Origin of the sequence: Geobacillus zalihae NBRC 101842 (genome assembly GCF_001544135.1) — a bacterium.
Taxonomy (GTDB): domain Bacteria; phylum Bacillota; class Bacilli; order Bacillales; family Anoxybacillaceae; genus Geobacillus; species Geobacillus zalihae.
Map to the genome: position 1 here is coordinate 1 of NZ_BCPV01000010.1, position 57,671 is coordinate 57,671.

A 57,671-nucleotide genomic window follows, 5' to 3' on the forward strand; every position below is an offset into this window, starting at 1 on the left:
CTTATATCGTTCAGCTTTGATGAAATCGATCCGTCCGAATGTCCTTCGAAAGTAAAAACGTTCCGACAAGGTTTTCCCCTGCTGTTAAAACAACGTCATCGGCCGGTCATTCAAGTCGCAAATAACCGTTTTCGTCTCGAGATAGGCATCAAGCGCCTGCATGCCAAGCTCTCTCCCGAGGCCGCTTTGCTTGTACCCGCCAAACGGCGCAGTCGGCGACAGCACTTGGTACGTGTTGATCCACACGGTTCCGCTTTTCACCCGCCGCGCTAAGCGGAGCGCCCGTTTGATGTCATTCGTCCAAACCGCCGCCGCCAAGCCGTAAATCGTATCGTTGGCAATGGAGGCGGCTTCCTCTTCATCTTGAAACGGAATGACAGCGGCGACCGGCCCGAAAATTTCTTCACAGGCGATGCGCATCGATGGCGATACATCGGCAAAAACCGTCGGTTCGATGAAATAGCCGCCGCCAAGCCCCTCCAAAGCTCTTCCGCCCGCCGCGAGCCGTGCTCCTTCCTGCTTGCCGATCTCAATGTAGCGCAACACTTTCTCGTATTGCTCCCGGCTGATGACGGGGCCAAGGTCGCTGCGCGCATCCACGCCAGGCCCGACTTTCAGCTTTTTCGCTTTGCTGGCCAACAGCTCGACAAACGTTTCGTAAACCGACCGTTCGACTAAAATGCGGCTTCCCGCTTGGCACACTTGCCCGGAGTTGTAGAACACGCCAAACAGCGCGCTTTTCGCCGCCTGTTCCAAGTCGGCGTCGGCAAAGATGATGTTCGGCGACTTGCCGCCGAGCTCGAGCGTCACCCGTTTGATGTGCGGCGCGGCCGCTTGCAAAATATGGCGGCCGGTCGCCGTCTCGCCGGTAAACGCGATTTTCGGCACGCCAGGGTGGCTGACGAGCGCTTTTCCGGCCTCATCGAGTCCAGGCAGGACGTTGATGACGCCTTCCGGCACGCCGGCCTCATGGCAAATCTCAGCAAGCTTCAACGCCGTCAGCGGCGTTTCCGGCGCCGGTTTTAACACCATCGTACAGCCGGCAGCGAGCGCTGGGGCGATTTTCCACGTCGGCATCAAAAGCGGAAAGTTCCACGGGGTGATGAGCCCAGCCACCCCGATCGGCTCCTTCATCGTCCACGCCATATAATCCGGCGCCGAGCCGGCGACGGAAAACGGCAGCACCTCCCCTTGCGGCTTGACGACGAGCGAGGCGAAAAAGTCGAAGCAGTCGGCGGCAAGCGGAATTTCAACAAACAACGCTAGATTGATCGGCATGCCGTTTTCCCGCGTCATGAGTTGCGCCAGTTCGTAGTGGTGCTGGCGGATCAGTTCGGCGATGCGCCGCAAGATGCGCCCGCGTTCAAGGGGGGGAATCGACAGCCAACGCCGGTCCGAAAACGCCTCTTCGGCGATGGCGACCGCTGCGTCGACATCTTTTTCCCCGGCGTTGGCCACACGGGCCGTCACTTGGCCTGTCGCCGGGTCGATGACGTCAAACATCGCGCCATCCGCCGCCGGCCGCCATTCTCCTCCAATCCATAAACCAGCTTCTGTTGTTTTCATAGAAATCATCGTCGTTTCTCCTTTCCCAACCGCTATATCGGGCGCAAAGCCGATGGAGACAGCGCGTTTTCAAGTGCTTACAGCGCCCCCTGGCGACATCCCGCCATGCATTCCCAAGCTCGCCTGCTATAGCAACAAGTCGCTCCGTCCGATTTCCTGCAAATATTCGCGGTACGCCGGGTAAATGGCGTCAAGCTGCGGCAATACTTTCAAGGCGTTCACAAGCGGCCCTTGCACTTTGATTTGCTGGCGGGCGAGCGCCTGCTGCAAATCGAGCTTCCCGAGCCAAAATTTATGCCCGACATCCGCCGTCTGCTCAAAAATGAGCTCCGGGCGCAGCGCTGTTTCGCCGCAGACAATTTTCAATTTCCCGTTTTCCTGCGCCCATGTAATTTTCGCTTCCGGCTTATGGAAAATGTATTGGACAAACGCGTCATATCCGGGCCCGAGCTCCGTCGCCGCAATCAATTCTTTTGACTCTTCCGTTTCGGCCACGCGTTCAAAAAAGCGGCCGAGAACGTCGTATACTTCCTGCTCGCTTTGAAACACCGGCATGTCAATCCCCCTCTCGTCTCGATCGTTCCACGTTTTTTCGATCCCCTTGTTTGCCCGTCCAAACACCGGCCTTCCCGTTTTCGTCCAAGGGCGGATGGAACGCCCTCTTTCCGACCGCCCAACAGCTTCTCTTGTTTGTTCACCCAAACGCACGCGGGGCGGCTTGTCGTCTCATTCTTCAAAGCGAATGATGCCGCGAATGTTTTGCCCGCTCTTTAAGGCGGCGAATCCGTCGTTGATTTGGTCGAGCGAATAGACGGCGCTGATGAGCGGTTCGAGCTTCAGCTTGCCCGCCGCGTACAAATCAAGCAGCTTCGGGTAGTCAACCGGCGGATTGCCTTGGCCAAGCCACGAACCGGTCAACGTTTTGGATTGGGACGGCAGCGAAAAGGCGTTGATCTCCACCGTTTCATGCGGCGCGGCGATGCCGACGATGACCGTCGTTCCCGCTTTTCGCGTCATGTTGTATGCGTCGGCCATCGTCTCCGGGCGGCCGATCGCTTCAAACGCATAGTCGACGCCGATGCCGTCGGTCAAGTCGAGCACGGCGCTGACGGCATCGTCCTCGCGGGCGTTGACGGTGTGCGTCGCCCCGAACGTTTTCGTCATCGCCAATTTTTCATCGACGACATCAATGGCTATAATTTGTTTCGCCCCCGCTAACGCGGCTCCTTGAATGATATTGAATCCGACGCCGCCGGCGCCGATCACCGCGACCGTGCTGCCCGGGCTCACCTTGGCCGTGTGAATGGCGGCGCCGACGCCGGTGATGACGCTGCAGCCGATCAAGGCGGCCACTTCAAACGGCACGTCGCGGCGAATCGGGATGGCTGCCTGCTCCGGCACGATGGTGTACTCGCTGAACGCGCCGGCGGTTAAAAATTGGTAGACGGATTTTCCATGCAGCGAAAAGCGCGTCGTCCCATCCGGCAGCGTGCCGGTCGCCATCAGCCGAGCCGCCTCCTCGCATAGATCGGGCCGCCCGGTGCGGCAATAGCTGCACGTCCCGCATGACGGCACCCAATTGAGCACCACATGGTCGCCTTGTTTGACACTTGTCACCCCTTCCCCGACTTCCTCGACAATGCCCGCTCCTTCGTGGCCGAGCACAATGGGAAGCGGGAGCGGCAATTGCCCTTGAACCACATGCCAATCGCTATGGCAAAGGCCCGCCGCTTTCATTTTCACTTTGACCTCCCCGCGCTTGGGGATTGCCAAATCCAGTTCTTCGATTGACAGCGGCTCCCCGTAGCGGTGCAATACTGCGGCTTTTGCCATGTCGTTCCCTCCTTTTCCATCCGCCCATTACGCCCGCTTGCCGGCCATATCCGCTTCCTCTTCACGGATGCCGCGGCCCCGCAATGCATCCAAATAGGCGTCCCATTCCTGCTTGAGCGTTTCTTTCAGCTTGAAAAGGCCGATGACGAGCGGCCGGGTCGAATGGTCTTGCAAAAACACATCGCGGATGACATCCTCAAACTCTTCCTTTTTCCCCGGCAGGCCGTGGTCTTTCCCATACAGCAAATGCTTATCGAGCAACCGCCGGATCGTCGGGCTTCCCGGCCCGCCGCTTTGCCGGTAAAACGCTTCGATGCGCTTTGACATCGTCAGCTCTTCTTGTTCCTCGCGCATGTTCCTTCCTCCCTCTTTAAAATCGCGGCCGCTGTTTGCGCGTCCGGAACAGCCGCCAGCCAAGGAAAACGACCAAGATGACAGAAACGGCCAACCCGATGTTGGCGATCGTCGTTTTCTCCATGCCGAGAAACGTTCCGCCCGGGATGCTGGCGACAATAAACCCGGTGGCCATAATGATGGCAAACGCGATGAGGGAAAGCGCCAAACGGTTGGCGATTTGGTTGAGCGTATTGCGCGTCACCGGGTCGGTTTGGACTTGCACGGTCATGCGCCATTTGTTTTCGGCCATCGTCTCCAACACTTTGTTGAACCGGCGCGGGAAGGTGGCGATCATTTCCGCCGTTTCAGCGACAAGACTCGCGTTGGCGCGAAAATTAAAGCGCTTTCCGAGGATGCTTTTTAAAATTGGAATTTCATACGCCTCCACGACTTCGCCGTACGAAATTTCCGGGCAAATCCAGCGCGCCGTCCCTTCGGTGGCGGAAAATCCTTTCGCCCAAAGCGCCAAGCCGTTCGGGACTTTGCAGTAGTTGCGGAGCCCGATCGCCGTCGCTTCAAGGACGAGGCGGCCGTAGTTGTAGCGGCTGCTGCCTTGGTGAGCGTTGACGTAATTGAGCGTCAACGTCCGCAACTCGTCTTTCAACTTGACGACATCGGTGTACACAGTCGGCGACATGAGCTCCATAAACACCTCGGCGGCGTCTTCCGCCTGGTTGAGCTGGATGTGCAAAATGACGCGCATTAAAATTTGCGCCATCACGCTGTCCATCCGCCCGGTCATCCCCCAGTCGATGATGACCGCTTTTTTCGTCCGTTTGTCAATCATAATGTTGGAACCGTGGGCATCGGCATGGTAATGGCCGTCAAGCATCGTCTGCACGTAATGGTGGACGAGGTCAATCATAATGTTGACCCGCTCTTCGAAAGTGAGAAAGTCAACAGGGAAATCTTTGATGAGCCAGCCGTCGATATATTCCATAATTAAGACGCTTTTCGTCGCGTCGTACACGTGCGGAACCGTGACATGTTCAGCCCTCCTTTCGTACTTTTGCTTCATTTCTTGCATTTTTCTTGCTTCTTCCGTCATGTCGAGCTCATCCATGGCGCTGCTGTAATAATCTTGCACGAGCCCCCCAAGATCGAGGGCGGCCTGCAGCTCGGGCGGCAGCCGCTTTTGCAGGCGGGCGGCCATTTTTTTGATAATGGCGATATCGGTTTGAAACAGCTTTTCGACCGTCGGGCGCACCACTTTCACGGCGACGACCGGACCGTCTTTCAGCTTCGCTTTGTATACTTGGGCGAGCGACGCTGAACCGAGGGGCGTTTCGTCGATCCACTCAAACGTCTCGAGGCCGTCGGACAGCTCGCGTTCGAGAATGTATTGAATTTTGGCAAACTCGATCGGCGGCACCCGGTCGAGCAGCTTCTCAAGCTCGAGTGTCACCGGCTCCGGCAGTAAATCTTGCCTGGTGACGAGCACTTGCCCGAGCTTGATGAACGTCGGGCCGAGCTCCTCAAACGCCAGGCGCAGCCTTCGGCCGACATGGCGCCAATAGTCGTTGTCCCCTCCCTTTCCCCGCAGCCTATGGGCGATGGCGTCGCCCAGCACCATGCCGAGCCCGTTTTTGACAAGCACAGCGATGATTTTCCGCCGTCGTTTTCCCGCCGTAATGGCGGCTAGCTCCTCTTCAATGGCCGCGCCAATCGCCGCCCAGTCGCGGGCCGGTTTTGGTTTGGCCGTTTCGATCGACGCGTGCAAACGGCTTCCCTCCTCTCTGCTTTACAGCCGTTCAATAATGGTGGCGGTCGCCATGCCAAAGCCGATGCACATCACTTGCAATCCGTATTTCCCGTCCATGTCCTCAAGCTCATGAAGCAGCGTCGTCATCAACCGGGCGCCGCTCGCGCCGAGCGGATGGCCGAGGGCAATCGCCCCGCCGCGCGGATTGACTTTTGCCATATCCGGCTCGAGCTCCCGCTCCCACGCCTTGACGACGGAAGCGAACGCTTCATTGATTTCGATCACATCGATGTCATCCAAACGCAGCCCGGCTTTGTCGAGCACGCGGCGCGTCGCGGGAATGACGCCGGTCAACATCAAAATCGGATCTTCGCCGACGACCGTGCGGGCGACGATGCGGGCTCTAGGCCGCAAGCCAAGCGCTGCCGCCTTTTCTGCCGACATGAGCAGCACGCCGGCCGCGCCGTCGCTCACTTGACTCGAGTTGCCGGCCGTAATGACGCCATCTTTCGGCTGGAACGACGGCTTGAGCGCCGCCAGCTTTTCAAGCGACGTGTCGCGCCGAATCCCTTCGTCGCGGGTGAAGGACACCGTCCCCTCCTCGCCCGGCACGTCAAGCGGAATGATTTCCCGCTCAAACATCCCACGGTCGGTTGCCGCCGCCGCTTTTTCATGGCTTTGCAAGGAAAACGCATCAAGCTCTTCCCGAGACACCCCCCATTTTTTCGCGATCATCTCCGCAGAAATCCCTTGCGGCACGATGTTGTACCGACTTGTCAGCTGGCGGCTGAACCGCCCCATGTCGCTTCCCATCGGAACGCGCGTCATGCTTTCGACCCCGGCGGCGATGGCGATGTCGATGTCGCCGGCCAAAATCGCCTGTGCCGCGCTATGAATCGCCTGTTGGCTCGAGCCGCACATCCGGTTTAAGGAAAACGCCGGCACTCCGACCGGAAATCCGGCGGCGAGCACCGCTTGGCGGGCGATGTTGCCCCCTTGCTCTCCGGTCATTGTCACACAGCCGACGATGACATCTTCCACCAGGCCGGCATCCAGCCCATTTCGGTCGACAAGCGCCCGCAGCACCGGAACAAGCAAATCGACCGGATGGACGCTTGAGAGCGCCCCTTTTTTCTTGCCGATCGCCGTGCGCACGGCGTCAACAATCACCACTTCCCTCATGCCGCTCCTCCTTTTCTGTCTGAACATCGAACTTCCTTCAGCACGCCCCGAAGCGCGGCGTCCGTTTCGTCAAAACGTAAACAATTCGATGCCGCCTGAAACATTCAACCCAATCCCCGTAATGTACTTCGCTTTATCGGAACAAAGGAACACGATGGCATTGGCGACGTCTTCCGGCTCGCCCGGACGGCGGAACGCGGTGCGCTGGATCATGCGCTCATTCATTTTCGGGTTGCCCATGCGAAACGCTTCCGTGTTGATGATGCCCGGGACGATGGCGTTCACCGTAATGCCGTAGCGCGCCCCTTCAAGCGCCATGCTTTTCGTAAAGCTCAGCACCGCTCCTTTCGTCGCCGAATAGCTCGCCTGGCCGAAGCCGCCAAGCGTCCCGGCGACAGACGACATGTTGATGATCCGCCCCCATCCTTGCTCTTTCATATACGGCCATACCGCTTTTGTACAGTTGTACGTGCCGGTCAGGTTCACCCGCAAATCGCGCTCCCAAAACTCATCGTTTTGCTTTTCGATTTGCGAAACGTGGTCGAGCGTGCCGGCGTTGTTGACCAAAATATCAATGGAACCAAACTCTTCTTTGACGCGGGCAAACACTTCTTTCACTTGCTCACGGTCGGTGACGTCCATTTTGAGAGCCAGCGCCCGCCGCCCCATGGCGCGAATGTCTTCCGCTGTCTTTTCGGCGTACACCACTTTTGTACTCTGCATCACTTGTGAGAGCGGTCCATATTTTTGCGCCGTCTGTTTGCTTTCTTCATCCGATTCGAGCAAAATATCGGTAATGACGACATCCGCTCCCGCTTCGGCAAGCGCCAAGGCATCCGCGCGCCCGAGGCCGCGTGAGGCGCCGGTGACGACCGCCACTTTTCCTTTCAGCAGTTCCGCCCATGACGACATCGGTGATCCCTCCGTTTAACGTAAAAATTGCGGTTGTTTCTTTTGGAAAAACGCCGCCAGCCCAATCGCCGGCTCTCCTGTCTTAAACGTTGCCGCAAATGATGCCGCTTCGATGCCAAATCCATCCTCTGGAAGCCCCTCGGCCGCATAGATGGCCCGCTTGGCAAGCCCCATCGCCCGCACGGCCCCTTCTGACAGTTGCTCGGCAAACGCCGCCGCCTCTTCTTCCAACCGCTCCGGGGGCGTGATGCGATGAATGAGGCCGAGTTCGAGCGCTTCTTGCGGTTCAAGCCGTCTGGCGAGAAAAATGAGTTCCGTCGCTTTCGCCCGCCCGACGAGGCGCGTCAGCCGCTGCGTGCCACCCGCGCCAGGGATCAGGCCGAGCGAGACTTCCGTCAAGCCGATTTTGCCGCCGCCCATGATGCGGAAATCGCAAGCCAACGCCAATTCGCAGCCGCCACCGAGCGCGTAGCCGTTGATGGCCGCGATGACCGGCTTCGGCATCGTCGCGAATCGGTCGAAGCAGCGCTGCATGCGGGCGCTTTGTTCGGCGATGCCCGCTTCATTGCCGGCAAACTGGGTTCCTCGCTGAATCATATCCTTTAAATCAGCGCCGGCGAGAAACGTTTTCGGATGGGCCGACGCGATGACGACAACGCGCACCCCGCGGTCGGCTTCCAATTCATCGGCTGCTTTCTCCAATTCTTCCATTAATCGCTCGCTAATGGCGTTCGCCGGCGGGTTGTCGATCATCACCCAAGCGACTCCTTTGTTTCGCCGCTCGATGCGCAGCGTTTCGTAAGGCATCGGAATTCCCCCTTTCGTTCGATCGAACCGGCAACTTCATAAATGATCATCGCTCTCCACCGCGAGCGGAGATGTTTGGGTCGCCGCCTCGCTCTTCTATACGTGCACCCCGTATGGCGCATACAACCGCCTTGCGGTGACAAGGCGTTGGATTTGTTGCGTGCCTTCGAAAATATCGAACACTTTCACATCGCGGTACAATTTCTCGACCAAATGTCCGTCAAGGCCGACGGGCCCGAGCAGTTCAAGGCACATAGCGCATACATGAAGCGCCATTTTCCCGGCCACTGCCTTGCAGATAGCCGCTTCCATCGCATTCGGCTCGCCAATGTCGGCTTTCCACGCCGCTTCCCACGTCAACAGGCGAGCAACGTCAATCTCTTGCTCCGCCTCGGCAAGCAGGGCGGCTGCTTCATAGTACAACCGTCCTTGTTTCGGGTACTCGCTGCGAACGATGTCAAGCGTATATTCATAGGCGGCGCGGGCGATGCCGACGGCCATGGCCGCGACGATCGGCCTCGTGCTGTCAAACGTTTTCATCGCCACTTGGAAGCCGGACGGGCGATTTTCGTTTGCGCTGTACAGCTCTTCACCGCCAAGCAAATTTTCATCAGGAACAAAGCAGTCTTCAAACAAGAGCTCCGCCGTTTCATTGGCGCGCAAACCCATCTTATGGACGGTGCGGGTCGCGACAAATCCCGGCGTCCCTTTTTCGACGACAAACGCCCGGTGCCCGGCGCGGCCCAACTTCGGATCAACCGTGGCGAACACGACGACCCAAGAAGCGCGGGCGCCGTTGGTGATGAAAATTTTTTGCCCGTTTAAGAGATAGCCGCCGTCCACTTTTTTCGCCGTCGTGCGGATGCCGGACGCGTCCGAGCCGGCTTCCGGTTCCGTCAAGGCGTAAGCTCCCCAGCGCGGCTCCTCCTTCGTGAAAATGGACAAAAACCGCTGCTTTTGCTCGGGCGTGCCGCTCGATTGAATCGGCGGACCGCCTAAGCCAGGGCCGGGAAGGGAAAGGGCGATGCCTGGGCATCCCCACGCGAGCTCCTCAGCGGCGATGACGGCCACGCGGTTGCCTTCGCGCTCTTTTTTCTCCTTTTTCTTTTCCGAATCAGCCGAAGCACGCCCTCCGCCAAACGAAGACGCATTCAGCTGGATGCCCATTTTGTTGACTTTTTGCAGCCATTCGTCCGGCACCCGCCCGAGCCGGTCGGCCTCCAGCGCGATCGGGCGCACTTCATGTTTAGCAAACCAATGGACGAGTTCTTTGATTTGTTTTTGCTGCGGTGAGAATTCAAAGGAAATCATGGCGCCACCCTCTCTTTCCGTTTGCCCAGCAGCTGTTCGCCGCGGCGGATGAGCCAATCCGTTTCCCGGCCGTACAGCATCACTTGCGCCTGGGCGTCGCGCATCCATTTTTCAGCCGGGTATTCTTGCACGTACCCGTGCCCGCCGAGCATTTGCACGGCCTGATCGGTGACATAGCGCAGGGAACGATGAGCTCGCGACAACGCGCTCCAGGCGTAGCCGCCCGCCTGTTCATCCCCTCGGTCAACTGCAGCGGCCGCTTGCCATACAAGCAGTTTCGCCCCGCGGCATTCGAACGCCATTTCGGCGATCGTAAATGACACCCCTTGGAACTTGGCGATCTCCTGTCCGAACGCCTTTCTTCCCGCAGTGTATTCAATGGTGTAATCAAGCGCCGCCTCCATCAAGCCGACTTCCTTCGCCGCTTCGATGACTTGGTTTCGGGCGCGCATGCGGTTGAGCAATGCATCCGCTTCCGGGCCGCGGGCCACGAGTTGTTCCGGACCGGCGTACACTTCTGCGAATCGAAGGCGAGCGATGCCGGCAGCCAGCAGCCCAAGCCTGATGTCTCCTTCTTCGATCTCCCATACTCGCTCATCAAAGGCGAGCAATACCGTTTCCTCTTCTTCGTCCCTAGCGGCGATGACCGCCCAGTCGGCTTTCGACGCCAAGCGGACTGGAGACGACACCCCGTCCACAATATATCCGCTGCCGCGCCGGCGCACGCGAATCGCTTCCTTCAGCGGTTCTTTTTGTTCCGCTTCGTCGATCCAGGCGACAGTCGGCCATCCGCCTTTCGCCATCTCCCGGTACCGGTGCCACACGCGGTGCTCGGGAGACAGACGAAAGAGGGAAGACGCCTCCCCGGCCCCCGGAAGCCCTTGAATGACGCCTAAATCGCCATAGCTGAGCGCTTGCCAGATGATCGATTGCGACAGAAGCGGCAGTTCCAAGCCTCCCCACGATTCCGGAAGCTCGAGCGTTGACAAGCCGAGCTCATCCACCCGTTCGCTCACATCAACTGAAACCGTTCGATGTTTTTCACACTCTCTTGCGACCGGCCGAATTTTCTCAACGGCTAGGCTGCGGGCAACTTGAAAAAACGCCTGTTCTTCTTTCGACGGTTGAAAGGATATCACCTTGCCCCTCTCCTTTTCCATTACGATTGAACAGCGGGAATGAACTCGCTCGCCCATTCGCGCAGCTTCTTTTTGTCGATTTTGCCGATCATCGTTTTCGGCAAATAGCCGACCTTTTTCAAAAAGCGCGGGGTTTTGTATTTCGCCAACCGCTTTTGGCAAAACTCGATCAGCTCCGCTTCCGTCACTTGGGCCCCGCGCCGAACGACGACATACGCGGCGACTTCTTCGCCCATTTTCGGTGAAGGGACGCCGACGACGCCGGCTTCCAGCACGTCCGGATGGGACATCAGCAGCTCCTCGATATCGCGCGGGTAAATATTGAATCCACCGCGAATGATGACATCTTTTTTCCGATCGACGATAAACACATACCCGTCCTCATCGATGCGCGCCATATCGCCGGTATACAACCAGCCGTCGCGCAGCGCCTGGCGGGTCTCCTCGTCTTTTCCATAGTAGCCTTGAAAAACGTTTGGACCCGACACAATCAGTTCTCCGACTTCGTTTGGCGGCAGGGGATTTCCGTATTCATCGACGACCGCCACCCGAACCCCGGGAAGCGGCAAGCCGACTGATCCAAGCTTGATCGGTTTCGTCGGATCCGTCGCCGTCACAATCGGCGCCGCCTCGGACAGACCGTATCCCTCCAAAATAAGACAGTTGAACTTGCGCTGAAACTGCTCAGCAAGTTCGGGCGGCAGCGCCGCAGAACCGGATATGCAAGCCACCAAGCTGGAAGTGTCGTACCGGTCGGCCTCGGCATAATGGCATAAAGCATGAAACATCGCCGGCACCATCGCCGTATGCGTCACCCGATGCCGCTCGATCGCTTCGAGCGCTTTTTTCGGCTCAAAATACGGCAGAAGGACGACTTGATCCCCCAAAAGGAGCGCGACGTTCATCATCGTAAATCCGAACGCATGGGAGATGGGCAATACCCCAAGGCCGACGCGTGCAAATTCGGTCGGCAGCCGCTTCGCCATCTCAGCGGCCGCTTCCGCATTCGTGGACAAATTGCGGTGCGTCAACACAACCCCTTTCGGCTGGCCGGTCGTTCCCGACGTGTAAAGCAAAGCCGCAGGATCGTTTTCATTGACTTCCGACGTCGTCAGGCTGGCAGGAGCTTGTTCCATTCTCGTTCGCAAAGAGTGAGGAGAATCCGGAGCGTCCAGCGTGACGATCATCGGAGGCGCCGGCAAGCCATTGGCGGCCTCTTTCGCTTTCGCCCACAGCATTTCCGCCGTCAGCACCACTTTCGGTTGGCAGTCTTTAAAAATGTAATGGAGCTCCTGCGTCTGCAACAGCGGCAACACCGGCACGACAACCGCTCCTGCTTTCAAGACGCCGCTAAAGGCGATGATGACTTCCGGGCTGTTCGGCATCGTTACAACAACGCGGTCGCCCGGCTTGACCCCAAGTTCAATCAATGCATGAGCCAGCTGAGACGAACGGGTATCGCATTCAATGTTCGTATATTCTTTTCCTTCGAATACCAGCAACGGATACGGTCCATATTCCTCTATGTTTCGTTTCCAAATATCCGTCAAACGCATCGTCCGCTTCTCCCCTATCGGTTTGTCAGAGGACAGCCGATTTGTCGACCGCCCTCTTTTCCTCCGTTAAGCCTGCTTTGCACTGTTGTATGCGGCGAGCACTTCTTGAAGGCGAAGCGCCAGCCCCATATCTCCGTCAATGCGAAGCCGCCCGCTCATAAACGCCTCCGTTCCGTTCAATTCCCCTTCCGCCATTTTTTTAAAATCTTCACTGTCCATGCTTAACGTGCAATCAGAAGGCTCTTGCTCCCCTTCAATGACAAATCCTGCATCCGGCCGGAGCACGACTTGGTAGACGCCGGCTTCATCGCCGCTCAAATTGAATTGATACACGGCGACAATTCCTTCCGCTCGTGAAATGTCTTCTTTCAATTGTTGATCGATCATCTGAAACACTTCTTTCACACTGGGCATATCAGTACCTCCTTAATATTTTGAACTATCAGAAATTTTTTGGCCCACTTTTACTATAAACCGCTTTCAATCATTCATCCATCCCGATGATGCTCGGATTTTTCCTTTTGCTTTTGCGTTTTCACCCGACATTTGTCCGGCCATGAAAGCGGGCTACAAAAAATTTCCATCAAACCAAACATCTAAATGACGTTTGGGGCATCACCTTCCTGTCAGCGCCGAGCTCACAAGGCATGAAGAAGTCCATCCTCACCGATCAGCTCCAAATAGCGCCGATAAAGCGGAAACGCCGGCACGATGCGCGGCAGAAGCTGCAGCGCCTTCGCTTTCGATCCTTTTGCCTTCATTTTTCCGGTCATGAGCGCCAATGGAACGTTGATGTTGCCGCCCCAAAATTGGTGGGCGATATCGCCGGTCGTCTTGATGGCAACATCAGGCGCATCGATTGCCTGCCCGAAATAAATGGCGTAGTTTTCACCGGTTTCCGGCCGCCTCGCATCGATGCTGATGACCGCCTCCGGATCGGTCAAATAAAAGACGAACGCGGCGCGGGAACGGCGGATTTGTTCTCCAATCCGATTGATTTGCTCCACCTCGTTGCCGTATTCCTGATACGCTGGATGCTGTCCCCACCAGCTGCGCAGCTCCATTTCCGTCCTTGGGCGCGACGGAATTTGCATAAACTCGCCGATCACCCGATACACATGAGCATCATCACGAAACAATGCCATATCCGTTCACTCCCTTCAATCGAGTGTGCACTCTCATTTTGGCGCGAAACGACTCCCTCCAGCAATTCCGACAATTGCCGGGAGGAAACAGGCAAAACGAAGGGAACCCATGAACACTCAACAAAGCGTATAAGCGATGAAACAAAAAAATAGCCGCCCCGTTTGTTTGAGGCAGCTGTTTTGGCCAACATGGCTGCAACGATTCTTTTTAGGACAATCTTCAGCGCATCATTAATGGTGTAAACTCTCTTTTTGTTAACGCATGCTCGTTTTTTTATCGACAAAGAAAAAAGCAACCTCCTCCCACATTCGTAATCGAATATGAAAAAGGTTGCTTTAGCATGTTTTTGCTAGTTACAAATTACGTTTTTGTTTGTAAATCTCGTCAACCCCTACAAATTCGCCAGCCGCATGACGTCGCGGGCGATCATGACCTCTTCATTCGTCGGGATGACGAGCACTTTGACCGGCGAGTGCGGATAGCTGATGAACGCTTCTTTGCCGCGCACTTTGTTTAGGATGGGATCCCAGTACACCCCCATGAACTCGAGGCCGCGCAACACTTTCGCCCGCACGACTTCGCTGTTTTCGCCGATGCCGGCGGTGAAGATGATGGCATCGACCCCGCACATGCGCGCCGCATATGAGCCGATGTACTTATGAATGCGGTTCGCAAACACTTCAAGTGCCAGTTCTGCGCGCTCATTTCCTTCGGCGGCCGCTTTTTCCAAGTCGCGCAAATCGCTCGAGATGCCGGATATGCCGAGCATGCCGCTCTTTTTGTTCAGCACGTCAATCACTTCATCGGCCGTCATTCCCGTTTTTTCCATAATGTACGGGATGAGCGCCGGGTCGATGTTGCCGGAGCGCGTTCCCATCGCCACGCCGGCTAATGGCGTAAAGCCCATGGACGTGTCGATCGACTTGCCGCCTTCAACCGCCGCGATGCTCGCCCCGTTGCCTAAATGGCACGAGATGAGGCGCAGCTGTTCGATCGGCCGGCCGAGAAGCTCCGCCGCCCGCTGGGTGACGTATTTGTGCGACGTGCCGTGGAATCCGTACTTGCGGATGCCGAATTTCGTGTAATACTCATATGGCAAGCTGTATAAAAACGACTGTTCCGGCATCGTCTGGTGGAACGCCGTGTCAAACACCGCCACGGCCGGCACGTCCGGCAGCACTTCCTGAAACGCCCGAATGCCGACGAGGTTGGCCGGGTTATGGAGCGGAGCGAGCTCGGACACTTCTTCAATTTGCTTGATGACGTCCTCGGTGATGAGCACCGAATCACTGAACTTCTCCCCGCCGTGGACGACGCGGTGCCCGATGCCGTCAATTTCGTCAAACGAACGGATAATGCCGTAGCGAATGAGCTTATCAAGCAGCATTTTAACGGCCGCGGCATGATCCGGAATCGCCGTCACTTCTTGATGTTTTTCACCGTTTACGACAATGGTGAAAATCGCGTCGTCAAAGCCAATCCGTTCGACGACCCCTTTGGTCAACACCGTTTCTGCCGGCATCTCAAACAGCTGGAATTTCAACGAGGAACTTCCCGCATTAACGGCTAGCACTTTCGCCATCGAAAACACAGCTCCTTTTTTGCCAAAATCCGCTCGCGCTTACCGTTAGTGTGCGCGATTGGGCGCCGTTTCACTATGCCTTTTTCATTGTATGCCTCCCGTTTTCGCGTTTCAAGCGCGGCTTTGTTTCGCAACCGGTTGCAAGAAAAAGTTTTTATGTTGTGAAAAATGAAAACGGAGCTGACCGAAAAGGTCGGTGAAAAACAGCGATTCTTCGATGAAGAAAAGAGCAGCATTTATCATCTTGAGCCGAGAAGACCCCACTTCCACGCGTGAGCGCAAGGGGAGGAAGATGCAACCTCTCGTTTTGTGAAGGGGCTTGACGGCCTATACGGTGATCAAAAAGGGCGTCCCGCTGCGTTTGGGACACCCTTTCTTCAACGTTCTTTTTCCTCGGTGATCCAGGCGTCGATTTTCGCCATCATCGCCTGCATCGCCGATTTGTTGGAAAACCGCGGCAGCTCGACAAGCAGCACGTGTTTTGGCTTTTTGACGTTCGGCCCTTTCTTTTGCAAAATCAACACGCTTTTTGCCGCCTGATCGTTTTGAAACATCGACAGCGGCAGCTGCAAGACTCCTTGGACAATGGCCGCCTCTTTTAAAAATTCGTTCAGCTGCCCCGCCTGCGGGCTTGAGAACAACGTATTCGGGATGAGGAAAAACAAGTAGCCGCCCTCTTTCGTATAACGCAAGCTTTGCTCGATGAACAAATGATGGGCATACGACCGGCCTTCCTTCGCTTTTAAGGCGAAGCGGGCGGCATTGTCGTCATCCGGGTAATAGCCGACCGGCAGATCGCAGACAACGACGTCAACCGGCTCAACAAACAGCGGCCTTAGGCTGTCTTGGTTAAACAGCTGCACCGGATGCTTTTGCAAGTTCGCGTTGACGTACGCCAATTTGACAAGCAGATCATCGACATCGCTGCCGTAGCTCGCCGCCTGTTTTCCCCGAAGGCCGTTTAACACCGCCGTCAATAAATTCGCCGTGCCGACGGCCGGGTCGAGGATCTTAAGCGCCAAATGCGAGCGCGTAAACTCGCGGACCAAATACGCCAAAAACAAACTGACCGCATCCGGAGTCATTTGGTGGTGCGGCTGAACATGCTTGCGCATCCCTTTTAACACCGCAAGCTGAAACGCCTTGCGGATTTCTTCGTTTTGAAACCGTTCCAGCATCAGTTCGCGATACTGCTTTTTCAGCCGTTTCGCGTTCAGCTCGCTCACCTCATCTTGCAGCACGTCGCCGTGGAACAAATTCTCCCCCGTCTCCGCGACGGCTTCTAAATACGTGCATTGCAATTCTTCTTGCAAAAGTTGGGCCGTTTCATCGAATACCGTGAACAACCGTTCGACTGGCGTCATCATCTGTACGTCCCCACCTTTCTGCCAACGTCCCTTCTGTATATTGTACGGCCGTCCGCCTCGCGCCGCAAGAAAAGCGCCGATAGGAACGGAAAAGGCCCCGAACGGGTCGGGGCCTTTTCATTATTTCGCCGCTTTCGCCGCTTCAATCGCCGCTTCGTAGTTCGGATGGTTCGTCACTTCCGGCACGTATTCGACATACGTCACTGTGTCATGGCTGTCGATGACAAACACGGCGCGGGCAAGCAGGCGCAGTTCTTTGATCAAGACGCCGTATGCTTGTCCGAACGAAACATCGCGATGGTCGGACAACACTTGAACGTTCTCAATGCCGGCGGCGCCGCACCACCGCTTTTGCGCAAACGGCAAATCGACGCTGATCGTCAACACTTTCACATTGTCGAGCTTTGCCGCTTCCTCGTTAAACCGGCGCGTTTGCGCGTCGCAAACCCCGGTGTCGAGCGACGGAACAACGCTGATCAGGCGGACGTGTCCTTTCGTATCCGCGAGCGTCACTTCCTGCAAGTTTTGATCAAGCACGGTGAAATCCGGCGCTTTGTCGCCGACTTTCACTTCGTTGCCGACAAGCGTCACCGGCTGCCCTTTAAACGTCACATAGGCCATGGGTTCTCTCCCCCTTTAGAAAAAATATGTACTACTTCCATACTAAAACGCGGAACGGAATTTTTCAACGATTTTGTCCGTTCATGACAGCGGACAAACAAAAGGCCGGACGCCAACGGTCCGGCTAAATGTCAAAGTCGTCTGCTTTTTGGCCTGCGGCGCCGTCTTTCTTGTTTTTCTTCAGCATCGCCTGAATCTTCTCAAACGCCTGCGGCGCGACATCGAGAATTTTTTCGTATAAGTGCGTGCTTTCATCCAAATGGAGCAGCTTCACCCCGGACGAGTTGACGACGAGAAACGCAATCGGCGTAATCGAGACGCCGCCGCCGCTGCCGCCGCCAAACGGATGTCCGTTCCCTTGGGCCTGCCCGTTCCCGCCGGCTTGCGCCCCTTGGTGGCCGTTTTGCTGGCCGTCAAGCATAAACTCGCTGCCGCCGGCGGCAAAGCCAAACCCGACTTTCGAGACGGTCAAAATGACACTCCCGTCAGGCGTCTCCACCGGGTCGCCGATAATGGTATTGACGTCGATCATTTGTTTTAAGTTTTCCATCGCTGTTGTCATCAGCCCTTGAATCGGATGGTTCGTCATCGGTCATTCCTCCTAGTAGCCTTCATTTGCCTGCTTGGCCGCCAATGGGTTTCGCTTTGGCGGCCGCTGTCCGCGCCAATGTTTGACCACTCGCAATCCTGCTACCATAGCATGCCCGATTCGAAACTGAATCATACATAAAAACACCGTTTCTGAAGCGGCCCGATCGTAGGCCGGAACGATGGCGACAGCCGGAGTTGTTTTCATGTTCATATAGCGGCTCGCAGCACCGATGATCATGTATTTCAGCGACCAGCCAAGCCCCACGAGCAAGCCCGTTGACGCGGCGTCGCCGGTGCCGATTCTCGTTTTCCACTCCCATTTCGTAATCGTCACGTGGCGGTAAAATTGTTTCATAATTTCATGCAAGTCGACGACTTGCTCGAGAAACCGTTTCAGCTGCCGAAACAGGTCGGCGATTTTTTTTAGGGTCAATTTCCCTTTCTTTTCCTCCTTCCCGCGCGTTCCCTCCACTCCTTTTTTATGGAGAAACGCCACCCCCGGCGCATCCGAATCCATTTCTACTTTGATGAGCGGAATGCGGACGGTGTAGCGGAGGAGGCCAAACAGCGTGCGCACCACGATTTTGCATTCATCGTCGTCTTTCATATGGCGAAACACGACCGTCACCGACACTTTCATCCAGGCGACAAGAAGAAGCAAAAGAACAACTGTTGCGATGACCGCGATGATTGCTTTCAATGTCCGCCCTCCCTTTCATCATCCATTGTCGCCATCTAGAAAAAAAATAAACCTGCCGTTTCGGCAGGCGGACATTGGTTGACGGTCCGTTCTTGATGCAGACGGATTGTTACTCGCGGACAACGATCGTATCGGCGAACTGGTCATGCATCCCTTTTTTCTTTTCGGAAAACGCAACAAACAAAAAACCGATGAACAGCAATTTTTTCGCGATGAATTTGCCGACGACTTCGCGAAACAACACGGTCAGCCAGGTGAGCGGCTCGCCGCGCTCATCGACCACTTTTAAGCCGAACACCATTTTGCCAAGCGTCTGCCCAAACGCTTTCGTCATCAACACGAAATAGGCGTAAAAGACGACGGCGGCCGCGACCGCCGCTGGCGCGAACAAACCGTCCTGCGCAAGCGGCCAATCGAACAGGCGAAAAAGCGGCCAAACGATGAGCCGGTTGAGGCTCGAGACAACAATGACATCAAGGCAATACGCCCAAAAACGAAGCCAAAAGCCGCCGTAGCAGAGGGGGCGCTCTGCCGGCGGGAGATGATCCGCCAGCGTCGCCGTTATTTGCATGTCCGTCATGTTTCCACTCCTTTATTCGGCGTATAAATACATAAGCCGCGGCGAGGATGGGCGCGACAACAGGCGGATGAGCCCGGCCGCCTCGCTGTCCGGCTTCATCCGGTTCGACACCATCTCAAAGAGAGAGCTCCACGGCGCATCGTTCACGTATTTTACGACTTGAGCGCCGGTTAAATGATGCTCTTTTTTGAGCGCAGCGATCGCGTCATCCAAGTAGCCGAACTCGTCGACAAGGCGGAGCGCCTTCGCCTGTCGCCCGTCATAAATGCGGCCGTCCGCCAGCTTGCGCACCGTGTCTTCCGGCAGCTTTCTCCCTTTGGCTACCACATCAACAAACGCATCATACGAATCATTGATCAGCTGCTGCAAAATCTCCCGTTCCGCTTCGGTCATTTTGCGCGCCGGATTCATGATGTCTTTGTACGGCCCGCTTTTGATCGTGACAAGCTCCACGCCGTACTTCTTTGCCAGCCCTTCATAGTTGACGCTTTGCATGATGACGCCGATGGAGCCGGTGATCGTCTCCGGGCTGGCGAAAATTTTATCGCCGGCCGCCGCGATATAGTAACCGCCCGAGGCGGCCATGGCCCCCATCGATACGTAAATCGGCTTGTTCGTCTTCTTTTTCAGCTTCATCAGCTGATCGTAAATTTCCGCGCTTTCCGCGACACCGCCGCCCGGCGAATTGATGTGCAAGATGATCGCTTTGACGTTTTGATCCTCTTTCGCCTGTTTGATCATTTGCAAAAACGTTTGGTGGTTGTACTGTGATGAGGAAAGAAACGACTCCGCTTCCCCCGCATCTTGAATAACTCCGTTCACTTCCAACACAGCGATTTTTTTCAACGGGTCGCCCTCGGCGATGACTTCTTCGCTAAATGGCGACTCCATGAGCGCCAGCCAGCTTTCCGACCAGCCGCCGGCCTTGTCGGACAAAAGAACGCCAACCGCTTGAACAAGCACCGAGATCACAAACAAGGCGGCGGCGATGGCCAACGCGGTCCATCGTTTTCGATTCATCGTCTTCCCCCCTGCATCGGCTGCCCATATTTTTAGAATCCTGGCAAACGTGGTACAATATTCATTGTACATCGATTGATTAGATGATGCCAGCAGGAGGGCAAAACATGGATATGGAACGCAACCGTCTTTATTTTTTTTATAAGCGCGACGACAAGCTCATCGAACGGGTGAAGCCGCTCATGGAGCTGGCAGAGCACGGTCCGTTTGTTGTCGTCGACGACTATCGGGAAGCGAACATCATCGTCAGCATCGGGGATGACGGCGCGTTTTTGCAGGCGGTGCGGCAGACGGGATTTCTTCCTGACCGTTTGTACGTCGGCGTGTCCGTCTTGCCGGCGCGCGGGTTTTACTGCGATTTCCATATTGACGACATCGATCATATGGTGGAAGCGGCGAAAAATTGGAAACTCGAAGTGCGGCGCTACCCAATCATCGAAGTGACGATCGACGGCGCGGCTTCGTTTTTCTGCTTAAACGAATGTTCGATCCGCTCGCAAATCATTAAAACGATGGCGATCGACGTTTTCATCGACGACTTGCATTTCGAGACGTTCCGCGGCGACGGCATCATCGTTTCGACGCCGACCGGCAGCACCGGCTACAATAAATCGGTGCACGGAGCGGTCGTCGATCCGCTCTTGCCGTGCTTTCAAGTGAGCGAACTCGCCTCGCTCAACAGCAACCGCTATCGGACGCTCGGCTCGCCGTTCATTTTGAGCGGCTCGCGGACGTTGACGCTGAAAATGTCGGAAGAAACAAGCCATTTTCCGATCATCGGCCTCGACAATGAAGCGCTCAGCATCCAGCATATTGAGCGGATTGACATTCGTTTAAGCGACCGGGTGGTCAAAACGGTGCGCTTGAAAGACAATTCGTTCTGGGATAAAGTGAAACGCGTCTTTTTGTGAAGCGTGTGTCTGTTCTCCCGGCAAAACACCGGATCTAAAATGGCGAATCCGTTCGACGCGCATGCGGCAAGAGGGTGTCTCGCAACGAGACACCCTCTTGTTTGGTCGCCGCGCGGACATCGCTCCGCTTCTGGCAACGGCCAGCTCAACCGGCTCTTTCTGCTTACGACGACCGGCCGGCAAGGCGGGCTTCCCGCTCGCGCAGCTCGACGCGGCGGATTTTTCCGGACGCCGTTTTCGGCAAATCGTCGACAAACTCGATTTTACGCGGGTATTTGTACGGCGCCGTCAACTGTTTCACATGTTCTTGCAGGGCCGGAATCAGAGACGGATCGTCTTTGTCGACCCCGTCGCGCAGCACGACAAACGCTTTGACAACATGGCCGCGCACTTCATCCGGACTGGCGATGACGGCGCACTCTTTTACGGCTGGGTGCTTGACAAGCGCGTCTTCGACTTCAAACGGGCCGATCGTATAGCCGGCGCTGATGATGATGTCATCCCCGCGGCCTTCAAACCAGAAATAGCCGTCTTCGTCTTTGCGCGCTTTGTCTCCCGTAATGTAGTAGTCGCCGCGGAACTGCATCGCTGTCCGCTCCGGATCTTTGTAATAATACTTAAACAGCGCCGGCGTCTCGATATGGACGGCGATGTCGCCGACTTGTCCGGGCGGGCACGGCTCGCCGTTTTCATCGATAATTTCGACGCGGTTGCCTGGCGTCGGTTTCCCCATCGAACCCGGCTTGATGGGCATTCCTTTCATGACGCCGACAAGCAGCGTGTTTTCTGTCTGGCCGTAGCCGTCGCGCACTTCGACGCCGAAATGCTTGGCAAACGTGTCGATCACTTCGCGGTTGAGCGGCTCTCCGGCGGACACGGCGCTGTGCAAATGAGATAGATGATAGCGGCCGATGTCCGGCACTTTCGCCATCAAACGATACTCGGTCGGCGTGCAGCACAGCACATTGATGTTGTATTTTTCCAATAGCTGCAAATATTTTTCCGGCTCAAAGCGGCCGTAGTAGACGAAACCGGTCGCCCCCGAGCCGAGCACCGATAAAAACGGGCTCCAAATCCATTTTTGCCATCCCGGTCCGGCCGTCGCCCAAACGAGGTCGCCTTCTTCAATGCACAGCCAGTTTTTCGCAGCCGTGCGCAAGTGGGCGTACGCCCAACCATGGCAATGGACGACCCCTTTCGGATTGCCGGTCGTGCCGGATGTGTACGACAAAAACGCCATATCATCGCGCGAGGTATCCGCCGCCTCAAGCGTTTCGCTCTCTTTGGCCATGGCGTCTTCAAGCGGAATCCATCCGTCCCGGGGTTCCCCGATGACGAACTTCGTCAAACGTTCGATGCCGTCAATCGGCGCAAATTCGTCCGTATACGGCGCATAAGCGACAACCGCCTTCGCTTCGCTATGGACGAGCCGATATTGCAAATCCTTTGTCCGCAGCATCTCCGAGCTTGGGATGACGACAAGCCCGGCTTTGAGCGCCCCTATATACACTTCGTATGTTTCAATGAGGCGCGGCATCATGACGAGCACTTTATCGCCTTTTTCGAGCCCATGCGATAAGAAAGCGTTTCCAATTTGGTTGGCGCGCGCCATCAAGCGGCCGTATGTAATCTCTTTCGTTTCGCCTTGCTCGCTCTCCCATTTCAACGCGATCCGATCCGGGCCGGCGGCCGCATGCCGTTCCATTTCCGATGTTAAATTGTAGCGCTCGGGAGCAATCAAGTCTTCCCGCCTCATCGTTCCTCTCCCCCTCTGTCTTGTTTCACCTTGGTCGGCATCTTTATTATACAAAATAGTCGTTCTATTTTGAATACCGTTTTTCTCATATGAAAGCGGCGGGGAATGCCCCCGCCGCGTAAGCCATCATGATGAAATTAGAATTGGCGTGCGCCGCCCAATTGTTGCTGCGCCATGGCTACGAGACGTTTCGTGATCTCACCGCCGACCGAACCGTTGGCGCGCGAAGTCGTGTCAGCGCCTAAGTTCACGCCAAATTCTTGAGCGATCTCATATTTCATTTGCTCCAGCGCTTGTTGCGCACCCGGAACGAGCAGTTGATTGCTGTTGTTGCGTGCCATCTGTTTTCACCTCCTTGTACCTATAGAATGTGTGAAAACAGATGGCGATATGCAGCGATGCTTTTTGGTAAATTTTGAGATTCAAAACAGCTCGGCAAACTCATCGCCCTGCCCTGTTTCTTCATCAATGACGAGCGTTTCTGTGTCATTGACTGCCTTTTCCAGAAGCGGAGCGAGGTCGAGCTGGCTCTCATAATGGAGCACTTTTTCTTTTTTCGGCTTCGTTTTCGGCGCTCTTGGCGTAAAAATGGTGCAACAGTCTTCATACGGAAGAATGGAAATATCATGTGTGCCGATTTGCTTCGCCAGCTCGATAATTTCAAGTTTATCCATCGAAACAAGCGGGCGCAAAATCGGGGTATTTGTCACCTCATTGATCACGTACATGCTTTCTAGCGTCTGGCTCGCGACTTGGCCGAGGCTTTCGCCCGTGACGATCGCCAACGCCCGCTGGCGGCGGCGCAACGCATCGGTGATCCGAAGCATCGCCCGCCGAGTGGAAATGAGCGAGTACTCGTTCGGAACTCCTTGATAAATGGCTTGTTGCACTTCCGTAAACGGCACGATGTGAAGCTTGATTCTCCCGCCGTATGTCGTCAACTTGCGCACAAGGTCAATCACTTTTTGCTTCGCCCGTTCGCTTGTAAACGGCGGGCTGAAAAAGTGGACGGCTTCAATTTCCAAACCGCGCTTCATCGCCAAATAACCAGCAACCGGGCTGTCAATGCCGCCGGAGAGCATAAGCATCGCCTTGCCGCTCGTTCCGACCGGCAGGCCGCCGGCGCCGAAAATGTCGCGGCACGTGACATATGTCCCGTCTTGGCGCACTTCAATGCGCACGTCAATATCCGGCTCGCGCACGTTGACCGTAAGTCCATCCGTCTGCCGCAAAATATGCGCCCCCACCTCGTAGTTCAGCTCGTCGCTTCGATACGGAAACTGCTTGTCGACGCGGCGGGCGCTCACTTTAAACGTTTTTCCTTTGTATGGGAGCTGGCGGACGGCGGCGAGCGCCGTTTCCTTAATGGCGTCCAGATCGTTTTCGCACTTCATCGCCAGGCTGAACGAATGAATGCCAAAAACGGTTTTCAGCTTTTCGATGATCGGTTCATGCGGCTCGCCGTTTAATAAAATGTACATTCGGTCGCGCATATATTCAATCTGAATCCGCTCGAACGCCTGCAGTTTGCGGGCAATGTTGTTTTTAAGACGCCGGACGAAGATGTTCCGATTTTTTCCTTTCGTCGTCATTTCTCCGTAGCGGATCAAAATGCGGTCATAGTTCCTCATCTTATTCCGTTACCTCGCTTAATGTTTTGATCGCCTGCTTGATCGCTGCCACCGCCGGCGCGATTTCTTCCCGGCTGTTGTCAAACGACAAGCTGATGCGAATGCCGCGCTCGGCTCGGTCTTCACCAAGCCCCATGGCCAAAAGCGTCTTGCTCGGCGCCTTTTTTTTCGATGAACAGGCCGACGTCGTCGAAACGTATATTCCATTTTTTTCTAGTTCATGAACAAACACTTCCGGCTTCACGCCGCGCTTTAACGAAAAGTTGATGATATGAGGAGCGACGCCATCGCGCGGCGTGTTGATCTCGATGTCTGGAATCGCCGAGAGCGCTTCAAGCCACTCGTCTTTCAATGCTTGAAGCCGGCCGATGTCCCGCTCATACCGCTCCATGGCCAAGCGAAGCGCCTTTGCCATCGCCACGATGGCGGCGACGTTCTCCGTTCCGGACCGAAGCTGCCGCTCCTGCCCGCCGCCGGCAATCAACGGCGCCAAGCGGACGCCTTCACGGACGTAAAGCAAGCCGGCGCCGCGCAATCCGTGAAATTTATGCGCCGATATCGTGCATAAATCAACACCGGCTTGCTTCAAGTCGAGCGGCACTTTGCTGATCCCTTGCACCCGATCGACGTGAAACAATGTTTTCGGATAGCGGGCTAAAAGCGCGCCGATTTCTTCGATCGGCTGCACCGTGCCAACTTCGTTATTGACGTGCATGACCGACACGAGAATCGTATCGTCGCGCAGCGCTCGTTCCACTTGCTCAACCGATACCCTTCCTTCGCGGTCGACCGGCAAGTACGTCACCTCAAAACCAAGCTCCTCAAGCTGGCGGCACGGTTCAGCGACAGACGGATGCTCGATTTTCGTCGTAATGATATGCCGGCCGCGCCGCTCGTATTGCCAGGCGACCCCTTTGATGGCGAAATTGTTCGCCTCCGTTCCGCCGGAGGTAAAAACGATTTCATTCGGCTTAACGCGCAGCATGGCGGCGATTTGTTCACGCGCCTGCGCCAAAAGCCGCTCCGCCTTCATGCCCAGCCCATGGAGCGACGACGGATTGGCAAAATAGTTCGTTGCGACGGCGACGAACGAATCGACCACCTCGGGAAATGGTTTGGTCGTCGCACTGTTGTCAAGATAAATCATCGCTTCCATCCTCCGCTCATTGTCGGCAAAATATCGCTGTACATCGTCCATCTTAACCAAAACAGGCGCCAATCGGCAACGAAAACACACCGTCATTTACATTATTCACCAAAAACCCATTGAACAATCTCCCACCTGCGCTTAGAGGTGGGAGATTCTTGGGAACACCCGCCCCACGGCAGGCTGTCAGCCAAGCCATCCCCGTGCGTCCCACGGTTTGGCTGCCTTACGAAGACAGCAAACGAAGCCCCCTCATTCAAAATATTCCGGGCTTCGTTCCTGTTCGAGAGAAGAGGCAGAAAAGCTTGTGCTGTGTTTTTTAGTAAAATAATGGATAATCAATACTCGTGATCAGGTGGTTGATCACTGTTCCCGGCTGTTATCCTCCTGCCATAATTTCTGCACACGGTCAAACGCGCCCGGCTCGACTTCTTCAACGGCCGCCACCGCTTGCCGGAGCGCCTCCTCATAATCATAATGGCGAAATAAAAATTCGGCTTCTTCCAGCCCTTTGCGGACCGCTGGATAGCGGCGTCGGTAGCGATTGCCGTATTGAATCGTCCGCTCCGCCAGCGTCGCCTGTTCGATCATTTCCACCGTCCGCTCATACAACCGTTCCACAGCCGCTTTCGCCTCCTCCAACGCTTGGTCGACCGCCGGCATGTCAAGCGGCTTTTCTTCAAGACGCGCGGCAACGGCTTGCAAGCTGCGTCTCGCTTCCGCCAATTCAAGCGCATACGGTTCAGGCAGCCCCGGCAGCCGGCTTTTTTGCACAAGGCGGAGCGCCTCGGCCAATGTTTTTCTCATGCCGTCAAGCTTTTCGCGGGCGATCAATTCGTCTTTGCGCAGCGTCTGCAGCATCGTTCGAAACTGTTCATGCTCTTCCTTCATGAGGTCGATTTGGGACACAAGCTGCTCAAGCTCCTCTTTCAGGAGCGAATACGCTGTTTTCGCCTCGGCAACGCGGTCTTGAATGAGAAAAAACCGCTTTTGCAACTGGTGCAGCTGCTTTTCGATGCTCCGGTACTTTTCGAGGTCGCTTGGCGCCAAATGGTAGCTTTGCTGGACGAACAGCGCCTCGGCCTCGGTTTCCTTCGCCTCGGCGGCAAGCTCCTGAAGCATGCCGCTGAGGCGCGGCATTTCCGTTTGCACATATTGATGCGCGAGCACTTCGTTTTCGAGCAAATCGTAGAGCGCGTCGATCTCTTCTTTCAGCTCAGCGACAATCTGCTTCGCTTCTTCGATGCGCAGCTCATGGATCATGGCCAGACATTGCTCGATTTTTTCCCGTTTTTCCTGAAGCGTGCGCTCCATGTGCAAATGGTCAAGGATGTATCCGCGCTCTTCCATCTCTCGATAGCCATCAGCCAACTCAGCGAGCTGAGCTGGCAACGACGTTTGGCATTCGCCAAGAATTTTAGGAATTTCTTCCATCATGGATGTGAGCCGGCCGAGCTCTTCCTTCAACGTCAGAACCACATCGCGCGCCGCCAAATAGTTGCCGGCTTCCGTCAATTCGGCAAACCGCTGAAACTGCTTTTCCGCTTCCGTTAAACGGACGTCAAGCAAGTCGGCAGCCGAACCGAACGTATAACGGTAAGCAAGCAGCGCCTTTTTCGCTTCCCGGTGAGCCGCACGCAGCTCCTCGATCTCCGCCCGGCTTTGTTCCTCGCTGCCGATCAACTCATTCACTTCATGAATGATTTCATGCACTTCTTCCTCAAGATGACGCAATCCGTCGGCGATCTGCCCAAGCAGCCGGCGCGCCTGCCGGTAGCGGTATTTGTCGAGCAGCCGCTCCGCGTCAAACAGCTGTTCTTCCACATTCGGCAGCTTCACTGCCACAATGTCGTCCCATTGCTGGCGCCATCGTTCAAACAGCTGCTCCGTCTCCCCTGTCATATTCAGCTGTTTCACTTTCGCCAGCTCATCCGGCACCGGCCGGTTCATCAAGTTGATTTTCCATTCCTCGAGCCGATCGATTTCCCGGTACATCCGCTTCCGGTACACATGATTATATATGATTGCCCCCGCTCCGAGGAGCAGAACGATCCATGCCATTCCCATCCGCTGATGCCCTCCTTGCATTCAAGCTACTTCTATCGAACAAACGAAAATAGCGGAGAAGGCAAAAATATATGTTTTTCAATGTTTTTATGATACCATGTTAACGACATTTTTTGACCAAAATTTTTATTTTTTTTACAAGAATCTTCACTATTTTTGCTATGATACATAAGGGAGGAAGGAGGAAAATCGATCATGCGCGACGGGCATATTCATACGCCGTTTTGTCCGCACGGAAGCCAAGATCCGCTTGAGGCCTATGTAGAGCGCGCGATCGAACTGGGCTATACCGACATTTCCTTTACGGAGCACGCCCCGCTTCCTGAGCGGTTTATCGATCCAACGCCCAACCAGGACTGTTCGATGAAGCTTAGCCAGCTTGAGCGCTATTTGCACGCCGTCGCTGAGGTGAAAGCCCGCTACCGAAACGACATTGCCATCCGTGTCGGGCTCGAAGTCGATTTTATTCCTGGCTTTGAGGAAGAAACAACCCGCCTGCTCGACGAGGTCGGCCCGCTGCTTGACGACAGCATTTTATCGGTTCACTTTTTGGCCCACGAAGGGCAATATGTATGCCTTGATTACAGCGAAGATATGTTCGCCGACATCGTCCGCTTGTTCGGATCGGTCGAACGCGTCCACCGCGCCTACTACGAAACGGTGCGGCAATCGATCCGCACGGAGCTTGGCCGCTACAAACCGAGACGCATCGGCCATATGACGCTTGTGCGCAAGTTCCAACGCCGTTTCCCATGCTTGGAACCAATGGATGAGTGGATTGTTGCCATTCTCGATGACATCAAGCAGTTCGGCTATGAATTGGACTACAACGGCGCCGGCGCCGCCAAACCGCTCTGCCTTGAGCCGTATCCGCCGGGCGGCGTGATCGCCGAGGCGCGGCGGCGGGGCATCCCGATCGTCTACGGATCCGACGCCCATCGCGCCGCCGACTTGCACCAAGGACGGGAGAGGATGGACCGCGAGGCGCTTTCGGTTGACAACCGCCCGCAGCCGTCATAAAATAGGCGAATCAGCCATTTCCCTGCTTGCATCCTGCTGGATGTTGAGGCCAGAGTCCTGCTCCAACCATGATGAAAAAGGAGGCTAGTTCTATGTTTCGTCCCATGGCTTACAACGGAACACGCGAAGAAAATTACGCGCTCGTCATCGAACAGCTGAAATCGCTCATTTCCGGGGAACCCAACTTCATCGCCAACTTGGCGAACGCAGCCGCCTTGCTCAACCAGTTTTTCACCGACATCAATTGGGTCGGGTTTTATCTCGCAGACGGCGAGGAGCTTGTGCTTGGCCCGTTCCAAGGCTTGCCGGCATGCGTGCGCATTCCGTTCGGCAAGGGGGTGTGCGGCACGGCGGCCGCCGAGCGGCGGACGGTGGTCGTTCCGGACGTTCACCAATTCCCGGGCCATATCGCCTGCGATGCAGCGTCTCAATCGGAAATCGTCGTGCCGCTCATCAAAGACGGACGCGTCATCGGCGTTCTTGACATCGACAGCCCGGTGAAAAACCGCTTCGATGACATCGACCGCCGCTACTTGGAGCAGTTTGCCAGCGTGCTCATGTCCGCCTGACGAAAAAAGCGCACCAAGCGCGAAGAAGGAATCCGCTTGCCCGGATTCCTTTTTTTACACCTTATACACATGACCGTCATCGTGCACAAAAATGCAGTTTTTTCCCATCTCCTTCGCCATATAAAGCGCGGCGTCAGCTCGTTTGAACAGCTGCTCTGCATCTTGAAAGCCGCCATGCCCCCACCATGATATGCCGCACGACACGGTCACCGCCGGGATCGTTTGCTCCCGCACTTTTTCCATGATGCGCCGGGCGACGGCAACGGCGTCGGACAGCGGCACGTTCGGCAAATACACCGCCAGCTCTTCCCCGCCCCAACGCGCCGCCACATCGCTGTCGCGAATGTTGGCGCGCATCGTCTCTGCCACTTGAACAAGCACTTCATCGCCTGTTTGATGGCCGTACACATCGTTGATTTGCTTAAAGTTGTCAATGTCAAGCAACATGAACGCTCCCGACGCATCGGTTCCCATCGACTGTTGGATCCGCTCGTCCAAGTAGCGGCGCGTATGCAGCTTTGTCAAATAATCGGTGACCACCATCTTCTCGAGCTCTTCGCGCAGCATCGCGTTCATAAACGCCAGCGTTGAATGTTGAACGAGGGATTCCAAGAGCTTGAACATCTCAAACGTAAAGCGGTACGGCTCGCTGGCGAGCGCAATGCACAGTCCCTTCGTTTCTTTGTTTTGCTGCATCGGCGCCGCCATGATGGAGCGAAATGGACCGAAAGCGGACACGCATACATCGCCGGCAAATAAAATGTCATTTCCGCTTTGGCGCCGCTTTTCCACCCATTCGATATAGGGCTCGGACCGATGGTCGAAAAAAAACGGCGTGCTGCCTGGAAAAAGCTCCCACTTGCCGTCGGCAAACCGGAAAAAACCGACTTCATCCGCGCCGAACGATTGTTGGATTTGCGATACCATGTACTCAATGGCTTCATGAAGCCGCGGCCGGGCGTTCAATTGGCGCATTGTGTCATTGATCAGCTGCAAATCGGAGACAAGCCGGCGCGACTGTTCATACAACTTGGCGTTCTCCAGCGCGCTTCCAGCCGTGCTCGCCAACAGCGAAATAAAATGAATCTCTCGTTTTGGAAATGGCGCAGCGTATGGGGCGATAATTTCAATCACCCCATACACCGCCTGCACCCCTTTAATCGGGGCGTACAGCACCGAGCGCGGCGGCGCCTCCATCTCCTCGCATTGCACTTGTCCAGTCAAAAACGCCCGCAACGCCGCCGTCTGTTTTTCCCTTTCATCCAATACAAGCGTTTTGATCGGCAAATTTCCGCGCAGATGGTTGTCATGCGACAACAGAAGGTGGTAGGTGAACGATGGATAGACGTTTTGCAGCGTGCGGATAATTTCTTCAAGCACAACATCGATATGCATCGAGGAATGAATTTTGGCGGCGAAGCGATGCAACTGTCCATACCGTTTCTCTTCGCCCTCTCCTTGCAGCACCGCGCTAAGCTTCCGGAACAATCGCGCCAAATCCGTCCGGATCTCCCACAACAACCGCTCGTCAAAACCGCCATCTTTTCGATACACGAGCTCGACCATCGCCGGCGTCTCATCAGAAAGCATGAAAAAGAGCCGGGCCGCCATATGCGGCCCACCGGCATCGACAACAGCGACTTTCCGCTCTCCATCAGCCGCGATCGGCAAAGCACTCGACTCCCCAACCGCTGCCGCTTCCGGATAAAAGACAGCCCGCACCGGGTCGTACAAATAAAAAACGGATTGCTCGAGCGCCAGCTCTTCTTTCAGCAGCGCGAGCAACTCGCCCGCCGCCGCCGAAAACGGCCCATCGTCCTGAAACGCTAAAAACCAGTGGAAAAATTTTTGTTTAAATGATTCATACCGCTTCATTTCTTCCTTGTTCATCGCCTTTTCCACCCAAACCGGCATCATCATTCCAAGCGAGAGAATGGGATGACAATTTTTTTCTAAAAATTGCATCTTTTATTATATCATACAAATCGAGAAGAGGGAAAACAAAATGTTGACTTTATCCTCTAAAAATCATATAATAGCCTTTGTGTAAAATATAGCAGCCTTTGTGCCCACCTTTATGGTTCATTTTGTTCCTCGGCCCGCCGAGGTGCATCGCGTAACTCTTAGCTGCGAGAGCGAGGATGCATGAAAACAAAATGGCCGTAATTGTTGGCGCACATCTGCTTTTATTTTACGGGAATAAAAGCGTAAGGAGGAGCAACGAATGGCTCGTTATACTGGCCCAATGTGGAAAATTTCCCGCCGCCTTGGCATCTCATTGAGCGGCACGGGGAAAGAATTGCAAAAACGTCCGTATCCGCCTGGCCAACACGGTCCAGGGCAACGGCGGAAATTGTCGGAATATGGCTTGCAGCTGCAAGAAAAACAAAAGCTGCGCCATATGTACGGCGTGAACGAACGCCAATTCCGCAAAACGTTTGAAGAAGCAGGCAAAATGCCGGGCAAACACGGCGAAAACTTCATGATTTTGTTAGAATCGCGCCTAGACAACCTCGTCTATCGCTTAGGGTTGGCCCGCACGCGCCGTCAAGCCCGCCAGCTCGTGACGCACGGCCACATTTTGGTCGACGGCAGCCGCGTCAACATCCCGTCGTACCGCGTCAAACCGGGACAAACGATCGCCGTTCGCGAAAAATCGCGCAACTTGCAAGTGATTAAAGAAGCGCTCGAAGCGAACAACTACATTCCAGATTACTTGACGTTCAATCCGGAAAAAATGGAAGGGACGTACACCCGCTTGCCGGAGCGTTCCGAACTGCCGGCGGAAATCAACGAAGCGCTCATCGTCGAGTTCTACTCGCGTTAAAGGCGCAAAAAAGATCCGAAATGCCGATGCATTTCGGATCTTTTTTCTTAGGCGTAGCGAATCAAATAATACTTTTTCTTCCCGCGGCGGATGACCGTAAACCGCCCCTCAAGGCGGTGTTCAGCCGTTAATATGGCTCCGACGTCTTGAAGGCGCTCGCCGTTGACGTAAATGGCGCCGTTTTGGATGTCTTCGCGCGCTTGCCGCTTCGATGGCGAAATGCCGGCAGAAACGAGCAGCTCGACAAGCGGAACGTCGCCTCCTTCATGAACGAATGACGGCACATCTTTGAACCCTTGCTCAATTTCCGCCGCTGTCAAATTGCCAATATCGCCGCTAAAGAGCGCTTCAGAAATGCGAATCGCTTGCCTGAGCGCCTCTTCGCCGTGCACGAGCTTTGTCACTTCCTCAGCAAGCGCCTTTTGGGCCGCCCGCTTCTCTGGGGCCTCACGAAGCTCTTGTTCAAGCGCTTCGATTTCCTCTTTCGACAGGAACGTAAAGTACTTCAAGTAACGGATCACATCGCGGTCATCGGTGTTGATCCAAAACTGGTAAAACTCGTACGGCGATGTTTTCTCTTTATCGAGCCAAATCGTGCCGCTTTCCGTTTTCCCGAATTTCGTGCCGTCCGCTTTCGTCACAAGCGGGATCGTCAAGCCAAACGCCCGCGCCTCGCCTTTCGTTTTGCGAATAAGCTCAAGCCCTGCCGTGATGTTGCCCCATTGGTCGCTCCCGCCGATTTGCAGGCGGCAGCCTTCCGTCTCGTACAGGCGGAGAAAATCGTATGCCTGCAGCATCATATAGCTGAACTCGGTAAATGAAATGCCCGTTTCGATGCGCGATTGAACCGACTCTTTCGCCATCATGTAGTTGACGCTGAAATGCTTGCCGACGTCGCGCAAAAACGTAATGACATCCAGCGGCCCGATCCAGTCGTAGTTGTTTTTGATTTTCGCCGGATTGCCGTCCGCTTCAAAATCTAAAAAGCGGCCGAGCTGTTCTTTAATACGCGCGCTCCATGCCTCGACGGTTTCTTTCGCATTGAGCGTGCGCTCGCTTTTTTTCCCGCTCGGGTCACCGATCAACCCCGTCGCTCCGCCGACTAGGGCGATCGGCCGGTGCCCAGCCTGCTGGAAGCGGCGCAGCGTCAAAATGGCGGCCAAGTTGCCGATATGCAAACTGTCCGCCGTCGGGTCAAACCCGCAGTAGAGCGTCACCCGCTCCTCATTCAACAGCTTGCGCAACCCGTCTTCATCCGTCGTTTGGTTGACGAGCCCGCGCCATTGCAATTCCGCAAGCAAATCCATGTCCTTCACCTCTCTATGAATGTCATGAAAAAGAAAACACCCGCCCGTCATGAAGGGGCGAGTGTTCGTCGCGGTACCACCCTACTTAGAAAGCATGGTGCTTTCTCACTCATTTGGGTAACGGCGCCGGCCGGCGGATGGCTACTAGGTGCCAAAACCGTTCGCCATCGCTGCTCAGGGAGGTAATTCACGCCTGCCTGTGGACTGGCTCGCACCGTCCGCCAGCTCTCTGCACCAGGGAGACAGCCGCTACTTGTTCCCATCATCGCTTTCTCATATGAAATATATACATTCTTATTACCATAGCGATGCACTCGCTGTCAACCCTAACGCTTTTCGCACAAACGGCGAAAAATCGGCAAAATTCCACAATGCCTCCCCTTCCTATGGTATACTGATATATAATGACTTGCCGCATAGGGGGGCTGGCATGAAGCGAAACCAACTTTCCATTTCTCTTGAAAAAGCGTGGCATTATTTTTCCCTTACATACGATGTGGTTTGGAACGTCATCTTCATTTTGCTCGTCGCCGCACTCTGCCTTGTCTGCTTTGCCATCGGCGCCGGCGCCGGCTATTTTGCCTTTTTGGTCAAAGATATGCCCGTTCCCTCTCCCGACGAGATGAAAAAGGAGATTTACCATTACGGCGAAACGAGCCACATGTACTTTGACGGCGGCGTATATTTAGGGCGGTTCCGGTCCGACCTTGACCGCGAGGCGGTGCCTCTTTCCGAGGTGTCGCCATACGTCGTGCAGGCGATCATCGCGACCGAAGACGAACATTTTTATGAACACGACGGCGTCGTTCCGAAGGCCGTCATCCGCGCCGTGTTTCAAGAGCTGACCAACTCGCCGGTCAAAAGCGGCGGGAGCACGCTTACGCAGCAGCTCGTCAAAAACCAGATGTTGACGAACGAGGTGTCGTTTGAGCGGAAGGCGAAAGAAATGCTGCTTTCGCTTCGTCTGGAGAAATTTTTTTCCAAAGAAGACATTTTAGAGGCGTATTTAAACGTCGTTCCGTTCGGCCGCAATTCTTCAGGGCGCAACATCGCCGGCATCCAAGCCGCGGCCCAAGGCGTCTTTGGCGTCAACGCCAAAGAGTTGAATCTCGCTCAAGCGTCGTTTTTGGCCGGGCTCCCGCAAAACCCGTTCGTCTACACCCCGTTTGCCGCTGACGGCAGCGTCAAACCGGACCTCTCGGCGGGATTGAAACGGATGAAAACGGTGCTGTACCGGATGAAACGGGCCGGCTACATCTCGGAAAAACAGTATAAGGAAGCGCTTTCCTATGATGTGGCGAAGCATTTGGCCGCCCCGAAGCCGTCGCCGTTTGAACAATATCCGTTTTTGACGATGGAGATTGAGCGGCGGGCGAAAGAGGTGCTCGCCGAGACGTTCGCCAAGCGCGACGGTTATAAGCCGGAAGAAGTGCAGCGCGAACCCGCTCGTTTCCGCCGCTATCTCGGCGAAGCGGAAAAAGCGCTGCGCCAAGGCGGATATCGGATTTATACGACGATCGACAAAAAGATTTATGAACAAATGCAGCGCATCGCTGCCCGCTACCCGTATTACGGAAGCGACAATGTGTATTACACCAAAGACAAGAAAACAGGGAAAACGATCCCCCATCGCCAACCGGTCGAAGTCGGGGCGATGCTCATCGAAAACAAAACGGGAAAAATCATCAGCTTCGTCGGCGGACGCGATTATGGGCGCGAGCAGTTGAATCACGCCACCCAGGCGCACCGGTCCAACGGGTCAACGATGAAACCGCTCTTAGTATACGCGCCGGCGATGGAGATGGGCGTCATCCAGCCGGCGACGATCATTCCCGACTTGCCGCTTTCGATCGGTTCATATGCGCCGAAAAACGCGGACGGAAAAACGCACGGGCTCGTCACGGCGCGCTATGCCTTGCAGCAATCGTTCAACATTCCGGCCGTTCGGACGTATATGAGAATTCGATCCCGCCATCCGATCGACTATTTGCATAAAATGGGGGTCACGAGCGTCGCCAAACAAGAAGAGGCCAATCCAGCTTTGGCGATCGGCGGGACGCACATTGGCGTCACGGTCGAGGAAAACGTCAACGCCTATGCGACGTTCGCCAATTACGGATCGTTCGTGGACGCTTACATGATTGAGAAGATTGTGGACAAAAACGGAAAGATCGTTTACAAACATCAAAGCAAACCCGTCCCGGTGTTTTCGCCGCAAACGTCGTACTTGATGATTGATATGATGCGCGACGTGCTTCACGGTGGAACGGCCTCGTCGGTGCCGCGCTACTTGACCTTTTCCGCCGATTGGGCGGGAAAAACCGGCACATCGCAAGACAAGCGCGATTCGTGGTTTATCGCCGTCAATCCGAACGTCACGTTCGGCGTTTGGATCGGCTATGACCGGCCGGCGCCGCTTGAGTCCCGCTACAAAGGGCTTTCCTACAGCCAGCGCACCCAGCTGTTATGGGCGCGGTTGATCAATGCTGCCTATCAAGAAAACCCGAAGCTCATCGCTCCGCCGAAGCGGTTTCTCATGCCAGGCGGCATCGTCCGCCGCGCTTACTGCGCCGCGAGCGGCTTCAGCCCGTCGGCCGCGTGCGAAAAAGCCGGGCTCGTCCGTTACGATCTGTACAATACGAAGTTTGCACCGCGGGAAGGAAGCGGCGAGGAAGTGATGGAAAGCCGGGTCGTCGTCATCGGCGGACGCCGCTATGTGGCGCTTGAGACGACGCCGGAAGAGTTTGTCACTCGCGAAGTGATCGTGAATCCGAAGCTTCTCGCCGATTGGGGGATCAACGGCGAAGGGCAGGCGGGCGATGCATCGCTCATCTCCACATTAAAGGAAAACGGCCGTCCACCGGCTCCACCCGCCGCTCGGCTTGCAGGGGGCAAGCTCGTCTGGAATCGCCATAACGAGCCGGATGTCATCGGCTACCGCGTCTATCTAGTGAACGAAACGGGGGAACGACGCCTCGCCGCCGCTGTTAAAGCGGACGAGGCAGCCTCGTTTTCGCCGCTGCAGCCGGGCGCCGCGTACTGCGTCACTGCTGTGGACATCGCCGGACAGGAATCGGCGCCGTCGAACCTCGTTTCGCTGCCGTCCGCCTCGCCGCCCAATTCCGGTCATCAAAAGAGCGGCGAGCCGTCTTCTCCCCCGCCGTCGGGTGACGTAGAATGACAAGGAGCTGACCCAAAAGATTGTCTTTCTTTGATTGGCTTTCTTTAGAAGATGCCATTCGTTTTGAATAAAGAGTTGGCGCGTATATATGGTGATCGAAAAGAGGGTGTCCCGATCCTTGTTGGGACACCCCTTCTTGTTTGGTGAAGATGGGGAAAGCACAACGATTTTCGCCAAATGGATGGTTCTTAAGCGAAGAGGAAACGGGCATGTATCAAGTTTTTCAAATGGAGAAATCACGCTGTTGGCCGCGTTTTCCGTTCCATCACCGTCTTTGCAGCCGCCCCGCTTCGGCCCCAGTCTGAAAAGAACAACAGCGCCTGGAACAGCGGATGTTCCAGACGCTTTTCGCTCATCAGTCTTCCATCGTCGACAAATCGCCGGTCGGCAAGTTGAGCTCCCACGCCTTTAGGACGCGGCGCATGATTTTCCCGCTCCGCGTTTTCGGCAGTTTGTCGCGGAACTCGATCTCACGCGGCGCGGCATGAGCGGCAAGCCCTTTTTTCACAAATTGGCGGATGTCTTCTTTCAGCTCCTCGGACGGCTCGTACCCTTCGCGAAGCGCGATGAACGCTTTGATGATTTCCCCGCGCACCGGATCCGGCTTGCCGATGACGCCGGCTTCGGCAACGGCCGGATGCTCGACGAGCTTGCTTTCGACTTCAAACGGCCCAACGCGCTCGCCGGATGTGTTGATGACATCGTCAACACGGCCTTGGAACCAGAAGTAGCCGTCTTCATCCATGTAGGCCGAATCGCCGGATACGTACCAGTCGCCGATAAAGTATGATTCATATTTTTGCGGGTTGTTCCAAATCGTTTTCATCATCGACGGCCAGCCTTTTTTGATGGCCAAGTTGCCCATCCGGTACGGCGGCAAGACGTTTCCTTGGTCATCAATGATCGCCGCCTCAACGCCCGGAATCGGTTTCCCCATCGATCCCGGCTTGATTTCCATGCACGGGTAGTTGCAAATGAGATGCCCGCCTGTTTCCGTCATCCACCACGTATCATGGATGCGGCGGCCGAACACTTTCATCCCCCAGCGGATGACTTCCGGGTTGAGCGGCTCGCCGACGCTCAAAATGTGGCGGAGCGAGCTTAAATCATATTTTTTCACGACTTCATCGCCGGCGCCCATCAGCATGCGGAACGCCGTCGGCGCGCTGTACCAGACGGTGACGCCGAAATCTTGGATCGTTTGATACCAAGCATCCGGGCTGAAGCGGCCGCCGACGATGACGCTTGACGCTCCGCACAGCCACGGGCCGAAGATGCCGTACGACGTCCCGGTCACCCACCCCGGGTCAGCCGTGCACCAGTAAATGTCGTCTTCTTTTAAGTCGAGCACCCATTTCGCCGTTTGATAGTGCTGAATCATCGCGTTATGGACGTGCAAAACGCCTTTCGGCTTGCCGGTCGAACCGGATGTGTAATGCAAAATCAAGCCGTCTTGGCGGTCGACCCATTCGATGTCGAAATGCTTGCTTGCCTCATTCATCCGCTTTTTCAAATCGATGTACGGCCCTTCCTCGACAATGCCGTCGCCGACCAAAAAGACGTACTTCAACTCCGGCAAATCGCCGACCGGCACGCGCGGCAGAAGCTCCGGCGTCGTAATGATCGCCTTCGCCCCGCTGTCTTCAAGACGGTCGCGCACCGCTCCTTCCATGAACGCCTCAAACAACGGCCCGACGATGGCGCCGGTTTTAATGATCCCAAGCACCGCAAAGTACAGTTCCGGAGAACGCGGCATGAACACGAACACACGGTCGCCCTTCTGAATGTCCGCCGCCTGTTTTAAGACGTTCGCCACCTTATTGGACATCTCTTTCATTTCTTTGAACGTATATTTCTCGTTCCGCACCGCGTCGCGGTAATAGAGCGCCACTTTATTTTTACGGAACGACTCAGCATGGCGGTCGATCGCCTCATACGCCATGTTGACTCGGCCCGTTTCATGCCAAGAAAACTCTTTCTCCACTTCCGACCATTGAAACTGTTTATATGTTTCTTCGTAGTTTTTCAAATTGTAGTCCCCTTGTATGACAGGAAGCCGTTCTGTGTTCATTCTCCGATCCCCCTTATGTAAGTGATTACATTTCTATTATAGTCGATTGAAAACCATTTCTCAATTTTTAAAATATTCCTCGTCCCCACTTTTTTGAAATTTTTTTGAACCGCACCAGCCGGCGCCGTTTTTATGTATAATGGAAGCAGAACGACCAATTCAGGTGGTGGACGAATGGAACATAAAAAAACGTATAACGCCAAAGAGCTGAAAACCCCGAAAGGAACGCTCCTCATCGAAGGGCCGGTGACGCCGGAAGCGTTGGCCAGCTATGAATTCCACCATGACCTCACTTCCTTCCGCCCGCCTGCCAAACAGCACAAAGCGTTGATCGAAATCGCCAAGCTGCCGGAAGGGCGGATCATCATCGCCCGCCGCGGCGAGGTGATTGTCGGGTATGTGACGTTTTTGTATCCTGATCCTCTCGAACGTTGGTCGGAAGGGAACATGGAAAATTTGCTCGAGCTTGGCGCCATTGAAGTCATTCCGGAGTTCCGCGGGTTTGGCGTCGGAAAAAATTTATTGATCGTCTCGATGATGGACGACGCCATGGAAGACTATATCATCATTACAACGGAGTATTATTGGCATTGGGATCTAAAAGGCACGGGGCTGAACGTATGGGAGTACCGAAAAGTGATGGAGAAAATGATGAACGCCGGCGGGCTCGTCTGGTATGCGACCGACGACCCGGAAATTTGCTCCCATCCGGCGAACTGCCTCATGGTCCGCATTGGCAAACGGGTCGACGCCGAATCGATTCAACGGTTCGACCGGCTTCGGTTTATGAACCGCTATATGTACTAGCTGAAATTCTCAGCTGTCCGGACGTTTGCGCCCGCCTTGCCGGTTGCGGGCGGCGCGCATGAAATGCCACGCACAAAGGGGAGAGGAGAACGATGCTTGTCGAACAAGTGATGAAAGCACCGGTTATCACGCTTCGCGCCACCAATACAATCGCCGAAGCGCTGCAGCTGCTCAGACATCACCGCATCCGCCATCTGCCGGTCGTCGACGAGGAAGGACGTCTTCTGGGGCTTGTGACGAGCCAAGATTTGCGCGACGCGAGCCCGTCCATTTTCCATCTTCATGAACATCTTGAAGACTTGCAAAAACCGGTCAGCACGATGATGAAAACCGACCTCATCGTCGGCCATCCGCTCGATTTCGTCGAGGAGGTGGCGGCGCTCTTTTACGAACACCGAATCGGCTGTCTGCCGATCGTCAATCACGGGAAACTCGTCGGCATCATCACGCAAACGGATTTGCTCCGCACGTTCATTGAATTGACCGGCGTTCACCAGCCGGGGTCGCAAATCGAGATCAAAGTGCCGAACGAAACCGGCATGTTAAGCAAAGCGGCGGCCATCATCAGCGAGCGCCATGTGAACATCGCCAGCGTCTTGGTGTATCCAGCTCCGGATCCGAATGAGAAAATTTTAGTTTTCCGCGTGCAGACGATGAATCCGCTTCCATTGATCCGCGATTTGCAAAACGCCGGCTATCGCGTGCTATGGCCGAACTTGCCGGGGGTTACGTCATGAGCCGAAACTGCGCATTCGTCTATAGCGAGCAATTTCTTCAGTACAAATTTCATGACGACCATCCGTTCAACCAGCTGCGGGTCAAAATGACATACGACTTGCTTTGCACGCTCGGCGCGCTCGAAGACCGCCAGATCGTCGCCCCGCGCATGGCGACCGATGACGAGCTGGCGCTCATTCACGACCGCTCCTACATCGAGGCGGTGAAAGCGGCCGGGCGCGGCGAGCTGTCGGAAGCGGCGGCGCAAAACTACGGCCTTGGCACCGAGGATACGCCGATTTTCCCAAACATGCACGAAGCGAGCGCTCTTTTGGTCGGCAGCACCCTCACCGCCGTCGACGCGGTTCTTTCCGGAGCGGCCGAGCATGCGCTCAACCTTGGCGGCGGTCTGCACCACGGCTTCCGCGGCAAAGCATCCGGCTTTTGCGTCTACAACGACAGCGCGGTCGCCATTCAATACATCAGGGAGAAATACGGACTGCGCGTGTTGTACGTCGACACCGACGCCCACCACGGCGACGGGGTGCAATGGGCGTTTTACGACGATCCGAACGTTTGCACGTTTTCCATTCATGAAACGGGGCGCTATTTGTTCCCAGGGACCGGAAATGTCAACGAGCGCGGCTTAGGCGCGGGCTACGGCTATTCGTTCAACATTCCCGTTGATGCGTTCACGGAAGACGAATCATGGATCGCCGCCTATACGACCGCGCTTCGGGAAATCGCCGACTTTTTCCGCCCGGACGTCATCGTGACGCAAAACGGCGTCGACGCCCACTATTACGATCCGCTCACCCATTTGTCGGTGACGATGAAAACGTACCGCGCCATTCCGAAACTCGCGCACGAAATCGCGCATGAATATTGCGGCGGACGCTGGATCGCCGTCGGCGGCGGCGGCTATGACATCTGGCGCGTCGTGCCGCGGGCATGGGCGCTCCTTTGGCTCGAGATGACGGGACAAGCCGATGTGTCCGGCCCGCTGCCGGATGAGTGGCGCGAACGTTGGCAACCGCTTTCACCCGTCGCGCTTCCGCTTGAGTGGGACGACCCGGATGACTTGTATCCCCCGATCCCGCGCAAGGCGGAGATCAGCGAAAAAAATGCGCAAACGGTGGAAAAGGCGTTGTATTTCATTCGCAGTCAACGCCGGGCGGGGACTTGATTTTTTTTCATTTAAAGAAAACAATGGATTTCTACGTCCTGTTTTCCTAGTCAACTTCCGTTTTCACCGAAAAACGGGCCGACTGCAAGGCGATTGCAGCTGTCAAAAAAGAAATGGAGCAAAGCAAGCAAGAAGCTGGCCCCCGTGTTGAGGCCAGCTTTTTTCATTTCGTCGACTCCCGCACTTCAAGCCGGTGCGGCAAGACAACGATATGGTGGTCCACTGGCTCTTTGTTCATATACTTCGTCAAGAGCCGCATCGCCACCGCCCCGATGTCGTACATCGGCTGCACGACGGTCGTCAGCCGCGGCCGCACCATCGTCGCCAATCGCGTGTTGTCAAAACCGACGACTTCCAGTTCATCCGGCACGCGCACCCCGTGGTCTTGGGCGCTGTGGATGATGCCGAGCGCCATTTCGTCCGTGCCAGCAAACACCGCCGTCGGCCGTTCGGCAAGCTCTGTGATTTTCTCATACGCCTCCAAGCCGGAGTCGTACGAGTTGTCGCCCTCAATGACGAGCTCTTCCTCATACGGCGCGCCGTGTTCTTCAAGCGCGCGTCGGTACCCCGCCAACTTCCGCTGGTTGATCGGGTCATCGGTCGGACCGGTCACATAGACAATGCGGCGGTTTCCTTTTTCCAGCAAATACGTCACGGCTTCAAACGCCGCCTGCTCATAGTCGATGTTGACCGAGGGAATCTCGTTCGGTCCCATCGTCGCCGCAAGCACGATCGGCACCGACGACTTTTGAAATTCGGCGACGTGCTCATCGGTGATCGTCCCGCCCATAAACAACAGGCCGTCCACTTGCTTGGCGAGCATCGTGTTGAGCAAATGCAGCTCTTTTTCTTTGTTTTGGTCGGAGTTGCTCAAAATGATGTTGTACTTGTACATCGTGGCGATGTCCTCAATGCCGCGCGCCAGTTCGGCGAAGAAAATGCTCGAAATATCCGGGATGATCACTCCGACCGTCGTCGTTTTTTTGCTGGCGAGCCCCCGCGCCACGGCGTTCGGGCGGTAGCCGAGCCGTTCGATGGCCTCAAGCACTTTTTTCCTCGTCGACGGTTTGACGTTCGGGTTGCCATTGACGACGCGCGAGACGGTCGCCATCGAGACGTTCGCCTCCCGCGCCACATCATAAATCGTTACCGTCATGTTGTTTCACTCCTTTTCGCTCGATCCGATAACCGGTCAAATTCCGAATGTATGTACAACTATCATACGATACATTATCGCCAACTCGCAACGAAATCGCAACCATTTTGCCGGTTTGTTCACAAACCGTTCACGGGTAGTTTGCCCCAACACTCGCCATCTCATCAAAAAATCCCCTCGGGCAACAACCGAGGGGATCGTCTTACGCCTGAACAAACTGACGTTGGAACGCGCGCACTTCTTCCATAAACTCGTTGAATTGGGCGATGTCCATTTGCTGGGCGGAATCGGACAAGGCGACGGCCGGGTCCGGATGCACTTCGGCCATGACGCCGTCGGCGCCGATCGCCAAGGCCGCTTTGGCGCACGGGATGAGCAGATCGCGCCGCCCCGTTGAGTGGGTGACATCGACGAACACCGGCAAGTGCGTTTCTTTCTTCAAAATCGGCACAGCCGAAATGTCGAGCGTGTTGCGCGTCGCCCGCTCGTACGTGCGGATGCCGCGCTCGCACAAAATGATCTGCCCGTTTCCTTGCGACATGATGTACTCAGCGGCGTTGATGAATTCTTCGATCGTCGCCGCCAAGCCGCGCTTCAGCAAAATCGGCTTGTTCACTTGGCCGGCTGCCTTAAGCAGCTCAAAGTTTTGCATGTTGCGCGCGCCGATTTGGATGACGTCAATATAGTCCAAGGCGATTTCAATGTCCGCCGGGGTGACGATTTCACTGATGACCGCCAAATCAAACTCATCGGCGATCCGTTTCAAAATTTTCAGCCCTTCCACGCCGAGCCCTTGGAAATCGTACGGCGACGTGCGCGGTTTGTAAGCGCCGCCGCGCAGCAGCTTGATCCCTTGTTTTTTCACGGCCTCCGCCACCGCAGCGACTTGTTCATAGCTTTCCACAGCGCACGGGCCCATGACGAAATATTGATTGCCGTCGCCGATTCGCTCGCCTTTCACTTCAACAATCGTGTTTTCCGGATGCTTTTTCCGCGAGACAAGGAGCGCCTTGCGGTGATCGTCTTCCTGCAGCTCGAGCGCTGCTTTAAAAATTTCCTTGAAAATGTGCTGCAGCGTCGATGTTTCAAACGGCCCATCGTTATGCTCGGAAATGAGATCCAACATTTTCCGTTCGCGCACCGGGTCGTAGCGGTGCGTCCCTTGCGCTTCTTTAATTTTTCCGATCTCCTGAACGAGCCGCCCCCGTTCATTGATCAGTTTCAACAGCTGCAAGTTGATCTCATCGACTCGCGCCCGCAGTTCGTCTAATCTCTCATTGCTCATGCTTTTCTCATCCTTTCGCCAAGTGTCGTGCATTGTTTTCGCCGCTTGCCGGCAAGCGGTGCCCCCGTCTTGGAGAGCGAAGTCGTTTAATTAGTGTTTATTATAATCGATGGAGCTATCGTTGTCACGAAAAAAATGCTTTTTTGATTAAACGCTTTTAAGCAATAAAGCAAAAAGTGTGCAAAAAACCGCCCGCAATAAAGGCGGACGGTCAAGCGCCGACATGCTCCGAGAGCGCGCCATACGTAATGGCCCAATGGGACGCATGCCAGACGACGCGGCCGTTTTCAAACAGCAGCACTTGCGGCGACTCGTGTTTCACCCCGGTCGTTTCGGCGATATAGTTGGACAGCGGCCGCGCCTCTTGGACGTACAGACAATATATGGGAAGCTCTGGATGGTCTGCGGCGAACTTCTCGCATTCGCCAAACGCCGCCTGGCTGATCGGGCAGGTGAGGCTATGCTTGACGAACAAAAAACGCTCCGTTTCCTTCATGACGCGGTCAAACTGTTCGATCGTCTCCAGCTTCTCCATTCCCATCTCTCTCACTCCGCTTCTTTTCGCGATGTGATGCTTTGCTCGGCGTCATCAAGCGCCGCCTCGGCTTCCTCAAGCAGCTTTTGCAGCGTTTCCCGGTCGGCTGGCCCGGCGGATGGCGGAATCGGAATCGTCGCCTCCTTGGCTTCCTCTCCATCGTTTTCCCCGCCGGCTGGCGCCGTCGTGGATTTCAACGGGATGAAGTTGGCGATTTCCTTCGTTTTCTCTTTCGCCGTTTCGATCCATTCCGCAGCCGTATCTTTTACGGGCTCCCATCTGCCTGCATGATTCCACTCCTCGAGCCATTTCCGCCCTTTTTCGCTCGTCAAAAACAACGCAGCAGCCGCGCCGGCGATGCCGCCGACCAGCGCGCCAAGCAAAAATCCACCGTTATTTTTCGCCATTCGATACACCCTCCTTTAACGATTGTTTTTTCTCCATTTTTCCCGTAAATCGAGCAAAACATTTGTCCAGCGCAACGCCTTGCCCCATTTTCCTTGCCCCAGGCCCGCCCGCGCCGACAAACCGGCAGCCGCCTGCCGAAGCGCGCGGTTGAGCGAACGAATCGTGCCGCCGATCTCTCCGACCGCTTCGATTGCGCCATTTAGCGTTTCTACTTTTTTTTGCACATCGCTGGCGATGCCGTTGGCCGTATGGAGAAGTTCACGAACTTCTTTCGCCACCGTTTGCACTTGCTCATCGGCATGGTCGATCGCCGCCGTCAGCCGGCGCAGCGTTTCCTGCAAAACGATGAGCGTCCTGGCTATGTAAACAACAAGCAGCAAAAAAGCAAGCGCGATGAGCGCCACGCTTCCATACAAAAGCCATTCCACCCGATTCCCTCCTTGCCCATTCGAACGTTTCATTCCCTTTGTACCCATCTTTTCCCGCTTTCAAACTTCGACATAGAAAAGACGGCTTCCTTTTTGAAACAGGAAAAAACGGGCCATCTTCATCACAGCCCGTTCCCTGTCGGCCGTCAGGCGGAAAGAACGGCCCGTTCGTACGCTTGTTGAAACTTTTGAATGTCGCCGGCGCCCATGAACACCAACACCGCGTCTTGATGCTGCTTCAACACGGCTACGTTTTGTTCCTCAAGCAGCTGGGAACGCGGAATTTGCGCCTGCAAATCACGGATCGTCAGCTTGCCCTCATGTTCGCGCGCCGAGCCGAAAATGTCGCACAAATACACGTGGTCCGCTTGCAGCAAACTTTCGGCAAACTCGCGCAAAAACGTCTGCGTCCGCGTATACGTATGCGGCTGAAAAATCGCCACCACTTCGCGCCCCGGATATTTTTGCCTTGCCGCCTCCAATGTCGCCGTAATTTCGCGTGGATGATGCGCGTAATCATCGATCAGCACTTGGCGCCCGACCGTTTTTTCACTGAAGCGGCGCTTCACGCCTTGGAACGTTTGCAGCCGCTTGGCGATCGTGCCCGCATCCACCCCTTCGTAGTGGCAGAGGGCGATCACGGCGAGAGCATTCAATACGTTATGAGTGCCGAAGCGCGGAATGGCAAACGAAGCGAAAAATGTGTTGCGCACGAACACATCAAACGCCATCCCTTCCGTCGTCTTGACGATATTGCGCGCCTGAAAATCGTTTTCTTCGCCGAATCCATAAAACAAAATCGGCACTTTCGCCTGAATGTTCGGCAAATACGGATCATCCCCGCAGGCGACGATCGCTTTTTTCACTTGATTCGCCATTTGCTGGAAAGCGGAAAACACATCGTCGACATTGGCAAAATAATCCGGGTGATCAAAGTCAATATTTGTCATGATCGCATAATCTGGAAAGTAGGAAAGGAAGTGCCGGCGGTATTCGCACGCTTCAAACACAAAGTATTTGCTCCCTGGCTCTCCTTTTCCCGTGCCGTCTCCGATCAAATAGGACGTTGGATGGGCTCCTTGCATCACATGGGCAAGCAACCCCGTCGTCGTCGTCTTTCCATGCGAACCGGTCACCGCGATGCTCGTAAACTTGCCTGCCAGCTGGCCTAAAAAGCGATGGTAACGAATGACAGGCACACCAAGCTGACGGGCCGCCTCGATTTCCTCATGCGTATCCGGAAATGCGTTGCCGGCAATGACCGTATAACCTGGACGAATATTGTCTTTCGAAAAAGGCAGCACCGGGATTCCCCGCTCTTCAAGCGCCTTTTGCGTGAAAAACCATTTCTCTACATCCGACCCTTGCACCGTATAGCCAAGGTCATGAAGCACTTGCGCGAGCGCGCTCATCCCCGTGCCTTTAATGCCTACAAAATGGTAAGCTGTCATCGTTAAGCCCTCCAACCATCGTCTCTCTGTAAGACAGTATATGATATCCATCTCGTTTTGCCATTTCTCTCATTGCGGTGCACCATTCATTTCCCCATTATAGCACGCAAGGAGGCAAAACACTACCGCCCGCCCAAAGGAGGCCGCCCGCCCTCAGCTGTTCTGCTCGCGCCAGCGCTCCCACTCATCCTCGCTCATCAACACATCGCGCGGTTTGCTGCCGCGCGCCTCCGAAATCAACCCTCGTTCCTCCATCATCTCGATCAACCGGGCAGCGCGGTTGTAGCCGATGCGGAAATGACGCTGCAGGCTCGATGTCGACGCCCCTCCTTGGGCGATGACAAACCGGCACGCCTCCTCGAACAGTTCGTCATCCTCGCCGCCCATCGACGCCGTTTGCCGAAAATCGTCCGGATCAAACAGATAGGATGGGCCTTGCTTCTCTTTCACGTGCGCTGCCACCCGCTCGATTTCCTCATCAGAAATAAAGCAGCCTTGCAGCCGCACCGGCTTGGCCGAACCATTTTCCAAAAACAGCATATCGCCGCGCCCAAGCAGCCGCTCAGCCCCATTCACATCTAAAATGGTGCGCGAATCGACTTGGGAGGAGACGGAAAACGCAATGCGCGTCGGAATGTTCGCCTTGATCAATCCCGTGAGGACATCGACCGACGGCCGCTGCGTCGCGATCAGCAGATGGATGCCGCACGCCCGCGCTTTTTGCGCCAGCCGGCAAATCGATTCTTCGACATCGGCTGGAGCGGCCATCATGAGGTCCGCTAGCTCATCAATGACGATGACGATGTACGGCAGCGGCGGCTCGCTGCTTCCGCGTTCGCGAAGATGGGCGTTATACTTTTCAATATCGCGCACGCCGGCGTGGACAAACTGTTCATACCGCCGTTCCATTTCGCCGACCGCCCACTTGAGCGCCCCCGCCGCCGCCTTCGCCTCGGTGATCACCGGGCTGAGCAAATGCGGCAGCCCGTTGTACGGCGCCAGTTCGACCATTTTTGGATCAATGAGCAGCCATTTCACTTCGTGCGGCGCTGCTTTATACAACATGCTGATAAGCATCGCGTTCATGCATACGCTTTTTCCCGACCCGGTCGCCCCGGCGATCAGCCCATGCGGCATTTTTCGGATGTCAGTCACGACCGGCGCACCGCTAATGTCAAGCCCAAGCGCCACGGTAAGCGGCGATGGGCTTTTACGGAACGCTTCGCTTTCTAAAATTTCCCGCAGGCGCACCGGACGGCTCGTTCGGTTCGGCACTTCAATGCCAATCGTCCGTTTTCCCGGGATCGGCGCCTCGATGCGAATATCTTTCGCCGCCAGACTGAGTTTGATATCATCGATTAAACTCGTAATCTTGCTCACTTTCACTCCTAAATCCGGCTGCACTTCAAACCGCGTCACCGTCGGTCCTTGCGTCGCCCCAACGACTTTGGCGCCGATATGGAAGCTCGCAAACGTCCGGTCCAAACGCTGGCATTGGTCGCGAAGCCACTGCTCGTCGCGTTCGGCCGCTTTCTCGGGCGGTTCAAGAAGCGCCAATGGCGGCAGTACGCAGCCGTTCGATCGATTCGCCGCCTTTTCTTCGAGTTTGCGCCAATCTTGCTTTAACATGATCACATTATACGGGATGCGCGTTCGTTCGGGGCGGGAAGCCTCCTCCCGGCCCGCGGGCGCCGCCGAGTGACGGATTTCGCGATCTGGGGTCGTCTCCCGCTGTTCTGTCGAAGAAGCGCTCCCTCCGTCTCCATTCTTCCTCATCTGTGACGGCACCCCTCGTCCTTCGCTCTCCAAGCCGCCGTCTGTTGCGTGCGGCGCGCGTTCGTTGCCTCGTTCGTCCAGCTCCTGCCCTTTCTTTTCATCCGCCTCGGCATCACGTTCTTCCTGCCCTGCCGCCGGCGCCAGCTCATGTTTTCCTTCCGTTTCCATAACAGCCGCGGGCATCGCTCCGCTCGCGTCTTCGTTCCATTCCTCTGCCCCCTTGGCCAAAGGCGCCTCTTCTTTTGGCGGTTCAGCCGCCCGGCTTTCCGTGCCCTCTCGCGCGTCTCGCCGTGTCGCTTCGCCGCGGAGGGCCTCTTCCCGAACCGCCTCATCGCTCCGATTCTCCATGTCCCCCGCACCGGTCAGCCCGGGTTCATCCGCTCGTTGCCGCTGTTTCCCCCGATTCCGATCATATCCAAAAACCGGGGATGGCACATCGGACGGGCGGAACAGCCGTTTTTCCGCTATTTCCCTTGAAACGCCAGCTGACGGGCGCCGACTCGGCAGCGGCCGGGATGCCTCGCTTTTCTCCCGCCTCGGCCTTTCCTGATTTTCACCCGGCTGGTCATCCGGAATCAACGGAAAGCGGAAGCGGCCTTGCGGATATTGGTAAATGACATTCACCGCGCCGCGTTCGGGCATGCCGGCCGACAGAGGGGAATTCGCTCGCTGTTCGTTCCCTTCCTCTTCCTCATCGCTCGTGAGAAAACGAAGCCATCGTTTCCAAAATTTCATCCATCACGTCACTCTTTCTTTGCCTTCATTGTCGGAAAAAACGCCACTGGCGTCGTTCCAGTGGCGAAACAACAGTCGGAATCCGTCTGCACCGCCCGTCGGAACGTCAAAAAACGAACGGCTGGCCGACCTCATACTCATCGGACAGCACCAAAATGCCTTTCTCCTGCGGGGCGTTTGGCAGCCCAAGCTCGCGGGCCGAACAAATCATGCCGGATGACCGGACGCCGCGCAGCTCGCTTTCTTGAATGACGAGGCCGTTTGGCATCACGGCGCCGATTTTGGCGACGACGACTTTTTGCCCTTCGGCGACGTTCGGCGCTCCGCAGACGATTTGCAGCACCTCACCGCCGACATCGACTTGGCAGACGCTCAATTTATCGGCGTTCGGATGCTTCGTTTTCTCTTTCACATATCCGACGACAAACTTCGGCGACAAGTCAGCTTCGATCGGTTCGTCAAAACCGTTTTTCGCCAAGATGTCGTTGATGACGCCGACGAGCTCCTCATTCACTTCCAGCGGACCGTTGCCGGAAAACGGATAGTACGAAGACGCGGAAAAAATGTTATAGCCGACCGTCTCGCCCGTCCGTTCGGACATGATGCGGACGACATCGCCTTGTCTGACAAACGTCCGTTCCTCATCCGCCGCCGGTTTCAGCGACACGAGCAGCACGTCGCCGACCCCTTCTCGGTTGTAAAACACGTTCATCGCTTCATTCCTCCTTGCCGCTACGTTCTCCGTTTTTTTCCTAAAATAAAAATCGGTTCAAGTTTCCCATTTTCGTATAAAAACGACAGCGCCGTGATCGGCACGCGGCCGCCGGCAAAAAAGCTCATCGTCATTTGCGCGAGCACGTCATAACCGATGTCGTTGCGGACATCAGCGATGATGAGCACATCTTGATGCGGAACAGCGACGGCCATCGTTCCTTCCACGCGCGCCCGCATGCCGGCCAAAAACGATTCGTTTAAAATGCGGCTCGCATCATACCCGTCATTGGTGTTCACAAAATAAAACACGTTGTCCGCCACCCGATCCTCTTTCACCGGCGTCGGCAGCGACCGAACGTTGAAACGGGCGATTTCCTTCACCCGCTCGCGGCTCCATTTGTCTTTCTCCAGCATGCGCTCATCAATCAAGCGATACGTTTTGCCTAGGTCGAGCGCATAGTAAATGCGCGTTTCGGCTGTATGATCATCAAACAGCAACGGAATGCCTTCTTTCGTCTCCGTCGGAAACGACGCCGAGCGAATGACGGGATAAATGTTTCGCTCGTTGCCGGAAAGCGCCGCGTCTTCCTCCATCGTTTTCAACGTTTCCTCTACATAATAAACGACTTCGCGCACCGCCTCATCTTTTTGTTCGTGCCATTTGGCGATCACGCCGGGAAGCGAGATCGTGACGCCTTTTTTCGTGCGGCGGTCTTCGACGCGCATCGCGTCTTGCTTGGCGTCAAAGCGAAACGTCCAGTGCCGGTGGGCGACGAGGCGCTCTTTAATCTTCTCATACATTTGCCGGCTGTTCATTCGTGTTCCTCCTTGTTTTGCCGGCGGCCGTGCCTTCCGTTTCCCTCTTTCGGCCGGGACTTGGCCAAAGGCGCATCCGGCGTTGACAATGCCAGGCCATGCCCGTGCGGCGTTTTCCACCGTTTGACGTTGCCAGCCGCTCGGTCTAGATCCTCGCGCGGCCCGCTCATTCAGCCGCCCGCCATCATCGGCATGACCGTTCGTTATTTATCATACATGGAACGACCCGTTTTGACAAAGCCATTCATATTGACCGGCCAAAAGCTCGACGATGTGGGAAAACATCGCCGATCGGTCAACGCGCCCGTTCGTCAATACGCCGACCGCGCCTTCTTTCCGCCGAACGTTCCTCCGCCCGGTGTACGCTTCCATCACGTCGCCGAGCTCGCGCCCCGCCTCGATGCCGGTGCCGACGTCCGGCGGGAGGGCGAGGCGGGCGCCGGCGGCGGCCACCACCACTCCGTTTCGGTCAGCGAGCGCCCCCCAGTTGCACAGCCACCATTGCCCATCGATCTTCGTCACGCCGCCTTCCAATCCGATGCCGATGTCCGCCTCCGCCGCTTCGAGCGCCCGTTTGGCGCGCCCGATGGCGCCAAGCCGCGTCTCCTCATCGGACAGCGGCTGCGCGGAAACGCCTGATGGCACCTCAAGCGATACAATGCGGTATTCCTTTTCCGAAAGCACCGCCCGAACGGCGGCGATTTTCGCTTCGTTGTTCGTTCCAACCGCAACAGTTTTCATCCAGTGCCCTCCTTGTCATGGAAAAGGAGAAGCGTTCGCTTCTCCTCAGCTGTTTTGGCGAATCGTCTCGACCGTCGTCCGGTCGCACCGTTTGACGAGCTCAACGATGAGCTGTTTGGCCGCCGCGTAATCATCGATATGAATGATCGACGCATGCGTATGAATGTAGCGGGCGCAAATGCCGATCACCGCCGACGGCACGCCGCGGTTGGCGATATGCACCCGCCCGGCGTCGGTTCCGCCGCCTGGGGAAATGAAAAACTGATACGGGACGCCAATCGTTTCCGCGGTGTCAAGCACAAACTCGCGCATGCCGCGGTGCGTAATCATCGTCCGGTCGTACAAGCGGATGAGCGCCCCTTTGCCGATATGGCCGAACGCCTGCTTGTCGCCGGACATGTCGTTGGCCGGGCTGGCTTCCAAGGCGAAAAAGATATCCGGGTTGATCATCGCTGCCGCCGTCTGGGCCCCACGCAGCCCGACCTCTTCCTGCACAGTCGCTCCAGCGTACAAGACGTTCGGCACTGTTTCGCCGTTCAGCTCTTTTAACAGCTCGATCGCCAACCCGCAGCCAAACCGATTGTCCCACGCTTTTGCCATCACGGTTTTTCCGTTGGCCAACACCGTGAATGGGCTGACCGGCACGATCGGCTGACCGGGGCGGACGCCGACTCGTTCGGCATCTTCACGGCTTTCCGCTCCGATGTCAATCAACATGTTTTTCATCTCCATTGGTTTCTTGCGCTGCTCCTCATCAAGCAAATGCGGCGGAATCGACCCGATCACGCCGATGACCGGCCCTCCGTCCGTGATAATCTGCACGCGCTGGGAGAGCAGCACTTGATCCCACCAGCCGCCGAGCGGCTGAAACCGAATCATGCCATTGTCGGTGATCGCCGTCACCATAAATGCGACTTCATCCATATGGCCGGCGACCATCACCGTCGGGCCCGCCTCATCGCCGCGTTTGACGCCGAAAAGGCTCCCGAGGCGGTCTTGCACAATGTCATCGGCGTATTTCTCGAGCTCTTTGCGCATAAACTGCCGCACCGGATGTTCATAACCCGGTGCGCCTGGAAGCTCGGTCAACGTTTGGAATAATTGCAGCGTGTCCTCATTCATCACGCGTCTCCCTTTCTATGTTCGATTTCACCGTTCCGTTTCTTTCCGTCCTTCTTACATGTTCCGCCAAAATCGGCTATACTAAACCGTATCAAAGCGAGAAGGAGGAAAGAAACATGGCTTGGAAACAGTGGCTCGTCGGCGCCGCCGTCGGTGCGGCCGTCGTCTATGCCATCCGCTCCGCTTCCAAACCGGCGCTCCTTGCCCCGGAACAAGCGCTGGCCATGGCCAAACGCGCGCTTGGCGGTCCGCGCGCCATCCGCGGTTCCTGGATTCAATCCGCCCCGGAGCGGTATGAGAAAAACGGCCTGGCGTACACCGTATACCGCGGCGGCGTCTGCCGCGACGACGGGGATGACGAGTTTTTCATCAACGCCTACACGGGAGCCATCGTAGACGCCAAGCCGCTGTCATAGCGGCCGCTCCCGCTTCACGACGGCGGCCATCGTCCCGTCTTCCTGCCATTTCACAGCCCGATAGTAGACATCATGGTAGAAGGTAAACCACGCATTTTGCTTTACGCCGTACGGGAGCCATCGCTGTTTGGCAAAAATCGAATCCATCGGGTAATCGTCGTACGCCATCACCCAAAGGACGTTTTGATGGGCGTGCGTGCCAAGCAAATCGCCAAGATGAATGGCCATCTCCCCGTCTGATTCGATGAGCACGATCGCATGCCCGGCGCTATGCCCGCCGGTATGGATGAGGCGGATGCCAGGAACGACTTCCGTTTCCTTTGTAAACGGAACGACTTGATCCGCGATCGGCTCCCAATTTTCTTTCCAATACGTATTGCGCGATCGGATGTTCGGGTTTCGCATTTCCTCCCACTCGACATCCGAGGTGATGATCGCCGCGCGCGGAAACGCCGGCACGAGCCGTCCGTCTTCCCAAACGGTCAATCCGCACGCATGGTCAAAATGCAAATGGGTCATGATGACGATGTCGATGTCGCGCCGCGTCAGCCCGAGCTTGGCAAGCGATTCATCAATCGCTGATTCTTCCGTGACGCCGAAGTTGCGCTTTTGCTTGTCGGTCAGCTTGCCGTTGCCGATGCCGGATTCAATGAGCAGCCGTTTTCCATAGGCTTCCACCAAAATCGGATCGGTGCGCAGCTCGATTTGATTGTTGTCGTTCGGAGGATATTTTTTCGACCAAAGCGGTTTCGGCACGACGCCAAACATCGCCCCGCCGTCAAGATGGGTGACGCCGCCTTGCAGCCATGTCAAGGTGACTTGTCCAATTCGCAACTGTTCCATTTCCTCTCTCCCCCCTCCACTAGTGTACCATTTTCTCCATCAATCGGAAATAGAAAAAGACCCGACCAATCGGTTCGGGCCTATGACGACCGCCGCGGCGGGCGCACCGCCTCGCATCGGTAAATGCGGTTTCCTTTTAAGGAAAATTTTTCCTCATACTCTGTCATGACATTGTCCGTCATGCCGCTTTGATGCAAGTCGAGCTGGACCGATGCGAGCACAAACCCATATTGCGACAAACTGACAAGCGAGTATTCGAAAAACGATTGATTGTCCGTTTTCAAATGGATGTCTCCGTCTTCCGCCAAAATGCGGTCATAGAGCGCCAAAAAGCCCCGATACGTCAGCCGCCGCTTTTCGTGCCGCTTTTTCGGCCATGGGTCGGAAAAGTTCAAATAAAGGCGCGACACTTCCCCGTCGGCAAAAAACGCAGTCAGATCTTTCGCATTGGCGTTCAGCAGCTTGACGTTCGCGAGCCCGCTTTCGATCAGTTTGTCAAGCGCGGACACGAGCACGCTCGGGTACAGCTCGATGCCGATGAAATTGACATCCGGATGAAGTTTGGCCATTTCCGTGATAAATTTGCCTTTCCCCGTCCCGATCTCGACATGGATCGGCCGATCACGGCCGAACAGCTCGCGCCATCGCCCGCGCTTTGCTTCGGGATCGGGAATGACGTATTGCGGATACGCGGCGATTTTGTCTTTCGCCCACGGTTTGTTGCGCAAACGCATATTGACACCTCAGCCTTGTTTCCGTTTGTTGGTTTGACGATACCACACTCGCGCCAAAGAAGCAAACGCGAAAAAACGCCCGGGCCTGAACGCTCTCCCATCTACGCTCACGCGTGGAAGCAGGGGGTCTTTTCGGTTTCGAATCATAAACTCGGCTCGATCCGGGCATGATAAAACCGTACAGCCTGGCGAAAGGATGGTGACCAGCATGCCGCTCGACTATAACCATCAATTGACCGTACTTCGCGACATTTTATCCGAACATCAGCTCGATTGCTGCGGAACGGTGTCCGAATGCGAACAAATTGAACGGCTCGCTAAATCGCTGCTCGCCAACGATGAGGTGGACGGCCAAGTCAAGCAAATTCTCCCCCATATTTACGCTTATGGCCAAGGCGGGAAATACAGCACTGATTTAAACGCCCACATTTCCGCCCACCAAGGCCAGCTCGCCGATTGGGTGAATGGGCTGTCCTGACCGCGGCGTCTCCGTCATCGACAGCGGAAACAAACGGCGCGGCGACAACCGAACGCAGCGATCGCGCCGCCCCCAGCGCCGGCCGTTCGGACGCTGAGGCCTCGCTTGGTCAACTCTCTACCATGACGCGCTTCAATAACCGAAGCGACTGCTCCTTTTCTTTTTGGCCGTCCTTCCCTTTCGGCCAAAACAGCGAGTGCAACGTATGAGCGATCGTATACCACTTTAGGCGGAGGCCAAGCTCCTGGCTCCATTCCCATCCATATCGGTCGAGCCACGTCTTCCATTCGGCGCGCGGAATGTACAGATGAAGGAGCATGCCGATGTCGATCGCCGGATCGGCGATCATCGCTCCGTCCCAATCGATCAAGTACAACGTGCCATCATCGGCCAGCAGCCAATTGTTATGGTTGATGTCACAGTGGCAGACAACATATTCGCCATCCGGCAATGACGACACATGCTGCTCCAGCCAGTCAAGCGCCTGACAGACGACAGAACCACCGGCCGGATGACGCCGCTGCTGCTCAGCGAGGAGAGCGAGCATTTTCTTCGCGCGCAGCGGAGATTTGCCGAGCCGCTTCAGCATCGTCACCAGCTCTTTTGAACGATGGATTTTCCTTAGCAGCGCCGCCACTTGCTCGCTTCCCATCTCCCACGGCTTCAGCTCCCGGCCGTTCAGCCATTGCTGGGCCGTAAACACATCGCCGTTTTCGAGCCGTTTCGTCCATACAAGCTTCGGGACGATGCCCTCGGCCGACAATACAGCCAGAAACGGAGAAGAATTCCGCTTTAAAAACAATTTCTTTCCTTCATATTCCGCAAAATACGCATCCCCTGTAGCGCCGCCAGCGGGAGTGATCTCCCACTCCTTACCTAGTAACTGTTCCAAGCGTGTTCACCTGCGACTTAAAAATAGAAACATCTCCGTTTGCTTCTCGCGCCCAAATAAAAAGGACGGCCAGGCCGCGTCCTTCCTCCGTCCGTTTTACTTGTATTATACTGAAATACCGCTCCGGCATGCAAACATTTTTCTCGGCAAACGCCTTGCTTAAAACTGCCAAAGCGGAAGCGCCCCGCGGCTCCCACTCCGGTCGGCCGCCCTTTCCCGTTTCGTCTCAACGGCGGCATGTTTCATCAAATCGATAACCACCGCTCCTCTGCAAACCTTGAGACAATTCCCACGCGCCGTCTGAGCGATTACCCCGCAGGCTGGACGAGCACCCATGTGCCGATGCCGTCAAGCCGAAGCATGCCGCGCGCTTGGCCAAAGGGCGTTGTCCCGCATCGCTGTCCGTCGCATACAACCGCCCACTCGCGCTCGTCGGGGAGCGCAATGGCTGTCTCTTTCTCCTCGTTATGATGCACGACGATGATGTCCTCCCAAGGCCCATAGACGTCGGCATCATGCAATCGGTAGGCGATGACCGACGGCGGCAGCGGCTCAAGAAACGTGAAATGACGCAGCACTTCCGCCTCCGTGGCGAGGCGAAATGCGCCATGCGCACGGCGAAGGGCGATCAATCCTTGAACGTAGCGGACGTCGTCTTCATAGCGGCTTTTCCGCTCCCAATCCAGCTGATTGACCGCATCCGGCGATCGGTAGCTGTTCCCATCGCCGCCTTTCGTCCGATAAAACTCTTGGCCGCTGTGCAAAAACGGAATGCCTTGCGCCAACAGAACGATCGCCGTCGCCAGCTTTTGCCGCTTCCTCCGGAGCCATTCCGGCTCATCATGGTTGGCCGCCTCCATCTTATCCCAAAACGTATGGTTGTCATGACATTCGACGTAATTGATTGACTGACGCGGGTGGCAAAACAGCCCGCCGAGCGCTCGCAAGCTCCCGGCAATGGCGAGCTTCACCTGTTCTCGCCCGCCTGGGTTGCCGAGGGCGAACCCACGGTCCGGCAAATGAAAGGTGCTCCCTTTCACCGCATCGCGAAACCGGTCATTGAAATAAGCGAAGCGCGGCAGCTGCTTGGCGTTGGCCATCGTCGCCTTTTGTTCCGGTGGAAGAGGCGTCGGCAAATCCCACCCTTCCCCATACACAAGGATCGACGGATCGATGGCGTCGAGGGCATCGCGCACCGCTTTCATCGTCTCGATATCGTGCACGCCCATCAAATCAAAGCGGAACCCGTCAATGCCATATTCTTTCGCCCAAAATACAACCGAATCGACGATCCAGCGGCGCGCCATCCGCCGCTCCGAAGCGATGTCGTTGCCGACGCCGGTGCCGTTGGCCGGTTGGCCATAGGCGTCGTAGCGGAAGTAATAGCCGGGAACGAGCTTCTCAAGCGGCGATTGCTCCCGATCGTAGACATGGTTGTAGACCGCATCCATCACGACGCGCAATCCGTTTTCATGCAACGTGCGGATCGCCTGTTTCAACTCGATGATGCGCGCGTATGGATCCGCTGGATCGGTCGCATAACTCCCTTCCGGCGCATATAGATGAAGGGGATTGTATCCCCAGTTGTAAGCCGCTTGTGGGTCGCGCTCATCGACGCCCGCAAAGTCCATAAACGGCATGAGCTGCACATGGGTGACGCCCAGCTCTTTGACATACGAAAGCCCGGTGGCCGTCCCGTTCGGCCCGCTCGTGTTCGTTTCGGCCAGCCCGAGATACTTCCCTTTATGGACGGCGCCGCTGTCCGGGTGGCTGGTAAAGTCGCGGATGCTCAGCTCATAAATGATGGCATCCGTCGGCGAACAGAGCGGCGGAAGCGGCAAAGAGGGCGGCGCCAGCTTCGTTTTCTCCCAGTCGATCACGACGCCGAATTCGCCATTGACCGAAACCGCGGTCGCATACGGGTCCACTGCCT

Annotated in this window: 54 protein-coding genes and 1 other annotated feature (1 of these 55 running past the window's edge); of the genes, 10 read left to right on the forward strand and 44 right to left on the reverse strand. The window is 55.9% G+C overall.

Going from position 1 to position 57,671, the window contains the following annotated elements:
* Positions 1–84 precede the first annotated feature (84 nt).
* From GZ1_RS04910 to sppA, 20 genes are all read right to left on the reverse strand, one after another.
* The gene (locus GZ1_RS04910) at positions 85–1,575 is read right to left on the reverse strand and encodes an aldehyde dehydrogenase family protein (RefSeq protein WP_015375614.1); all 1,491 of its coding nucleotides are present in this window, start codon (positions 1,573–1,575) and stop codon (positions 85–87) included.
* Positions 1,576–1,692: 117 nt separating this feature from the next.
* Positions 1,693–2,121, reverse strand: coding sequence for a hypothetical protein (locus GZ1_RS04915; RefSeq protein WP_015375615.1), 429 nt, complete (start codon positions 2,119–2,121; stop codon positions 1,693–1,695).
* A 171-nt stretch (positions 2,122–2,292) separates the two neighbouring features.
* Positions 2,293–3,399 (reverse strand): Zn-dependent alcohol dehydrogenase, encoded by a 1,107-nt coding sequence (locus GZ1_RS04920; protein WP_060788012.1) that lies wholly within the window; start codon positions 3,397–3,399, stop codon positions 2,293–2,295.
* A 27-nt stretch (positions 3,400–3,426) separates the two neighbouring features.
* Positions 3,427–3,753: a hypothetical protein gene (locus GZ1_RS04925; protein ID WP_011232249.1), complete on the reverse strand. Its 327-nt coding sequence runs from the start codon at positions 3,751–3,753 to the stop codon at positions 3,427–3,429.
* 16 nt (positions 3,754–3,769) lie between these two features.
* On the reverse strand, positions 3,770–5,515 hold the full coding sequence (locus GZ1_RS04930; RefSeq protein ID WP_060788013.1) for an ABC1 kinase family protein: 1,746 nt from the start codon (positions 5,513–5,515) through the stop codon (positions 3,770–3,772).
* Between the two features lie 21 nt (positions 5,516–5,536).
* Positions 5,537–6,679: a thiolase family protein gene (locus GZ1_RS04935; RefSeq protein WP_015375619.1), complete on the reverse strand. Its 1,143-nt coding sequence runs from the start codon at positions 6,677–6,679 to the stop codon at positions 5,537–5,539.
* A gap of 69 nt (positions 6,680–6,748) precedes the next feature.
* On the reverse strand, positions 6,749–7,591 hold the full coding sequence (locus GZ1_RS04940; RefSeq protein WP_011232252.1) for an SDR family NAD(P)-dependent oxidoreductase: 843 nt from the start codon (positions 7,589–7,591) through the stop codon (positions 6,749–6,751).
* Between the two features lie 15 nt (positions 7,592–7,606).
* Entirely contained in the window at positions 7,607–8,398 is a 792-nt protein-coding gene (locus GZ1_RS04945) for an enoyl-CoA hydratase/isomerase family protein (protein WP_015375620.1), read from the reverse strand.
* A 96-nt stretch (positions 8,399–8,494) separates the two neighbouring features.
* A complete protein-coding gene (locus GZ1_RS04950) occupies positions 8,495–9,709 on the reverse strand; it encodes an acyl-CoA dehydrogenase family protein (protein ID WP_015375621.1) in 1,215 nt (404 codons plus the stop codon).
* A complete protein-coding gene (locus GZ1_RS04955) occupies positions 9,706–10,848 on the reverse strand; it encodes an acyl-CoA dehydrogenase family protein (RefSeq protein ID WP_033005181.1) in 1,143 nt (380 codons plus the stop codon). Before GZ1_RS04955 ends, GZ1_RS04950 begins: the two co-directional genes overlap by 4 nt.
* A 20-nt stretch (positions 10,849–10,868) precedes the next feature.
* Positions 10,869–12,404, reverse strand: a complete 1,536-nt coding sequence (locus GZ1_RS04960; protein ID WP_015375623.1) for a class I adenylate-forming enzyme family protein — start codon at positions 12,402–12,404, stop codon at positions 10,869–10,871.
* Between the two features lie 66 nt (positions 12,405–12,470).
* A complete protein-coding gene (locus GZ1_RS04965; RefSeq protein WP_015375624.1) occupies positions 12,471–12,818 on the reverse strand; it encodes an SCP2 sterol-binding domain-containing protein in 348 nt (115 codons plus the stop codon).
* Between the two features lie 224 nt (positions 12,819–13,042).
* Positions 13,043–13,549, reverse strand: a complete 507-nt coding sequence (locus GZ1_RS04970) for a hypothetical protein (RefSeq protein WP_015375625.1) — start codon at positions 13,547–13,549, stop codon at positions 13,043–13,045.
* 392 nt (positions 13,550–13,941) lie between these two features.
* Positions 13,942–15,132 (reverse strand): acetate kinase, encoded by a 1,191-nt coding sequence (locus GZ1_RS04975; protein WP_060788014.1) that lies wholly within the window; start codon positions 15,130–15,132, stop codon positions 13,942–13,944.
* Between the two features lie 377 nt (positions 15,133–15,509).
* A complete protein-coding gene (locus GZ1_RS04980) occupies positions 15,510–16,499 on the reverse strand; it encodes a class I SAM-dependent methyltransferase (RefSeq protein WP_060788015.1) in 990 nt (329 codons plus the stop codon).
* A gap of 120 nt (positions 16,500–16,619) precedes the next feature.
* Positions 16,620–17,120 carry a thiol peroxidase gene (gene tpx, locus GZ1_RS04985; protein ID WP_015375628.1) on the reverse strand — a complete coding sequence of 167 codons (501 nt, stop codon included), beginning with the start codon at positions 17,118–17,120 and terminating at the stop codon, positions 16,620–16,622.
* 124 nt (positions 17,121–17,244) lie between these two features.
* Complete coding sequence (ytfJ, locus tag GZ1_RS04990) at positions 17,245–17,709, reverse strand: GerW family sporulation protein (protein ID WP_015375629.1); 465 nt, start codon at positions 17,707–17,709, stop codon at positions 17,245–17,247.
* A gap of 12 nt (positions 17,710–17,721) precedes the next feature.
* A complete protein-coding gene (locus tag GZ1_RS04995; protein WP_060788016.1) occupies positions 17,722–18,411 on the reverse strand; it encodes a DUF2953 domain-containing protein in 690 nt (229 codons plus the stop codon).
* 109 nt (positions 18,412–18,520) lie between these two features.
* The gene (locus GZ1_RS05000) at positions 18,521–18,991 is read right to left on the reverse strand and encodes an RDD family protein (RefSeq protein ID WP_013524344.1); all 471 of its coding nucleotides are present in this window, start codon (positions 18,989–18,991) and stop codon (positions 18,521–18,523) included.
* A 12-nt stretch (positions 18,992–19,003) separates the two neighbouring features.
* Positions 19,004–20,011, reverse strand: a complete 1,008-nt coding sequence (sppA, locus tag GZ1_RS05005) for a signal peptide peptidase SppA (protein ID WP_060788017.1) — start codon at positions 20,009–20,011, stop codon at positions 19,004–19,006.
* A gap of 107 nt (positions 20,012–20,118) precedes the next feature.
* On the opposite strand from sppA, the gene GZ1_RS05010 reads away from it, so the two are divergent.
* On the forward strand, positions 20,119–20,922 hold the full coding sequence (locus tag GZ1_RS05010) for an NAD kinase (RefSeq protein WP_060788018.1): 804 nt from the start codon (positions 20,119–20,121) through the stop codon (positions 20,920–20,922).
* 163 nt (positions 20,923–21,085) lie between these two features.
* On the opposite strand, the gene mbcS is transcribed toward GZ1_RS05010, so the two are convergent.
* The 5 genes from mbcS to ezrA form a co-directional block, all read right to left on the reverse strand.
* Positions 21,086–22,678 (reverse strand): acyl-CoA synthetase MbcS, encoded by a 1,593-nt coding sequence (gene mbcS, locus GZ1_RS05015; RefSeq protein WP_060788019.1) that lies wholly within the window; start codon positions 22,676–22,678, stop codon positions 21,086–21,088.
* Positions 22,679–22,815: 137 nt separating this feature from the next.
* Positions 22,816–23,019, reverse strand: coding sequence for an alpha/beta-type small acid-soluble spore protein (locus GZ1_RS05020; RefSeq protein ID WP_011232268.1), 204 nt, complete (start codon positions 23,017–23,019; stop codon positions 22,816–22,818).
* 81 nt (positions 23,020–23,100) lie between these two features.
* Complete coding sequence (gene thiI, locus GZ1_RS05025) at positions 23,101–24,309, reverse strand: tRNA uracil 4-sulfurtransferase ThiI (RefSeq protein WP_060788020.1); 1,209 nt, start codon at positions 24,307–24,309, stop codon at positions 23,101–23,103.
* Between the two features lies 1 nt (position 24,310).
* Positions 24,311–25,456, reverse strand: a complete 1,146-nt coding sequence (locus GZ1_RS05030) for a cysteine desulfurase family protein (RefSeq protein ID WP_060788040.1) — start codon at positions 25,454–25,456, stop codon at positions 24,311–24,313.
* Positions 25,457–25,819: 363 nt separating this feature from the next.
* Entirely contained in the window at positions 25,820–27,523 is a 1,704-nt protein-coding gene (gene ezrA, locus GZ1_RS05035; protein WP_060788021.1) for a septation ring formation regulator EzrA, read from the reverse strand.
* Positions 27,524–27,718: 195 nt separating this feature from the next.
* On the opposite strand from ezrA, the gene hisJ reads away from it, so the two are divergent.
* A complete protein-coding gene (gene hisJ / locus GZ1_RS05040; protein WP_015375635.1) occupies positions 27,719–28,543 on the forward strand; it encodes a histidinol-phosphatase HisJ in 825 nt (274 codons plus the stop codon).
* Between the two features lie 92 nt (positions 28,544–28,635).
* Positions 28,636–29,112, forward strand: a complete 477-nt coding sequence (msrC, locus tag GZ1_RS05045; protein ID WP_015375636.1) for a free L-methionine (R)-S-oxide reductase MsrC — start codon at positions 28,636–28,638, stop codon at positions 29,110–29,112.
* A 54-nt stretch (positions 29,113–29,166) separates the two neighbouring features.
* Here the strand turns inward: msrC and GZ1_RS05050 are convergent, their stop codons facing one another.
* Positions 29,167–31,026 carry a sensor domain-containing diguanylate cyclase gene (locus tag GZ1_RS05050; protein WP_081132779.1) on the reverse strand — a complete coding sequence of 620 codons (1,860 nt, stop codon included), beginning with the start codon at positions 31,024–31,026 and terminating at the stop codon, positions 29,167–29,169.
* A 310-nt stretch (positions 31,027–31,336) separates the two neighbouring features.
* Here GZ1_RS05050 and rpsD point away from each other — a divergent pair, with 310 nt between their 5' ends.
* Entirely contained in the window at positions 31,337–31,939 is a 603-nt protein-coding gene (rpsD, locus tag GZ1_RS05055; protein ID WP_011232276.1) for a 30S ribosomal protein S4, read from the forward strand.
* A gap of 47 nt (positions 31,940–31,986) precedes the next feature.
* Here the strand turns inward: rpsD and tyrS are convergent, their stop codons facing one another.
* On the reverse strand, positions 31,987–33,246 hold the full coding sequence (tyrS, locus tag GZ1_RS05060) for a tyrosine--tRNA ligase (RefSeq protein ID WP_060788022.1): 1,260 nt from the start codon (positions 33,244–33,246) through the stop codon (positions 31,987–31,989).
* Between the two features lie 50 nt (positions 33,247–33,296).
* Positions 33,297–33,521: a binding site (T-box leader), on the reverse strand.
* 155 nt (positions 33,522–33,676) lie between these two features.
* Here tyrS and GZ1_RS05065 point away from each other — a divergent pair.
* On the forward strand, positions 33,677–36,427 hold the full coding sequence (locus GZ1_RS05065; protein WP_060788023.1) for a transglycosylase domain-containing protein: 2,751 nt from the start codon (positions 33,677–33,679) through the stop codon (positions 36,425–36,427).
* A 355-nt stretch (positions 36,428–36,782) separates the two neighbouring features.
* On the opposite strand, the gene acsA is transcribed toward GZ1_RS05065, so the two are convergent.
* Positions 36,783–38,498, reverse strand: coding sequence for an acetate--CoA ligase (acsA, locus tag GZ1_RS05070; protein WP_011232280.1), 1,716 nt, complete (start codon positions 38,496–38,498; stop codon positions 36,783–36,785).
* A 174-nt stretch (positions 38,499–38,672) separates the two neighbouring features.
* Between acsA and GZ1_RS05075 the strand changes: the two genes are divergently transcribed.
* The 3 genes from GZ1_RS05075 to GZ1_RS05085 all read left to right on the forward strand — a co-directional run bounded on the left by GZ1_RS05075 (position 38,673) and on the right by GZ1_RS05085 (position 41,208).
* Positions 38,673–39,305 carry a GNAT family N-acetyltransferase gene (locus GZ1_RS05075; protein ID WP_011232281.1) on the forward strand — a complete coding sequence of 211 codons (633 nt, stop codon included), beginning with the start codon at positions 38,673–38,675 and terminating at the stop codon, positions 39,303–39,305.
* A 92-nt stretch (positions 39,306–39,397) separates the two neighbouring features.
* The gene (locus GZ1_RS05080; protein ID WP_060788024.1) at positions 39,398–40,042 is read left to right on the forward strand and encodes an acetoin utilization AcuB family protein; all 645 of its coding nucleotides are present in this window, start codon (positions 39,398–39,400) and stop codon (positions 40,040–40,042) included.
* On the forward strand, positions 40,039–41,208 hold the full coding sequence (locus GZ1_RS05085) for an acetoin utilization protein AcuC (protein WP_011232283.1): 1,170 nt from the start codon (positions 40,039–40,041) through the stop codon (positions 41,206–41,208). Before GZ1_RS05080 ends, GZ1_RS05085 begins: the two co-directional genes overlap by 4 nt.
* A gap of 163 nt (positions 41,209–41,371) precedes the next feature.
* Here GZ1_RS05085 and ccpA read toward each other — a convergent pair whose 3' ends face one another.
* From ccpA to GZ1_RS05140, 12 genes are all read right to left on the reverse strand, one after another.
* The gene (ccpA, locus tag GZ1_RS05090) at positions 41,372–42,364 is read right to left on the reverse strand and encodes a catabolite control protein A (RefSeq protein ID WP_023633315.1); all 993 of its coding nucleotides are present in this window, start codon (positions 42,362–42,364) and stop codon (positions 41,372–41,374) included.
* A 202-nt stretch (positions 42,365–42,566) separates the two neighbouring features.
* On the reverse strand, positions 42,567–43,649 hold the full coding sequence (locus GZ1_RS05095; protein WP_011232285.1) for a bifunctional 3-deoxy-7-phosphoheptulonate synthase/chorismate mutase: 1,083 nt from the start codon (positions 43,647–43,649) through the stop codon (positions 42,567–42,569).
* A gap of 211 nt (positions 43,650–43,860) precedes the next feature.
* Entirely contained in the window at positions 43,861–44,190 is a 330-nt protein-coding gene (gene ytxJ, locus GZ1_RS05100) for a bacillithiol system redox-active protein YtxJ (protein ID WP_013524360.1), read from the reverse strand.
* Positions 44,191–44,195: 5 nt separating this feature from the next.
* A complete protein-coding gene (locus tag GZ1_RS05105) occupies positions 44,196–44,591 on the reverse strand; it encodes a YtxH domain-containing protein (RefSeq protein WP_060788025.1) in 396 nt (131 codons plus the stop codon).
* Between the two features lie 15 nt (positions 44,592–44,606).
* Complete coding sequence (locus GZ1_RS05110; protein ID WP_011232288.1) at positions 44,607–45,020, reverse strand: DUF948 domain-containing protein; 414 nt, start codon at positions 45,018–45,020, stop codon at positions 44,607–44,609.
* 146 nt (positions 45,021–45,166) lie between these two features.
* A complete protein-coding gene (gene murC / locus GZ1_RS05115; protein WP_011232289.1) occupies positions 45,167–46,471 on the reverse strand; it encodes a UDP-N-acetylmuramate--L-alanine ligase in 1,305 nt (434 codons plus the stop codon).
* 153 nt (positions 46,472–46,624) lie between these two features.
* Positions 46,625–48,982: a DNA translocase FtsK gene (locus GZ1_RS05120; RefSeq protein WP_060788026.1), complete on the reverse strand. Its 2,358-nt coding sequence runs from the start codon at positions 48,980–48,982 to the stop codon at positions 46,625–46,627.
* A gap of 106 nt (positions 48,983–49,088) precedes the next feature.
* Positions 49,089–49,694 carry a YtpR family tRNA-binding protein gene (ytpR, locus tag GZ1_RS05125; RefSeq protein ID WP_013144448.1) on the reverse strand — a complete coding sequence of 202 codons (606 nt, stop codon included), beginning with the start codon at positions 49,692–49,694 and terminating at the stop codon, positions 49,089–49,091.
* 20 nt (positions 49,695–49,714) lie between these two features.
* On the reverse strand, positions 49,715–50,512 hold the full coding sequence (locus GZ1_RS05130) for a DUF1444 domain-containing protein (RefSeq protein ID WP_011232292.1): 798 nt from the start codon (positions 50,510–50,512) through the stop codon (positions 49,715–49,717).
* Positions 50,509–50,682, reverse strand: a complete 174-nt coding sequence (locus GZ1_RS19205; protein ID WP_014196573.1) for a hypothetical protein — start codon at positions 50,680–50,682, stop codon at positions 50,509–50,511. Before GZ1_RS19205 ends, GZ1_RS05130 begins: the two co-directional genes overlap by 4 nt.
* Positions 50,683–50,722: 40 nt before the next feature.
* Positions 50,723–51,253 (reverse strand): DUF84 family protein, encoded by a 531-nt coding sequence (locus GZ1_RS05135; protein ID WP_011232293.1) that lies wholly within the window; start codon positions 51,251–51,253, stop codon positions 50,723–50,725.
* 45 nt (positions 51,254–51,298) lie between these two features.
* On the reverse strand, positions 51,299–52,375 hold the full coding sequence (locus tag GZ1_RS05140; protein ID WP_033006862.1) for a M42 family metallopeptidase: 1,077 nt from the start codon (positions 52,373–52,375) through the stop codon (positions 51,299–51,301).
* 116 nt (positions 52,376–52,491) lie between these two features.
* Here GZ1_RS05140 and GZ1_RS05145 point away from each other — a divergent pair, with 116 nt between their 5' ends.
* Positions 52,492–52,791 carry a PepSY domain-containing protein gene (locus GZ1_RS05145; protein ID WP_033006861.1) on the forward strand — a complete coding sequence of 100 codons (300 nt, stop codon included), beginning with the start codon at positions 52,492–52,494 and terminating at the stop codon, positions 52,789–52,791.
* Here the strand turns inward: GZ1_RS05145 and GZ1_RS05150 are convergent.
* Positions 52,786–53,634: a YtnP family quorum-quenching lactonase gene (locus GZ1_RS05150; RefSeq protein ID WP_060788027.1), complete on the reverse strand. Its 849-nt coding sequence runs from the start codon at positions 53,632–53,634 to the stop codon at positions 52,786–52,788. The genes GZ1_RS05145 and GZ1_RS05150 overlap by 6 nt on opposite strands.
* An 80-nt stretch (positions 53,635–53,714) precedes the next feature.
* On the reverse strand, positions 53,715–54,368 hold the full coding sequence (trmB, locus tag GZ1_RS05155; RefSeq protein ID WP_020756861.1) for a tRNA (guanosine(46)-N7)-methyltransferase TrmB: 654 nt from the start codon (positions 54,366–54,368) through the stop codon (positions 53,715–53,717).
* 208 nt (positions 54,369–54,576) lie between these two features.
* Here trmB and GZ1_RS05160 point away from each other — a divergent pair, with 208 nt between their 5' ends.
* Positions 54,577–54,846: a YtzH-like family protein gene (locus GZ1_RS05160; protein ID WP_060788028.1), complete on the forward strand. Its 270-nt coding sequence runs from the start codon at positions 54,577–54,579 to the stop codon at positions 54,844–54,846.
* Positions 54,847–54,955: 109 nt separating this feature from the next.
* Here GZ1_RS05160 and GZ1_RS05165 read toward each other — a convergent pair whose 3' ends face one another.
* Together GZ1_RS05165 and pulA are read right to left on the reverse strand one after the other, a co-directional pair.
* A complete protein-coding gene (locus tag GZ1_RS05165; RefSeq protein ID WP_060788029.1) occupies positions 54,956–55,738 on the reverse strand; it encodes a phosphotransferase family protein in 783 nt (260 codons plus the stop codon).
* Between the two features lie 308 nt (positions 55,739–56,046).
* On the reverse strand, positions 56,047–57,671 hold the 3' portion of the coding sequence (gene pulA / locus GZ1_RS05170; protein WP_060788030.1) for a type I pullulanase. 532 nt of this gene lie beyond the right edge of the window; the window shows 1,625 of its 2,157 coding nt (coding positions 533–2,157); the start codon falls outside the window, past its right edge; the stop codon is at positions 56,047–56,049.

Bases quoted from the DNA above. Each gene is read 5' to 3' on its own strand.
- GZ1_RS04910 (WP_015375614.1), bottom strand. From the start codon at position 1,575: ATGATTTCTATGAAAACAACAGAAGCTGGTTTATGGATTGGAGGAGAA.
- GZ1_RS04915 (WP_015375615.1), bottom strand. From the start codon at position 2,121: ATGCCGGTGTTTCAAAGCGAGCAGGAAGTATACGACGTTCTCGGCCGC.
- GZ1_RS04920 (WP_060788012.1), bottom strand. From the start codon at position 3,399: ATGGCAAAAGCCGCAGTATTGCACCGCTACGGGGAGCCGCTGTCAATC.
- GZ1_RS04925 (WP_011232249.1), bottom strand. From the start codon at position 3,753: ATGCGCGAGGAACAAGAAGAGCTGACGATGTCAAAGCGCATCGAAGCG.
- GZ1_RS04935 (WP_015375619.1), bottom strand. From the start codon at position 6,679: ATGAGGGAAGTGGTGATTGTTGACGCCGTGCGCACGGCGATCGGCAAG.
- GZ1_RS04940 (WP_011232252.1), bottom strand. From the start codon at position 7,591: ATGTCGTCATGGGCGGAACTGCTGAAAGGAAAAGTGGCGGTCGTCACC.
- GZ1_RS04945 (WP_015375620.1), bottom strand. From the start codon at position 8,398: ATGCCTTACGAAACGCTGCGCATCGAGCGGCGAAACAAAGGAGTCGCT.
- GZ1_RS04950 (WP_015375621.1), bottom strand. From the start codon at position 9,709: ATGATTTCCTTTGAATTCTCACCGCAGCAAAAACAAATCAAAGAACTC.
- GZ1_RS04960 (WP_015375623.1), bottom strand. From the start codon at position 12,404: ATGCGTTTGACGGATATTTGGAAACGAAACATAGAGGAATATGGACCG.
- GZ1_RS04965 (WP_015375624.1), bottom strand. From the start codon at position 12,818: ATGCCCAGTGTGAAAGAAGTGTTTCAGATGATCGATCAACAATTGAAA.
- GZ1_RS04970 (WP_015375625.1), bottom strand. From the start codon at position 13,549: ATGGCATTGTTTCGTGATGATGCTCATGTGTATCGGGTGATCGGCGAG.
- GZ1_RS04975 (WP_060788014.1), bottom strand. From the start codon at position 15,132: ATGGCGAAAGTGCTAGCCGTTAATGCGGGAAGTTCCTCGTTGAAATTC.
- GZ1_RS04980 (WP_060788015.1), bottom strand. From the start codon at position 16,499: ATGATGACGCCAGTCGAACGGTTGTTCACGGTATTCGATGAAACGGCC.
- tpx (WP_015375628.1), bottom strand. From the start codon at position 17,120: ATGGCCTATGTGACGTTTAAAGGGCAGCCGGTGACGCTTGTCGGCAAC.
- ytfJ (WP_015375629.1), bottom strand. From the start codon at position 17,709: ATGACGAACCATCCGATTCAAGGGCTGATGACAACAGCGATGGAAAAC.
- GZ1_RS05000 (WP_013524344.1), bottom strand. From the start codon at position 18,991: ATGACGGACATGCAAATAACGGCGACGCTGGCGGATCATCTCCCGCCG.
- sppA (WP_060788017.1), bottom strand. From the start codon at position 20,011: ATGAATCGAAAACGATGGACCGCGTTGGCCATCGCCGCCGCCTTGTTT.
- GZ1_RS05010 (WP_060788018.1), top strand. From the start codon at position 20,119: ATGGATATGGAACGCAACCGTCTTTATTTTTTTTATAAGCGCGACGAC.
- mbcS (WP_060788019.1), bottom strand. From the start codon at position 22,678: ATGAGGCGGGAAGACTTGATTGCTCCCGAGCGCTACAATTTAACATCG.
- GZ1_RS05020 (WP_011232268.1), bottom strand. From the start codon at position 23,019: ATGGCACGCAACAACAGCAATCAACTGCTCGTTCCGGGTGCGCAACAA.
- thiI (WP_060788020.1), bottom strand. From the start codon at position 24,309: ATGAGGAACTATGACCGCATTTTGATCCGCTACGGAGAAATGACGACG.
- GZ1_RS05030 (WP_060788040.1), bottom strand. From the start codon at position 25,456: ATGATTTATCTTGACAACAGTGCGACGACCAAACCATTTCCCGAGGTG.
- ezrA (WP_060788021.1), bottom strand. From the start codon at position 27,523: ATGGGAATGGCATGGATCGTTCTGCTCCTCGGAGCGGGGGCAATCATA.
- hisJ (WP_015375635.1), top strand. From the start codon at position 27,719: ATGCGCGACGGGCATATTCATACGCCGTTTTGTCCGCACGGAAGCCAA.
- msrC (WP_015375636.1), top strand. From the start codon at position 28,636: ATGTTTCGTCCCATGGCTTACAACGGAACACGCGAAGAAAATTACGCG.
- GZ1_RS05050 (WP_081132779.1), bottom strand. From the start codon at position 31,026: ATGCCGGTTTGGGTGGAAAAGGCGATGAACAAGGAAGAAATGAAGCGG.
- rpsD (WP_011232276.1), top strand. From the start codon at position 31,337: ATGGCTCGTTATACTGGCCCAATGTGGAAAATTTCCCGCCGCCTTGGC.
- tyrS (WP_060788022.1), bottom strand. From the start codon at position 33,246: ATGGATTTGCTTGCGGAATTGCAATGGCGCGGGCTCGTCAACCAAACG.
- GZ1_RS05065 (WP_060788023.1), top strand. From the start codon at position 33,677: ATGAAGCGAAACCAACTTTCCATTTCTCTTGAAAAAGCGTGGCATTAT.
- acsA (WP_011232280.1), bottom strand. From the start codon at position 38,498: ATGAACACAGAACGGCTTCCTGTCATACAAGGGGACTACAATTTGAAA.
- GZ1_RS05075 (WP_011232281.1), top strand. From the start codon at position 38,673: ATGGAACATAAAAAAACGTATAACGCCAAAGAGCTGAAAACCCCGAAA.
- GZ1_RS05080 (WP_060788024.1), top strand. From the start codon at position 39,398: ATGCTTGTCGAACAAGTGATGAAAGCACCGGTTATCACGCTTCGCGCC.
- GZ1_RS05085 (WP_011232283.1), top strand. From the start codon at position 40,039: ATGAGCCGAAACTGCGCATTCGTCTATAGCGAGCAATTTCTTCAGTAC.
- ccpA (WP_023633315.1), bottom strand. From the start codon at position 42,364: ATGACGGTAACGATTTATGATGTGGCGCGGGAGGCGAACGTCTCGATG.
- GZ1_RS05095 (WP_011232285.1), bottom strand. From the start codon at position 43,649: ATGAGCAATGAGAGATTAGACGAACTGCGGGCGCGAGTCGATGAGATC.
- ytxJ (WP_013524360.1), bottom strand. From the start codon at position 44,190: ATGGGAATGGAGAAGCTGGAGACGATCGAACAGTTTGACCGCGTCATG.
- GZ1_RS05105 (WP_060788025.1), bottom strand. From the start codon at position 44,591: ATGGCGAAAAATAACGGTGGATTTTTGCTTGGCGCGCTGGTCGGCGGC.
- murC (WP_011232289.1), bottom strand. From the start codon at position 46,471: ATGACAGCTTACCATTTTGTAGGCATTAAAGGCACGGGGATGAGCGCG.
- GZ1_RS05120 (WP_060788026.1), bottom strand. From the start codon at position 48,982: ATGAAATTTTGGAAACGATGGCTTCGTTTTCTCACGAGCGATGAGGAA.
- ytpR (WP_013144448.1), bottom strand. From the start codon at position 49,694: ATGAACGTGTTTTACAACCGAGAAGGGGTCGGCGACGTGCTGCTCGTG.
- GZ1_RS05130 (WP_011232292.1), bottom strand. From the start codon at position 50,512: ATGAACAGCCGGCAAATGTATGAGAAGATTAAAGAGCGCCTCGTCGCC.
- GZ1_RS19205 (WP_014196573.1), bottom strand. From the start codon at position 50,682: ATGAGCGGGCCGCGCGAGGATCTAGACCGAGCGGCTGGCAACGTCAAA.
- GZ1_RS05135 (WP_011232293.1), bottom strand. From the start codon at position 51,253: ATGAAAACTGTTGCGGTTGGAACGAACAACGAAGCGAAAATCGCCGCC.
- GZ1_RS05140 (WP_033006862.1), bottom strand. From the start codon at position 52,375: ATGAATGAGGACACGCTGCAATTATTCCAAACGTTGACCGAGCTTCCA.
- GZ1_RS05145 (WP_033006861.1), top strand. From the start codon at position 52,492: ATGGCTTGGAAACAGTGGCTCGTCGGCGCCGCCGTCGGTGCGGCCGTC.
- GZ1_RS05150 (WP_060788027.1), bottom strand. From the start codon at position 53,634: ATGGAACAGTTGCGAATTGGACAAGTCACCTTGACATGGCTGCAAGGC.
- trmB (WP_020756861.1), bottom strand. From the start codon at position 54,368: ATGCGTTTGCGCAACAAACCGTGGGCGAAAGACAAAATCGCCGCGTAT.
- GZ1_RS05160 (WP_060788028.1), top strand. From the start codon at position 54,577: ATGCCGCTCGACTATAACCATCAATTGACCGTACTTCGCGACATTTTA.